Source organism: Rhodoferax sp. OV413 (assembly GCF_900104385.1).
Classification (GTDB): Bacteria; Pseudomonadota; Gammaproteobacteria; order Burkholderiales; family Burkholderiaceae_C; genus Rhodoferax_B.
The window spans coordinates 453,898-510,401 of the sequence record NZ_FNJA01000003.1; the positions used below are offsets into that span (position 1 = coordinate 453,898).

52 protein-coding genes (2 of these 52 only partly in view) are annotated in these 56,504 nt (G+C 65.0%); 20 read left to right on the top strand and 32 right to left on the bottom strand.

The window, feature by feature from the left end:
• The 4 genes from BLT66_RS13785 to BLT66_RS13800 all read right to left on the bottom strand — a co-directional run.
• Positions 1-1,083: the 5' portion of a beta-galactosidase gene (locus BLT66_RS13785; protein ID WP_092758273.1), read on the bottom strand. It extends 870 nt beyond the left edge of the window; only the first 1,083 of its 1,953 coding nucleotides appear in the window; the start codon lies at positions 1,081-1,083; its stop codon lies off the left edge, out of view.
• Positions 1,084-1,100: 17 nt separating this feature from the next.
• Positions 1,101-2,255, bottom strand: coding sequence for an ABC transporter ATP-binding protein (locus tag BLT66_RS13790; protein WP_092758274.1), 1,155 nt, complete (start codon positions 2,253-2,255; stop codon positions 1,101-1,103).
• 78 nt (positions 2,256-2,333) lie between these two features.
• Positions 2,334-4,064 carry an IlvD/Edd family dehydratase gene (locus tag BLT66_RS13795; protein WP_092758275.1) on the bottom strand — a complete coding sequence of 577 codons (1,731 nt, stop codon included), beginning with the start codon at positions 4,062-4,064 and terminating at the stop codon, positions 2,334-2,336.
• A gap of 94 nt (positions 4,065-4,158) precedes the next feature.
• Positions 4,159-4,935, bottom strand: coding sequence for a FadR/GntR family transcriptional regulator (locus BLT66_RS13800; protein ID WP_092758276.1), 777 nt, complete (start codon positions 4,933-4,935; stop codon positions 4,159-4,161).
• Positions 4,936-5,018: 83 nt separating this feature from the next.
• Here BLT66_RS13800 and BLT66_RS13805 point away from each other — a divergent pair, with 83 nt between their 5' ends.
• The gene (locus BLT66_RS13805) at positions 5,019-5,948 is read left to right on the top strand and encodes a 2-dehydro-3-deoxygalactonokinase (protein WP_092758277.1); all 930 of its coding nucleotides are present in this window, start codon (positions 5,019-5,021) and stop codon (positions 5,946-5,948) included.
• Positions 5,949-5,950: 2 nt separating this feature from the next.
• Complete coding sequence (locus BLT66_RS13810) at positions 5,951-6,568, top strand: 2-dehydro-3-deoxy-6-phosphogalactonate aldolase (protein ID WP_092758278.1); 618 nt, start codon at positions 5,951-5,953, stop codon at positions 6,566-6,568.
• Between the two features lie 65 nt (positions 6,569-6,633).
• Here the strand turns inward: BLT66_RS13810 and BLT66_RS13815 are convergent, their stop codons facing one another.
• From BLT66_RS13815 to BLT66_RS13830, 5 genes are all read right to left on the bottom strand, one after another.
• Positions 6,634-7,557 (bottom strand): L-lactate dehydrogenase, encoded by a 924-nt coding sequence (locus tag BLT66_RS13815; RefSeq protein WP_092758279.1) that lies wholly within the window; start codon positions 7,555-7,557, stop codon positions 6,634-6,636.
• Between the two features lie 55 nt (positions 7,558-7,612).
• Positions 7,613-9,337: a dipeptidase gene (locus BLT66_RS13820; protein ID WP_092758280.1), complete on the bottom strand. Its 1,725-nt coding sequence runs from the start codon at positions 9,335-9,337 to the stop codon at positions 7,613-7,615.
• Positions 9,338-9,399: 62 nt separating this feature from the next.
• Positions 9,400-9,825, bottom strand: coding sequence for a TIGR02594 family protein (locus BLT66_RS13825; RefSeq protein WP_092758281.1), 426 nt, complete (start codon positions 9,823-9,825; stop codon positions 9,400-9,402).
• A 55-nt stretch (positions 9,826-9,880) separates the two neighbouring features.
• Positions 9,881-12,235 (bottom strand): hypothetical protein, encoded by a 2,355-nt coding sequence (locus BLT66_RS26480; protein ID WP_176955052.1) that lies wholly within the window; start codon positions 12,233-12,235, stop codon positions 9,881-9,883.
• Positions 12,236-12,554: 319 nt separating this feature from the next.
• The gene (locus tag BLT66_RS13830; RefSeq protein ID WP_092758457.1) at positions 12,555-13,241 is read right to left on the bottom strand and encodes an SOS response-associated peptidase; all 687 of its coding nucleotides are present in this window, start codon (positions 13,239-13,241) and stop codon (positions 12,555-12,557) included.
• Between the two features lie 40 nt (positions 13,242-13,281).
• On the opposite strand from BLT66_RS13830, the gene BLT66_RS13835 reads away from it, so the two are divergent.
• Together BLT66_RS13835 and recJ are read left to right on the top strand one after the other, a co-directional pair.
• Entirely contained in the window at positions 13,282-14,232 is a 951-nt protein-coding gene (locus BLT66_RS13835) for a phosphoglycerate mutase (RefSeq protein WP_092758282.1), read from the top strand.
• Positions 14,229-15,953, top strand: coding sequence for a single-stranded-DNA-specific exonuclease RecJ (gene recJ / locus BLT66_RS13840; RefSeq protein ID WP_092758283.1), 1,725 nt, complete (start codon positions 14,229-14,231; stop codon positions 15,951-15,953). Before BLT66_RS13835 ends, recJ begins: the two co-directional genes overlap by 4 nt.
• 14 nt (positions 15,954-15,967) lie before the next feature.
• Here recJ and BLT66_RS13845 read toward each other — a convergent pair whose 3' ends face one another.
• The gene (locus BLT66_RS13845) at positions 15,968-16,270 is read right to left on the bottom strand and encodes a polyhydroxyalkanoic acid system family protein (protein ID WP_092758284.1); all 303 of its coding nucleotides are present in this window, start codon (positions 16,268-16,270) and stop codon (positions 15,968-15,970) included.
• Between the two features lie 148 nt (positions 16,271-16,418).
• Here BLT66_RS13845 and BLT66_RS13850 point away from each other — a divergent pair, with 148 nt between their 5' ends.
• The gene (locus BLT66_RS13850) at positions 16,419-16,721 is read left to right on the top strand and encodes a DUF1840 domain-containing protein (RefSeq protein WP_092758285.1); all 303 of its coding nucleotides are present in this window, start codon (positions 16,419-16,421) and stop codon (positions 16,719-16,721) included.
• A gap of 53 nt (positions 16,722-16,774) precedes the next feature.
• On the opposite strand, the gene BLT66_RS13855 is transcribed toward BLT66_RS13850, so the two are convergent.
• Both BLT66_RS13855 and BLT66_RS13860 read right to left on the bottom strand, forming a co-directional pair.
• Positions 16,775-17,749 (bottom strand): tripartite tricarboxylate transporter substrate-binding protein, encoded by a 975-nt coding sequence (locus BLT66_RS13855; RefSeq protein WP_092758286.1) that lies wholly within the window; start codon positions 17,747-17,749, stop codon positions 16,775-16,777.
• A 107-nt stretch (positions 17,750-17,856) separates the two neighbouring features.
• Positions 17,857-18,324 carry a universal stress protein gene (locus BLT66_RS13860; protein ID WP_092758287.1) on the bottom strand — a complete coding sequence of 156 codons (468 nt, stop codon included), beginning with the start codon at positions 18,322-18,324 and terminating at the stop codon, positions 17,857-17,859.
• A 70-nt stretch (positions 18,325-18,394) separates the two neighbouring features.
• Here BLT66_RS13860 and BLT66_RS13865 point away from each other — a divergent pair, with 70 nt between their 5' ends.
• Positions 18,395-19,099 (top strand): alpha/beta fold hydrolase, encoded by a 705-nt coding sequence (locus BLT66_RS13865; RefSeq protein ID WP_092758288.1) that lies wholly within the window; start codon positions 18,395-18,397, stop codon positions 19,097-19,099.
• Here the strand turns inward: BLT66_RS13865 and coaD are convergent.
• Genes coaD through BLT66_RS13885 form a run of 4 tightly spaced genes read right to left on the bottom strand, consistent with a single transcriptional unit; the run spans position 19,067 to position 22,984 of the window.
• Positions 19,067-19,585 carry a pantetheine-phosphate adenylyltransferase gene (gene coaD, locus BLT66_RS13870; RefSeq protein WP_092758289.1) on the bottom strand — a complete coding sequence of 173 codons (519 nt, stop codon included), beginning with the start codon at positions 19,583-19,585 and terminating at the stop codon, positions 19,067-19,069. The two genes, BLT66_RS13865 and coaD, sit on opposite strands and share 33 nt — an antisense overlap.
• Positions 19,582-20,238 carry a 16S rRNA (guanine(966)-N(2))-methyltransferase RsmD gene (rsmD, locus tag BLT66_RS13875; protein ID WP_092758290.1) on the bottom strand — a complete coding sequence of 219 codons (657 nt, stop codon included), beginning with the start codon at positions 20,236-20,238 and terminating at the stop codon, positions 19,582-19,584. The genes coaD and rsmD overlap by 4 nt, the downstream gene beginning before the upstream one ends.
• Positions 20,235-21,578, bottom strand: coding sequence for a M16 family metallopeptidase (locus tag BLT66_RS13880; RefSeq protein ID WP_092758291.1), 1,344 nt, complete (start codon positions 21,576-21,578; stop codon positions 20,235-20,237). Before BLT66_RS13880 ends, rsmD begins: the two co-directional genes overlap by 4 nt.
• Positions 21,578-22,984, bottom strand: coding sequence for a M16 family metallopeptidase (locus BLT66_RS13885; protein WP_092758292.1), 1,407 nt, complete (start codon positions 22,982-22,984; stop codon positions 21,578-21,580). Before BLT66_RS13885 ends, BLT66_RS13880 begins: the two co-directional genes overlap by 1 nt.
• A 28-nt stretch (positions 22,985-23,012) precedes the next feature.
• On the opposite strand from BLT66_RS13885, the gene ftsY reads away from it, so the two are divergent.
• Complete coding sequence (gene ftsY, locus BLT66_RS13890; protein WP_092758293.1) at positions 23,013-24,092, top strand: signal recognition particle-docking protein FtsY; 1,080 nt, start codon at positions 23,013-23,015, stop codon at positions 24,090-24,092.
• A 10-nt stretch (positions 24,093-24,102) separates the two neighbouring features.
• Here ftsY and BLT66_RS13895 read toward each other — a convergent pair whose 3' ends face one another.
• The gene (locus BLT66_RS13895; protein ID WP_143029220.1) at positions 24,103-24,759 is read right to left on the bottom strand and encodes a hypothetical protein; all 657 of its coding nucleotides are present in this window, start codon (positions 24,757-24,759) and stop codon (positions 24,103-24,105) included.
• Between the two features lie 182 nt (positions 24,760-24,941).
• On the opposite strand from BLT66_RS13895, the gene BLT66_RS13900 reads away from it, so the two are divergent.
• Together BLT66_RS13900 and BLT66_RS13905 are read left to right on the top strand one after the other, a co-directional pair.
• A complete protein-coding gene (locus BLT66_RS13900) occupies positions 24,942-25,622 on the top strand; it encodes an alpha/beta hydrolase (protein WP_092758295.1) in 681 nt (226 codons plus the stop codon).
• A complete protein-coding gene (locus BLT66_RS13905; RefSeq protein ID WP_092758296.1) occupies positions 25,619-26,875 on the top strand; it encodes an Hsp70 family protein in 1,257 nt (418 codons plus the stop codon). Before BLT66_RS13900 ends, BLT66_RS13905 begins: the two co-directional genes overlap by 4 nt.
• Before the next feature lie 75 nt (positions 26,876-26,950).
• Here the strand turns inward: BLT66_RS13905 and BLT66_RS13910 are convergent, their stop codons facing one another.
• The 3 genes from BLT66_RS13910 to glmU all read right to left on the bottom strand — a co-directional run bounded on the left by BLT66_RS13910 (position 26,951) and on the right by glmU (position 29,718).
• Positions 26,951-27,493 (bottom strand): DUF2059 domain-containing protein, encoded by a 543-nt coding sequence (locus BLT66_RS13910; protein ID WP_092758297.1) that lies wholly within the window; start codon positions 27,491-27,493, stop codon positions 26,951-26,953.
• 78 nt (positions 27,494-27,571) lie between these two features.
• Positions 27,572-28,321, bottom strand: coding sequence for a sensor histidine kinase (locus BLT66_RS13915; RefSeq protein WP_092758298.1), 750 nt, complete (start codon positions 28,319-28,321; stop codon positions 27,572-27,574).
• Complete coding sequence (gene glmU / locus BLT66_RS13920) at positions 28,318-29,718, bottom strand: bifunctional UDP-N-acetylglucosamine diphosphorylase/glucosamine-1-phosphate N-acetyltransferase GlmU (protein WP_092758299.1); 1,401 nt, start codon at positions 29,716-29,718, stop codon at positions 28,318-28,320. Before glmU ends, BLT66_RS13915 begins: the two co-directional genes overlap by 4 nt.
• Before the next feature lie 112 nt (positions 29,719-29,830).
• On the opposite strand from glmU, the gene BLT66_RS13925 reads away from it, so the two are divergent.
• The 3 genes from BLT66_RS13925 to BLT66_RS13935 all read left to right on the top strand — a co-directional run bounded on the left by BLT66_RS13925 (position 29,831) and on the right by BLT66_RS13935 (position 32,285).
• On the top strand, positions 29,831-30,661 hold the full coding sequence (locus BLT66_RS13925) for a DUF6279 family lipoprotein (protein ID WP_255406920.1): 831 nt from the start codon (positions 29,831-29,833) through the stop codon (positions 30,659-30,661).
• 193 nt (positions 30,662-30,854) lie between these two features.
• The gene (locus BLT66_RS13930; protein ID WP_092758301.1) at positions 30,855-31,532 is read left to right on the top strand and encodes a helix-turn-helix transcriptional regulator; all 678 of its coding nucleotides are present in this window, start codon (positions 30,855-30,857) and stop codon (positions 31,530-31,532) included.
• A gap of 90 nt (positions 31,533-31,622) precedes the next feature.
• Positions 31,623-32,285 (top strand): Crp/Fnr family transcriptional regulator, encoded by a 663-nt coding sequence (locus BLT66_RS13935; RefSeq protein ID WP_092758302.1) that lies wholly within the window; start codon positions 31,623-31,625, stop codon positions 32,283-32,285.
• 80 nt (positions 32,286-32,365) lie between these two features.
• On the opposite strand, the gene BLT66_RS13940 is transcribed toward BLT66_RS13935, so the two are convergent.
• Entirely contained in the window at positions 32,366-32,893 is a 528-nt protein-coding gene (locus BLT66_RS13940; protein ID WP_092758303.1) for a GNAT family N-acetyltransferase, read from the bottom strand.
• 118 nt (positions 32,894-33,011) lie between these two features.
• On the opposite strand from BLT66_RS13940, the gene BLT66_RS13945 reads away from it, so the two are divergent.
• The 6 genes from BLT66_RS13945 to BLT66_RS13970 all read left to right on the top strand — a co-directional run bounded on the left by BLT66_RS13945 (position 33,012) and on the right by BLT66_RS13970 (position 42,958).
• Complete coding sequence (locus BLT66_RS13945; protein WP_092758304.1) at positions 33,012-33,317, top strand: 2Fe-2S iron-sulfur cluster-binding protein; 306 nt, start codon at positions 33,012-33,014, stop codon at positions 33,315-33,317.
• Positions 33,318-33,341: 24 nt separating this feature from the next.
• Complete coding sequence (locus BLT66_RS13950) at positions 33,342-37,451, top strand: ATP-binding protein (protein ID WP_092758305.1); 4,110 nt, start codon at positions 33,342-33,344, stop codon at positions 37,449-37,451.
• 47 nt (positions 37,452-37,498) lie between these two features.
• On the top strand, positions 37,499-39,367 hold the full coding sequence (locus tag BLT66_RS13955) for a cytochrome P450 (protein WP_092758306.1): 1,869 nt from the start codon (positions 37,499-37,501) through the stop codon (positions 39,365-39,367).
• Complete coding sequence (locus BLT66_RS13960; RefSeq protein ID WP_092758307.1) at positions 39,368-40,783, top strand: Dyp-type peroxidase; 1,416 nt, start codon at positions 39,368-39,370, stop codon at positions 40,781-40,783.
• Positions 40,784-40,941: 158 nt separating this feature from the next.
• A complete protein-coding gene (locus BLT66_RS13965) occupies positions 40,942-41,748 on the top strand; it encodes a DODA-type extradiol aromatic ring-opening family dioxygenase (protein WP_092758308.1) in 807 nt (268 codons plus the stop codon).
• Positions 41,749-41,803: 55 nt separating this feature from the next.
• Positions 41,804-42,958 carry a toxin-antitoxin system YwqK family antitoxin gene (locus BLT66_RS13970; RefSeq protein WP_092758309.1) on the top strand — a complete coding sequence of 385 codons (1,155 nt, stop codon included), beginning with the start codon at positions 41,804-41,806 and terminating at the stop codon, positions 42,956-42,958.
• A gap of 108 nt (positions 42,959-43,066) precedes the next feature.
• Here BLT66_RS13970 and BLT66_RS13975 read toward each other — a convergent pair whose 3' ends face one another.
• Positions 43,067-43,564, bottom strand: a complete 498-nt coding sequence (locus BLT66_RS13975; protein ID WP_092758310.1) for a DUF2917 domain-containing protein — start codon at positions 43,562-43,564, stop codon at positions 43,067-43,069.
• Between the two features lie 118 nt (positions 43,565-43,682).
• On the opposite strand from BLT66_RS13975, the gene BLT66_RS13980 reads away from it, so the two are divergent.
• Positions 43,683-44,669, top strand: coding sequence for a LysR substrate-binding domain-containing protein (locus tag BLT66_RS13980; protein WP_092758311.1), 987 nt, complete (start codon positions 43,683-43,685; stop codon positions 44,667-44,669).
• Here the strand turns inward: BLT66_RS13980 and BLT66_RS13985 are convergent.
• The 9 genes from BLT66_RS13985 to BLT66_RS14025 form a co-directional block, all read right to left on the bottom strand.
• Positions 44,657-46,102 carry an N-acyl-D-amino-acid deacylase family protein gene (locus BLT66_RS13985; protein ID WP_092758312.1) on the bottom strand — a complete coding sequence of 482 codons (1,446 nt, stop codon included), beginning with the start codon at positions 46,100-46,102 and terminating at the stop codon, positions 44,657-44,659. The two genes, BLT66_RS13980 and BLT66_RS13985, sit on opposite strands and share 13 nt — an antisense overlap.
• Positions 46,099-47,007, bottom strand: coding sequence for a MurR/RpiR family transcriptional regulator (locus BLT66_RS13990; protein WP_092758313.1), 909 nt, complete (start codon positions 47,005-47,007; stop codon positions 46,099-46,101). Before BLT66_RS13990 ends, BLT66_RS13985 begins: the two co-directional genes overlap by 4 nt.
• Positions 47,008-47,015: 8 nt before the next feature.
• Positions 47,016-48,299: an amino acid deaminase gene (locus BLT66_RS13995; protein ID WP_369821599.1), complete on the bottom strand. Its 1,284-nt coding sequence runs from the start codon at positions 48,297-48,299 to the stop codon at positions 47,016-47,018.
• Between the two features lie 2 nt (positions 48,300-48,301).
• Entirely contained in the window at positions 48,302-49,273 is a 972-nt protein-coding gene (locus BLT66_RS14000) for an ABC transporter ATP-binding protein (RefSeq protein WP_092758315.1), read from the bottom strand.
• Positions 49,270-50,328, bottom strand: a complete 1,059-nt coding sequence (locus BLT66_RS14005) for an ABC transporter ATP-binding protein (protein ID WP_092758316.1) — start codon at positions 50,326-50,328, stop codon at positions 49,270-49,272. The genes BLT66_RS14000 and BLT66_RS14005 overlap by 4 nt, the downstream gene beginning before the upstream one ends.
• 4 nt (positions 50,329-50,332) lie before the next feature.
• Positions 50,333-51,172 (bottom strand): ABC transporter permease, encoded by an 840-nt coding sequence (locus BLT66_RS14010; protein ID WP_092758317.1) that lies wholly within the window; start codon positions 51,170-51,172, stop codon positions 50,333-50,335.
• Between the two features lie 12 nt (positions 51,173-51,184).
• Entirely contained in the window at positions 51,185-52,126 is a 942-nt protein-coding gene (locus tag BLT66_RS14015; RefSeq protein WP_092758318.1) for an ABC transporter permease, read from the bottom strand.
• A gap of 64 nt (positions 52,127-52,190) precedes the next feature.
• Entirely contained in the window at positions 52,191-53,516 is a 1,326-nt protein-coding gene (locus tag BLT66_RS14020; protein ID WP_092758319.1) for a lactonase family protein, read from the bottom strand.
• Between the two features lie 74 nt (positions 53,517-53,590).
• On the bottom strand, positions 53,591-55,141 hold the full coding sequence (locus BLT66_RS14025) for an ABC transporter substrate-binding protein (RefSeq protein WP_092758320.1): 1,551 nt from the start codon (positions 55,139-55,141) through the stop codon (positions 53,591-53,593).
• A 185-nt stretch (positions 55,142-55,326) separates the two neighbouring features.
• Here BLT66_RS14025 and BLT66_RS14030 point away from each other — a divergent pair, with 185 nt between their 5' ends.
• Complete coding sequence (locus BLT66_RS14030) at positions 55,327-55,713, top strand: RidA family protein (protein WP_092758321.1); 387 nt, start codon at positions 55,327-55,329, stop codon at positions 55,711-55,713.
• Between the two features lie 207 nt (positions 55,714-55,920).
• Here BLT66_RS14030 and BLT66_RS14035 read toward each other — a convergent pair whose 3' ends face one another.
• Positions 55,921-56,504 carry the 3' portion of a 5-formyltetrahydrofolate cyclo-ligase gene (locus tag BLT66_RS14035; protein WP_255406900.1) on the bottom strand. The gene runs 19 nt beyond the window's last position, so only the last 584 of its 603 coding nucleotides appear in the window; its start codon lies beyond the right edge, outside the window — the gene reads right to left on this strand; its stop codon occupies positions 55,921-55,923.

Consider the following 56,504-nt stretch of genomic DNA (forward strand, 5'->3'; position numbering starts at 1 on the left):
CTCTTGGGCAAACGGCGCCTGGCGCCAGCGGAAGTAGCTGACCACCTCGGCCCCATGGGCGAAGGCCTGCCAGGTCCAGAGCCGCACCATCCCGTCCAGCGGCGCGGGGTTCCATTGGGCCCAGTTGACCGGGCCGGGCTGCTGCTCCATCACCCACCAGCGGCCCTTGCACATGCCGCGGTACAGGTCGTGGTGGAAGGACGCGATATCTGGGTGGCCGATGCGCGCGTAGTGGCGCTTTTCTTCGGGCGTGAGGAAGAAGTTCTGCGTGAAACCCAGCGGGTAGCTGTCCCAGGTGGCCACGTCCAGGTCGGCCGACAGCGTGTGGTGGTCGAACTCGGTGAAGAAACCCATGAAGTTGTGCACCACATCACGCCCCGGCGAGTGCTGGCGCAGGATGTCGACCTGGATGCGGTTAAACGCCACCACCTCGTCCGAGGCGAAGCGCTGGTAGTCCAGGCGCTGCGCGGGGGTGACTTCGGTTACCGTGCCCACAGGCGCATCGACTTCTTCAAAATTGCGGTACTCCTGGCTCCAGAACACCGTGCCCCAGGCCGTGTTCAGTGCGGTGATATCGCTGTAGCGCTGCTGCAGCCAGGCGCGGAAGCCCTGGCGCGCGGCTGCGCTGTAGCTGACCACGGTGTCGTGGCATCCGTACTCGTTGTCGGTTTGCCAGGCCACCACCGCCGGGTGCTGGCCATAGCGCTCGCCCAGAGCCGTGGTGATGCGTGCCGACTGGGCGCGGTAGCTGAGACTGGAGAAGCAGTAGTGCCGACGCGAGCCAAAGCCGCGCGTCTGGCCATGGGCATCCACGGCCAGCATGCCGGGGTCGGCATCGACCAGCCATTTGGGCGGCGTGGCGGTGGGCGTGCACATCACCACCTTCAGGCCGGCCGCATGCAGCGTGGCAATCGCACGGTCCAGCCACTCCCAGGCAAACACGCCGGGGCTGGGCTCGATGCGGCTCCAGGCGAATTCGGCAATCCGCACGTACTGGATGCCGACTTCGACCATGCGCCGGGCATCGTCTGGCCACCAGCTCTCGGGCCAGTGTTCGGGGTAATAGCAAACGCCTAATTTCATCTTCGGGGTTCCTTGGTTCAAGCCATGGCTGCCGACAGCAGCAAGTCTTCGTTGGCCACGGTGCGCTCCACCGCGCGGCCTTGCGCGTCAAACAAATGCAGGTGCTGCGGCGGCAGCGACACGGCCACGCGCTCGCCGGCGCGGGCGAACGCATTGCCCGGCGCCTTGACCACCCAAGGGTCGCTGGGCGTGCCGCTGTCCAGGTACAGATACGTGGATTCACCGAGTCGCTCCTGCCACTGCACGGTACGCAGCACGTGCTGGGTGGCGGTGCCGACTTCGGCGTCTTCGGGGCGCAGGCCCAGCGACACGGCACTGCCGACAGGCAATGCGCTGGCGTTGACACGGAGCTGCAGCAGCTCGCCCTGGGCCAGGCGCACCGTGGCCAGCTCGGTACTGGCCGATTCCAGTGTGCCGTCGATGAAGTTCATCTTGGGTGAACCGATGAAGCCGGCGACAAACTTGTTGCGCGGACGGTGGTACAGCTCCAGCGGCGGGCCGAACTGGGCCACACTGCCGTCGCGCTGCACCGCCTCGCCGGTATTCAGCAGCACGATGCGGTCGGCCAGGGTCATGGCCTCGACCTGGTCGTGGGTCACATAGACGGTGCTGGCCTTGCCAAAGTCGCGGTGGATCTTGGCGATCTCGAAACGGGTCTGCACGCGCAGCGCCGCATCCAGATTGGACAGCGGCTCATCGAACAAAAACACCCCCGGCTGGCGCACGATGGCGCGGCCGATCGCCACGCGCTGGCGCTGGCCGCCGGACAAGGCCTTGGGCAGGCGCTCCAGCAGCGGGCCGAGCTGCAAGATGCGCGCAGCCTCATTGACACGCTGCAGCACCTGGGCCTCTGGTGTCTTCGACAAGCGCATGCCGAAAGCCATGTTCTCGAACACCGTCATGTGCGGGAACAGCGCGTAGCTCTGGAACACCATGGCCACACCGCGCTGCGCGGGTTCCACGTCGTTCATCTTCACGCCGCCGATCAGCAGCTCGCCCTGGTTGATCGTCTCCAGGCCGGCCACCATGCGCAGCAAGGTGGACTTGCCGCAGCCGGATGGGCCAACAAAGACGCAGAACTCGTTCTCACCGATGTTTAACGACACATCACGGATCGTCGCGGGGTTGTCGCCATACGACTTGAAAACATTCTTCAGATCAATGCGTGCCATACGGGCGGGCCTTCGGAAATGGAGTGAGGCTGGCGCAGCACCCGCACCGCGGACACTGCGCTAATCTTTGGGAAAAAGTTAGTGGGAGTCGCGCGGTACGGCGGCGCCGCGGCAACCGACCAGGAAGTCCATGTCGGCACCCTGGTCGGCCTGCAGCACATGGCGGTGGTACATGCGCACATAGCCGGAGGCCGGCTCGGGCGGCGGCACCCAGGCGGCGCGGCGGCGGGCCAGTTCCTCGTCGCTCACATGCAGGTGCAGGCCACGGCCCGCCACGTCCAGCTCGATCTCGTCGCCGTCCTGCACCAGGGCCAGCGTGCCACCCGCTGCGGCTTCAGGCGCCACGTGCAAGACCACCGTGCCGTAGGCTGTGCCGCTCATGCGGGCATCCGAGATGCGCACCATGTCGGTAATGCCCTTTTGCAGCAGCTTGGGCGGCAGGCCCATATTGCCGACCTCGGCCATGCCGGGATAGCCCTTGGGGCCGCAGTTCTTCAGCACCATCACGCAGTTTTCGTCGATGTCCAGGTCCGGCTCCATGATGCGTTCCTTGTAGTGTTCGATGTTCTCGAACACCACGGCACGGCCCCGGTGCTGCAGCAGCTTGGCCGTGGCCGCAGACGGCTTGATGACCGCGCCCTGCGGTGCCAAATTGCCGCGCAGAATCGCCAGGCCGCCCTGCTCCACCAAAGGCTTGTCCAATGGACGGATCACCTTGTCGTTGAAGCACTCTGCGTGCTCGACGTTTTGCGCCTGGGTGCGGTTGTTGACGGTGATCGCGTCACCATGCAGCAGGCCGGCTTCCAGCAGGCGCTTCATCACCACCGGCAGGCCGCCGGCGTAGTAGAAGTCTTCCATCAGGTATTCACCCGATGGCATCAAGTTGACGATGGTCGGGATGTCCTTGCCCAGGCGATCCCAGTCGTCCAGCGACAGTGGCACGCCCATGCGGCCGGCGATGGCGATCAGATGGATGACCGCATTGGTCGAGCCGCCGATGGCGCCGCAGACGCGAATGGCATTTTCAAAGGCTTCGCGGGTCAGCACCTGCGACAAGCGCATATCGCGCTCGACCATGTCGACGATCATGCGGCCGGAGCGCTGCGCCAACTCCAGGCGGCGCGAATCAACGGCCGGAATCGCGGCATTGGTGGGTAAGGAAACACCTAGCGCCTCGACCATGCTGGCCATGGTCGAAGCCGTGCCCATGGTCATGCAGACGCCGGCGGAGCGCGACATGCAGCTCTCGGCCTGCATGAACTGCGGCAAGGTCATCTTGCCGGCGTTCACAGCCTCGGAGAACTTCCACACATGGGTGCCCGAGCCAATCGCTTCACCGCGGTAGTTGCCGTTCAGCATCGCGCCGCCAGACACCACCAAGGTCGGCAAATCGACGCTGGCCGCGCCCATCAGGGTGGCGGGCGTGGTCTTGTCGCAGCCGGCCAACAGCACCACGCCGTCCAGCGGATGGGCGCGGATGGCTTCTTCCACGTCCATGCTGGCCAGATTCCGGTACAGCATGGCGGTGGGGCGCATCAGGGTCTCGCCCAGCGAGGACACGGGGAATTCCACCGCAATGCCACCGGCCTGCAGCACGCCGTGCTTCACGCGCTCGGCGATCTGGCGGAAATGCTGGTTGCAGGGCGTGAGCTCGCTCCAGGTATTGCAGATGCCGATGACCGGACGGCCATCAAAGCTATCGTCCGGCAGGCCTTCGCTCTTCATCCAGCTGCGGTGGATGAAGTTGTCCTTGCTGGTGCCGCCAAACCAATGCTGGGAACGGCGTTTTTTGGGGGATTCGGTGGTCATGGATGGGCCTCAGGGGTCACAAAAGCGTGGAATTAATAAATCATACAAATGACTTTGCATTCTACGATCAGGGGAAACCCTTGAGAACCCGGCTTCAGACCTCCGGCACCACCTCCTCCGCCCGCACATCGGCCAGCATGTCGGAGCGCTGCATCAGCTCGCGCGTGTCCGACAGCATCACCGCCATGCGATGCAAGGCGCGCTGCGCATCGCCCATGCGGATGGCATCCAGCACCTTGCGGTGGTCGGGCAGCGCATCGTTAAAGCCCCCAGCTTTGCGCGCAGAAATCCCCAGCAAGGACTCGAGCGCGCTACCAATAATGGCTGCCAGCGGCACCAGCAAGGGGTTGTTGGTGGCCTGCAGCACCGCACTATGAAAAGCCAAGTCCGCCTCGACCCACTGGTTCACATCGGCAGCGTTTTCCATGGCCGCAAAAGCCGCCTCCAGATCCGCCAATTGGGCAGGGCTGCGGCTGCGCGCCGCCAGGGCGGCCGCTGCGGGCTCGATGATTTCGCGCATCTCGGTCAGGTGGCGCAAAAACTGCGCATCCGGCCCGGTGGCGCAGCGCCAGGACAGCACATCCGGGTCCAGCATGTTCCAGCTGGACTCGGGCCGCACCCAGGTGCCGACGCGCGGGCGCGACTCCAGCAAACCCTTGGCCGCCAGCACCTTGATGGCTTCGCGCAACGCGGTGCGGCTCACATCCAGCGTACGGCACAGCTCCTCCTCATTCGGAAGCAGCTCGCCTGCCGGGTAGGTGCCGCCCAGCACCCCATGGCCCAAGGCCTTGACCACCTGGCCATGCAGGTTGCGGCCGGTATAGGTGGCCGAGGTGTTTTGACTGGCTTTCGCGGGGACAGGGGACTTCATTGCGCATCACTCCAAAGCACGAAACCGTGTAATAAGCCCATAATAAATCATACAATCTCATAAAAACAGAGGCGACAAACACCATGGCACATTCTCATACCCCCTGGATCGGCGTGGACTGGGGCACGACCCACCGCCGCGCATACGCGCTGGACGCAGCCGGCCAGTGCAGCACCGAGGCATCCGACGACCAGGGCGCGCTCACTACCCGGGGCCGCCACGCCGAGTCGCTGGCCGCCTGGCTGCCCTCGCTGACCAGCAACGCCGACAGCCCGGTCGTCATGTCCGGCATGGTCGGCAGCGCGTTTGGTTGGGTCGAGGCCCCGTATCTCGGCCCGGAAGTCGCACTGGAAGCCATACCGCAGCACCTGGTCGCGGTACCCGGCCAGGCGCGGCGCCACATCGTGCCCGGCTACTGCGTACGCGATGCCACAGGCCAGCCCGACGTGATGCGCGGCGAAGAAACCCAGTTGTTGGGCGCAGTCGCCATGGGCTTGCGCGACGGCTGGTTTGTGCTGCCCGGCACGCACAGCAAATGGGTGCTGCTGCGCGACGGCCGCATTGAGCAGCTGCGCACCTATATGACGGGCGAGTTGTTCGCCCTGCTGTCGACCCACGGCACGCTGGCCGCAGCCGCCCAACCCGCTGGTACGGAACCGCTGTGGAGCCAGGCCGCGTTTGCCGACGGCGTGGCCGCGGGCGCGCCGGGCGCACTGGCCCACCAGCTGTTTGCCTGCCGTGCCCGCGTGGTCACCGGCACGATGCCGGCCAGCCAGGCCCAGGCCTACCTCAGCGGCCTGCTGATCGGCAGCGAGCTGCAGGACGTGCTGCGCGACCTGGACCCGCATACCGCGACTACCGACGGCCGGCCGCAATTCCATTTGATCGGCTCACCCGCCCTGGCCGAGGCCTACCAGGTCGCGGCCCGCCAGCTCGGCAGCGCGCTCACCGTGCTGTCGCCGCGCGAGGTGATCCTCAGCGGCTTCCATTACATCCAAACCCACGGAGCTTGACCATGCACGCACCCCACCCCCCTCTGGTCGCCATCCTGCGCGGCCTGGACATTGCTTCGGCCGAGGACGTAGGCCAGGCCTTATTCGACGCCGGCTTCCGCATCCTGGAAGTGCCGCTGAACCGCCCGGGCGCGCTGGAATGCATACGCCTGCTCTCGGCCATGGCCCCGGCCGACGCCCTGGTCGGCGCCGGCACGGTGCTGCGCACCGCCGATGTGGATGCGGTCAAAGCTGCCGGGGGCAAGCTGATCGTCTCGCCCAACTGCAATCCCGAGGTGATACGCCACAGCGCCGCCAGCGGCCTGTACAGCGCCCCCGGCATCGCCACCCCCAGCGAAGCCTTTGCCGCGCTCGACGCCGGCGCCCATGCGCTGAAGATATTCCCCGCCGAGCAGGTGGGCACCGCTGGTTTGAAGGCCCTGCTGTCGGTGCTTCCCAGCGGCACGCCGATCTGGCCGGTGGGCGGCATCACGCCCGAGAGCATGGCGGCCTGGGTCAAGGTCGGCGCTACCGGCTTTGGTATCGGCGGCCAGCTGTACGCGCCCGGCACACCGGCCGACCAGGTGCGCACGCGGGCCGCGGGCTTTGTCGCCGCCTGGCAGGCTTGCCAGCCGGGTTGAATTGATTTGCTATTGAATAAATAGCTACTGGCGCAGGTAATATCTGCGCTAGCGGCCTAAAAGGCTTAAAAATCCACCGACGCAATCGCGGCCCGCAGCACCTCGGCGGAACGCAGCAGCGCGGTGCGCTCGTCGGCCTCCAGCGCTGGCTCCAGCACCTGCAGCGCGCCGCCCGCCCCCACCACCGCGGGCAAAGACAAGGCCACGCCGAACAAACCCAGCGCGCCGGTCTGCACGCGGGTCACCGTCAGTACGCGGCGTTCGTCGCGCAGCATGCCGTGCAGCAGATGCGCGGTGACCAGGCCGATCGCGTGGTTGGTCGCACCCTTGCGCTGGATGATCTCGTAGGCGGCGCGGCGCACCTGCAGGGCGATCTGCGCCTCGTCGGCACGCTGCCAGCCCGGCCAGCTGCGTAGCGGCACACCGCCGACCTCGGCACCCGACCACAGCACCACCTCGGAATCGCCATGTTCGCCCAGCACCTGGGCGTGGATGGAGCGCGGGTCCAGCGCCAGCCGCTGGCCCAAGATCTGCCGCAGCCTCGCCGTGTCCAGCATGGTGCCGGTACCAATCACCCGTTCGGGCGGCAGGCCCGAAGCCTGGGTGAAGTCGTAGACCAGCACGTCGATAGGATTGCTGACGATGACCACGATGCCCTGGTAGCCGCGCAGCTGCAGCGCAATGCCGCGCAGTATGGCCAGGTTGTCGCGCAGCAGGTCCAGCCGCGACTGGCCGGGCGCGCCGTTCTTGCCGGCGGTGATGACGATGGCCTGGGTGTCCAGCATCTCGGCCAGCGACCCGGCGCGCACCGTGGCCGAGGGGTAGAACGAGGCGCCATGCGCCAGGTCCATGGCTTCGCCCTCGGCCAGGCCGTCGCGCGCGTCGAACAAAATCAGCTCCTGCGCCGCCCCGGCCTGCAGCACCGAAATCGCCACGCTGGCCCCGACCCAGCCGGTGCCGATGATGCCAATGGAAATGCGTGGGTGCATGGGGAGCCTTTTGCAAAGTTACTTCATCGATCGCGTGGCAGTAAGCCTTACTGCCCTATTGCATCTGCGGCAGGTTGCCTATGCGCACCAGCATCTCGGTGAACATCTGCATGTCGGCGTCCAGGTCGACCACTTCCTTGAACTCCTTGGCATTGTGCGCCGTGTACTTCTTGCCCGGCATGGCGGGGCCGAAGTTGATGGCATTGGGCATCAGCTTCGCGGTGGTGCTGCCGGCGGTGGGCACGGGCTTGGCCTCCAGGCCGGTGGTGTCGCCAAAGATGTTCAGCAGCGTGGCCAGCCACGCGCCCTTGGGGTCGCGCGCCATCCAGTCGCCCTGGTCGTAGCTGATCTCTAGCGGCGCCTGCTGGGCGCTGGACCAGGCGTTGACCTTGGCAGTCACCGCGGCCGTCAGCTCGGCTGGCGTGCGGCCGCGCGGCATGCGCACATTGGCAGTGACTTCCAGCTTGCCGTCTTTCTCGCGGATCAGGTTCGGCGAAAAGGTCAGCGGCCCCATGAAGTCGTCGCGGTAGCCCAGGCCCATCTTTTCGCCCAGGTAGCCGGTGCCGTACAGGTCGCCCAGGTACTGCACGGCCCGCGCGTAGTGGTTGCGCGCCAGTGGCACGCCAGACTCCTGCAGGAACAGCGCCAGGCGCGGCAGCGGGTTCACGCCTTCTTCGGGCCGCGAGCCATGCGCCGAGACGCCGACCACCTTGATGTCCACACTGTCCGCACTGCTGCTGATGGCAATGCTGAACGCGCCGCCCTGGGCACTGTACTTCTGCACAAAGGCGGCCTTGGCGGCTTCCAGCTGGGCCGCGACGGCCACCAGGTTGCCACCGCGCAACTGGGCTGTGGCGTTCTGCGGCACGGCATTGGCCGCGGCCGCGCCTGCCATGGCGACGATGGCCGTGCTGCTGGCATCGGTCGGCACCGCGGGGAAGAACACCTTGAGCGCGCCCGAGCCCTTCTCGGCCACCACGGCCGGGTACTTGCTGTCGAGCACGATGTTGTAGTTGGGCAGCGGGTTTTGCGCGCGGTAGTACTTCATCGCGTCGCCGCCGGTTTCCTCGGTGGTTTCGACCATCAGGCGGATCGTGCGGTCCAGCGGCAGGCCGCTGTCCTTGACGGACTTCATCGCATACAGCACGGCGGCAATCGAACCCTTGTCGTCGATGGTGCCGCGGCCGTACAGGTAGCCACCGACGCGGGTCAGCTTGAACGGGTCGAGCTTGGTGCCGTCGTCCAGCACCCATTCATCGGCCACCACCGGCACCACGTCGGCATGGGTCAGGATGCCGAATTCCTCCTGGCCACGGCCGGCCAGCTTGATCTCGAAAATCCGGTTGTCCACATTGCGGTACTGCAGGCCGAAGTCTTTGGCCATGGCCTCCAGCAGCGTGCCGAAGGCGATGGTGTTCGGATTCTGGTGCGGTGGAATCTTGTCGTCGCGCACCGTCGGGATGGCCACCATCTGGGCGATGGAGGCAATCACCGCCGTCTGGTTGTGCAGCCGGTTGTACAGACCGAGCAGGCGGCTGATGTTGGTCAGCGCGTCGCCGGTCAACACCGCCTTGGCCCGGTAGGCCGCTACATCCGCTTGCAGCCAGGGGTTGGCCTGGGCTGCAGCCGCCAGAAAGGCGTTGAAGTCCGGCGCGGGCTGGGCCTGCTGGGCTGCGGCAAAGCGGTCGAGTGCGGGCTTCTGCAGGGTCTCGGCCTGCGCGGCGGGCATCCAGGCGAGGGCCATGCTCGCACACAAAACGGCCAGGGAAAATCGTTGCATCTCAGTGCCTCTTGATCGAAGGAAAAAGGGCTGTGGGCGCGGCCCGCAGACAGCCAAGGATGTTACGCCGGCCAGCGGTAGCCGAGCACGCTGGCCAGCGGATAGCTGTTTTCGCACACGCAGTCCAGCTGGTTGCCGCCCAGCAGCACGATCTGCCCTGCTTCATGGCGCAGGTAGAAGCCCACATGGCCTTTCCAGCCCGTCGGGTCGTCGCGGGTCAGCACCACGATGCAGCCGGGCACCGGCTGGTCCAGGGCTTTGCCCCAGTCCAGCCAGGAGCGCGCCAGCGCCGAGCCGGTGCCGGTGATGCCGACCTGGGCCAAAGTCCAGTTGACGAAAGACGAGCACCACGAAGCCTTGTCGTCGTAACCGGCGATGTTGGTGAGCGCGTGGTATGCGGTGACGCGCGGATTACTCTGGCCCGGCGCGAAGGTGTGCACGCCGATTTCGGTGCGGGCCACGGGTATCCAGGCGGGTTCGGCCGGCATCTTAGAACGTGTTTTCGGTAAATTTGAGACTGCTCCCAACGCCAGCAACCTCTAGCTATTGAACAACGACTGAGAACAAATCAGTCCCCGCCTCACCCGCCGCATCTATCACGTCCAATGCAAAAACGAATCGGGTCCCACGAGCGACATTGCTTCCAACTTTCACACGCATGTAATCACCATCGTCAGACAAAACCATCGCAGACAAATCATTGGACGCTCCATAGACCAACCTCCAAACCTTTGTATCCAGCCTGCGGGTCGATGTTGAATTAATAGAAGAAAGCGAAATAAAGCCACCGCTCACAACTTGATTCGAACCTGATATTTTTGCAACTGGAATATTTGAGGGTTGGTGATTCAGCCAAATTCGCGCATAGCTGGAATTTTCCTCGACAATTCCCAGCACCACACAATTGATACGTAAAAATGCGGACATGCTTCGTATATTTCCAACATCGTTTGGATCTCGATCCAAATCACCAATCAGCAAGTTCCCAATTTGATGCCCGCATGCGGCGCCAGATCCAACATTATCCATTGCGATTGAAGAAATATCATCAAAGGCCTCAAATCCGCCACCTGTACCAAAATCCCAATACTCCCCCGCAGCCAAAGTACTCCCTTTGGGGCTCATCAATGCCACGTTATATCTCCCAACATTCCCTGATGAACTCAACCCTTCAATTGCCACATTGACACGCTCAATAGTTTGATTTTCATAAACCGAACCCAAACTCAAATATTTAGGAACATAGAATTTTGCACTCGAGTCGTAAAAATTATTATCAGACCCCAAACCATCGCCGCGCGCAATAAAACCCTTCCCCCAAACTTCAAATTTACTCTGCTTATCCAAGTTTGATTTCATGATCACGGATACAACGTCACTTGACGTCAACCCACTTTCCGTCTCAACGGTTAATTTCAGCTTGGAAATTCCACCTCCATTTGGCAATAATGGGGAATAAGTTTTACAAATCAATTGCGCACATTGACTCAAATCCAAACTCGGCCCAGACTCTTGCGTCCAATGCGCCTTGACAATCTTGGACGCAGGACTCCAAGAGCGGCTTCCATCCAAAACCAATAACTTACCCTCGCCAGTACCAACGTCGGCTCCAGCAACCGCAAAAACCTGTTGCAGTACCGATGGAACTGTTGAGTTGTAGCGAACCACTCCTTGCAATTGATTGTCGCCTCCGCCGCAGTTATACGAAAAATCTGCCGCAAAGTTCAACACACGACCATTTCCATCAATACCTACCTCATGTAAATAATAAGCATTAATACCGGGAGAGCACCCTCTACCCGGAGTGGTCACCACCATTCCAGGATAAAGACCATCAAGCAACCATGCGCTAGTGGCAACTTTATTAAGCCCCAGCTTATACTCATATGCTCCTCCCTGCGTCGAAGGATCACGATAAATAGTCGGCAATGTTCTATTGGGTAAAAATTCAACTTCATTGCCACCAAAACCAATTTTGATGGACTTATACAATGAGACTGCCAGCGGCTGATACGAGGGAGTTTCTGAATATATAAGCTGATTTGAAGTTAAATACTCAAATATTGAGCCATCCCCTCTTAGCCAGAAAACATTTTTTGAACTAGTTGTACTGGGTGGTCTCGGAGCTGGTGGAAATCCGCCAGTTCCAGTTCCAGTTCCAGTTCCAGTTCCAGTTCCAGTTCCAGAGGTATTTAGGGGCGGAACAATGCCTGATAAAACGGCACCGGTTGAGGCCCCAACGCGAAGATCATCAATTGTTTTTCCCGCAGTGACCATTGCCAAGCCAAGAGCGTCCAACACTTTGTCATTAGCATCCCCCACTACAAACACTCCGCTCATAGGATCAATAGTGGAGGATGCCCCGGCAATAGCGGCTATTTGCGTAGCCACATACGATTTGGCCGCAGCAAGCCCGCTATTAATAGATGCACCCTGTGCAGCAGAAAAGCTGCCGAATGCAACAGCAGGACTGCCTGCCAGGACTCGAGACAAAACCAACTCCGTAATCGGAGAAATGTTGACGCGACCAGATGCAGTGGCAAAACTATGCAGTGTCACAGAAGGGGAACCGCCACTCACTTGCAGCATACATGGCGGCAAATGTGTCGCCGTCAATGCCAACGAAAAGGCACCGCTTGAATCCGTTGTTCCGCTAAGGGCTGGGCCACTGACACAGTGCGCCACAACACTTCCATTTGCAATAGCAGCGCCTACAGCGGCAACCCCAGAAAGCGTGCTTGGGGCTTCAACGTTAGAAACTCCGCCACCGCCACCGCCACCGCCACCGCCACCGCCACCGCCACCGCCACCGCCACCACAAGCAACGAGCAGAAAAGCACTAATGGTTACTGTAAATATTTTCATTGATATGTAATTTTTTATGTCCACTCTTTGCATGTTATGTCACACGAGATAGCGGCCAACAAAAAACATCGCATCAATGAATGAAGCATGGCGGCATCACATCCGACTCCACGCCAGCCGATGAAAAGTCAACATTCAAAGCAGCATTGCGACGAGGCCCGGTCCCAAGTGGATGGGGTCACGACAAACTTAAAACCCGATCCCGTACGCGTGACCAAGTCAAAAATATCGCGGGGTTCCAGTCAATATGACAGAGCGGTACCCATCGAGCTAGTTGAATCACATGTCGCGGCTGGCAGCCACAAGATATTTGGGTAGAGAAGGGCTATTGCAAATGGTGCTACGGACGGCATCAGAACAGCCCTTGCGGCACCTTGTCCGCCTTGTCTTCCACCGGGTTCGCGGCCAGCCAGTTGGCCGGGTACTGGCGCATGAATTCCTTGGCCTTTTCGATGCGCACCGTCAGCCAGGCATCCACCGCGCCTTCGTTCAGGATCACCGGCATGTGCCGGTCGTTGCCTTCGGGGCCGTAGCGGCGCATCAGGGCGTGGTTGTTGGCGTTGATGGTCAATAGGGTGTAGCTGAGGAAGGGCACGCCGTCCGGCCCGGTCCAGCTGGCCCACAGCCCGGCCACGCCCATGGGCTTGCCATCGATGCGCGAGATGCGCGTGGGCACGGCTTTTCCGCTGCGCCAGTCGTCCACAAAAAACGCCTGCATGGGCACGATGCAGCGCTGGTTTTGCAGCCAGGCATCGCGGAAATTCTGCGTGGTGCTGGCCGTCTCTGAGCGCGCATTCACCAGCTTGGGCGCACGCAGCTTACCGTCGGACGCCGACTTGACCCAGTGCGGCACCAGACCCCATTGGGCGGGCAGCAGTTCGCGGGTCGGTGGCGCATCGCCCTCGCCGGACACCGGCCGGATGCAAAACCCCGGCTTGCGCGGCCACATATGGCGCTCGCCTACAGCGGCAGGCGGTTCGACGTTGAAGGCGTCGCGGTAGGCAGCGGCTTGCTGCAGAGATTCGTAGTGGGTGGTCATGGGGGGATGGTAGCGCTGCGCCATCCCGGACAATAGCCCCATGTCCACCCTCTCCCATTTGCTGATTCCCTTCGCCGCCAGCGACTCCGAAGGCTGCCGCGCTGCGCTGGCCACCCTGCGCCTGCCCCATCTGGAGCGGCTGCTGGCGCGCCTGACGCCCACCACCCGCGACAGCGGGCCGGAAGACAGCCTGTCGCCGCCGCACGAACGCGCGCTGGCCCGGCACCACGGCCTGGCCGCTGCCGACGGACTCATCCCCTGGGCCGCTTGGCGGGCCTCGCAGGCTGGGCAGGACGGCGCCTGGGCCTTCATTACCCCCTGCCACTGGCAGGTGATGACCGACCACATCGTGATGGCCCGCCCCGACACCCTGGGCCTGGATGAAGCCGATTCGCGCGCCGTGCTGGCCGCGGTGCGGCCGTATTTCGAAGAAGACGGCATCGCGCTGGAATACGCCCACCCCACGCTGTGGCTGGCGCGCAGCGAGATCTTCCACGGCCTGGCCACGGCCTCGCTGGACCGCGTGGTCAGCGGTGTTGGCAGCCGCAATGTGGACGACTGGATGCCGCCCACTGCCCAGGGCGGGCCGCTGCGGCGGCTGCAAAGCGAGATGCAGATGCTGCTCTACACCCACCCGGTGAACGACGCCCGCGCCGAGCGCGGCCTGCTGCCGATCAACTCGTTCTGGGTCAGCGGCAGCGGTGCCCTGGCCGCCCCACCGCCGCCGGTGGCCGCCCCCCGCATGCCCCTGGCGCTGCTGCACGCCGCCCAGAATGAGGACTGGGCCGGCTGGACCACCGCCTGGCAGCAGATCGACGCCGAAGACTGCGCGGCCCTGCTGGTGGACGTAGAACAAGGCACGCAGGTACAGCTGACGCTGTGCGGCGAACGCAATGCCCAAAGCTTCGAGGCCGCGCCACGCAGCTTCCTACAGAAAATATCAAGCATTTTTAGCCGCCAGCGCTTATCCGCTGTGCTGGAGCAGCTATGAAAATTACAGCACGCGATATTCCCCCGCGCGCCGTCTGGGCGCTCGAACAGGCCGGCGTCCATCCGCTGCTGGCGCGCCTGTTCGCCGCCCGCGGCGTGGCCGACAAGGACGCGCTGGACGACGGCCTGGGCCGCTTGCTGTCGCCCGCCAGCATGCTGGGCACGCAGGCCGCGGCCGTGCTGCTGGCCGACGCCATTGCTGCCGATAAAAAGCTCTGCATCGTCGCTGACTACGACTGCGATGGCGCCACCGCCTGCGCCGTCGGCCTGCGCGGCCTGCGCCTGCTGGGCGCCAAACACGCCGACTACATCGTGCCCGACCGCGTCACCGACGGCTACGGCCTGACCCCCAGCATCGCCCGCCGCGTCAAGGACAGCGGCGCCGACATGCTAGTCACCGTGGACAACGGCATCGCCAGCCTGGAAGGCGTGGCCGAGGCCAAGGCGCTAGGCCTGCAGGTGCTGGTGACCGACCACCATCTGCCCGCGCTGAAAGACGGCCAGATCGTGCTGCCGAATGCCGACGTGCTGGTGAACCCGAACCAGCCGGGCTGCACGTTCGAGAGCAAGTCGATTGCCGGTGTCGGCGTGATGTTCTACGTGCTGCTGGCGCTGCGCGCCGAGCTGCGCAGCCGAGGCGTCTTCACGGCCGAAAACCAGCCCAAGCTGGACCCGCTGCTGACCCTGGTAGCCCTCGGTACCGTGGCCGACGTAGTAAAGCTGGACGCCAACAACCGCCGCCTCGTGGCCCAAGGGCTGAAACGGCTGCGGGCGCAGGCACAACCTGCGGGACTAGCTGCGTTATTTGTAGCAGCGGGGCGCCAGGCCAAGGTCGCCACCACCTTCGATTTCGGCTTTGCGCTGGGCCCACGCATCAACGCCGCCGGCCGCCTGGCCGACATGACCTTGGGCATCGAATGCCTGCTGACCGACGACCCGGCGCGCGCCACCGAACTCGCCACCACGCTGGACAAGATCAACCGCGAACGCCGCGAAATCGAAGGCGGCATGCGCGACCAGGCGATGCTGGTGGCCGAGTCGTTGTTCGATGAATCCGAAGAGCCGCCACCGGCCGTCTGCGTGTTCGACCCGGACTTCCACGAGGGCGTGGTCGGCATCGTGGCCTCCCGGCTGAAGGACAAGCTGCACCGCCCGATCTTCGTCTTCGCCGCCAGCAAGGCCCCGGGCAAGGAGCATGAACTCAAGGGCTCGGGCCGATCGATCCCCGGCTTCCATCTGCGCGATGCACTCGACCTGGTGGCCAAGCGGCACCCGGGCGTATTGCTGCGCTTTGGCGGCCACGCGATGGCGGCCGGCTGCACCGTGCACGAAGACAACTTCGAGCAATTCGAACAAGGCCTGCAGCAGGTGGCGCTGGAATGGCTGGACGCCGCCACCTTGACGCGGCGACTGGAAACCGACGGCCCGCTAGCGCCCGAATACCGCCGCGCCGAACTGGTCGACGTGCTGCACAAAGAGGTCTGGGGCCAGGGCTTTGCGCCGCCGACATTCAGCGAAGAAGTCGAAGTGGTGTCGCAGCGCCTGGTCGGCGAAAAGCATTTGTCGCTAAAGCTGAAGCACCAGGGCCAGCCAGTGGACGGTATCTGGTTCGGCCACACCGAGAGCCTGCCGGCCCGGGTGACCCTGGCCTTCCGCCTCGACGTGAACGAGTGGCAGGGCCAGCGCCGGGTGCAGTTTCTGGTGGAAGCCGCGGAGCTTTAGAAGCCCAATAAATTTCAGGCTTGCGCCGCCTGCGCCAGCAACTTGTCCATCCGCCGGGCCACTTCGGTCTCGATCTTGTCCTGGAACGCGCTGAACAAGAAGCCCAGCTCGGCGTCCAGCACAAAGCGGTCTTCGGTGACCTGCACCGTGCCGCTCACACCGGCGCGCGCAAAGGAAATCTCGTCGCAGCTCGCGCCCTCGACATAGGTGCAGCTCAGGCCCAGCCGGCTTTCAGCTTGCTCCAGCCATTCGTTGGCGAGCTTGCGTGCGGCAGGCAAGCCCAGGGTATGTTCACGCTGCATATGGATGTCGGACACTCAAAATCTCCTGTGGGAAATGGACATGGCCCAGGCGGCACCCGACCAGCGGGATAGCGCACATCCTAGGGAAGTTACGGGCCGGATCATGCCAGTCTAACGGCAGCAAGCCGGGCACAATGGTGACACCATTTCCAAAGGAGGCTCCATGATCTACAAATTCAAATCCAAGGCGGACGGCGACCTTGTCATGCTCGAACCGAATGGCCGCCAGATACTGGATATTCTGGGCAAGACCACCGGCGCCCACGGCATCATCCTGCCTGCCGAAATCCCTGGCGCGATCAGCGCGCTAGAGGCGGCCATCGTGCAAGACAACGCCGCCCGCCGGGCCGCTACCGCCGAGGCCAAGGCCCATGAAATGGACAGCGTCACACTGCAACAGCGCGCCAAACCCTTCATCACCATGCTGCAACGCTGCGCTCAGGACAACGTCGAAATCGTCTGGTAAATAAAAAAGCCGCTGGGCCTCGCGGCGCAGCGGCTTTTTGCAACACAACGCAGTTAGTCCGCGTACACGCCCGCAGCCTTGATGATGGGGCTCCACTTGGCGATTTCAGCCAACACGTATTTCTTGTGCTCCGCCGGTTCCACGCGTTTGTCGTTCACCACCACCGCGCCCAGGCCTTCTTGTTTCTTGATGAAGTCTGGATCTTTCAGCGCCACTTTCAATGCCGCGTTGAGCTTGGCCAGTACGTCCGGTGGCGTGCCTTTGGGGGCATACAGGCCGTGCCAGATGGTGACTTCAAAGTCCTTCAAGCCCAGTTCCTGCAGCGTGGGCAGATCCTTCAGGGCCGGGGTCGTCAGGCGCTTGCTGCTCGCCACGGCAAACGCCTTGACCTTCTTGGCTTCGATCTGGCCCGAAGTGTTGGTCGTCTGGTCACACATCAGATCGATCTGGCCGCCGATCAGGTCGGTCATCGCCGGGGCCGCACCTTTGTAGGGCACGGTGGTCATGTCGGACTGCAAGGCGCTCTGGAACAACAGGCCGCACAAATGCGATGCCGAACCCACACCCGCATTGCCCAGATTCACCTTGCCCTTGTTCTGCGCCAGCCAGGCGGTCAACTCTTTGTAGTTATTGGCCGGCATGCTGGGCTTGGTCACCAGGGTCATGGGCACTTCATTGACCATACCGAGGTATTCAAAGTCGCTATCCACCTTGAAAGGCAGGTTGCGCACCAGCCCAGGCATGGTCGCCATGCCGATGTGGTTCAGCAGCAAGGTATAGCCATCGGGCGTAGCCCGTGCGACCTTGGCGGAGCCGATCGAGCTACCTGCACCGGCGACGTTGTCCACCACGATGCTGACACCGCCCAGGGGCTTGCGCAAGGCTTCGGCCAGGTCACGGGCTACCCGGTCGGTAGGGCCGCCAGCCGAGAACGGCACGACGATGCTGACCGGCTTGCTGGGGAAATCGGCCGCCTGGCTGCACACAGCGACAGCCGCCAATGCGACCAAGGTAACTAGTTTTTTCATGGATGCTCCTGTTGAACTGGGGCGATCATAGCCAAGCCCCTGTGTTTCAGCGTATGGGAAACCACGTAGGCCGGAGCATGGGAAATCACCTAGTCCGGGCAGAAAAATCAGACCGTTTCCTCGAATTCTGGTTCTGATTCCGGCGCCTCACTTGGCTTGATCAGCATCACCGGCACCTTGGCCGCATGCAGCACCTCGTGCGACACCGAACCCAGCAGCGCGCTGCGCAGGCTGCCCTTGTCGCGCGCGCCCATCACCACCATGTCGCAGGCAAAGCGCTCCACGATGTCGATCAACGTATGCGCCGGATCGCCGGTGGCTACCTCGGTGGCGTACGGAATAGCCGCATGCCGCAGCAAGGCCTCGCCGGCCTTCAGCGCCTTGGCGCCGGCCTGGGCACTGGCCCGGGCAATCAGTGCCGGGTCGGCCGCCATCACCATCTCATACAGGTGCGCGGGCTCTTGCACATTGGCCAGCACCACCTCGGCCTGCAGGCCCTGGCGCACCATGCTGATGACCTGGCGCACGGCCTGCAGCGACACCTCGGAGCCGTCTAGGGGTAACAAGATCTTCATGGCGTATTCTCCCGGGGTTTGAATACGGCCAGCATAGGCCAATTTTCCCCCTCCGCCCGAAGATTCCCGCATGCCCCAACTGATTCTGATCCCCGGCCTGGCAGCCGATGCCGAGATGTGGTTGGACCAGCTCGCCGCCCTGCCGCCCCGCTGGCGCACCGCGGTGACCGACGTGCACGCCCGCCACGGCGACATTGCGGCCATGGCCCAGGCGCTGCTGCAAGAACATGCGGGCGAACTGGTGCTGTGCGGCGCCTCCATGGGTGGCATGGTGGCCATGGAAGCCGCCCGCCAGGCGCCGCAACGGGTCCGCGGCCTGGCCTTGCTGGGTACCGGCGCGCGGCCCGAAAGCGCACTGCACCGGCGCCAGCGCGAAGGCGCTATCCAGATGTTCGAGCAAGGCCGGGTGTCGGAATTCGTGCGGGCCAGCGCCTCCCTGGCCTTCTCGCGTGAGCAGGCAGGCAACAAGGCCTTGACCCGGCGCTACAAAGACTTGGTGCTGCGCGCCGGCACGGCCCAGTGGATACGCCAGAACCGCGCCATCATGGACCGGCCCGACGCCCGCCTGCACCTGGCCCTGGTGCGCTGCCCGACCCTGGTGCTGTGCGGCGAATCCGATCTGCTGACGCCACCTGCGCTGTCGCAGGAAATCGCCGCGCTGGTGCCCGGCGCCGAGCTGCAATTGCTGCCCCAGTGCGGCCATATGCTGACCATGGAGCAGCCGGAGGCCGTGAATGCGGCGTTACTGGCCTGGCTGACCCGGCTGGGCCGCTAGGCTGCGCACTTTGGCGTCCAACTGCTGCTGCACGAAGGGCGAAACAAACTTGTGCACCTCGCCGCCCAGCAGGGCGATCTCGCGCACAAAGGTGCTGGACACGAACTGGTAGCCGTCGCTGGGCGTCAGGAACACGGTTTCCACGTCCGGCATCAGCGTACGGTTCATGCCGGCCAGCTGGAATTCGTAGTCGAAGTCGGTGACCGCGCGCAGGCCGCGCACCATGGCCTTGCCGCCGCGCGCCACCACGAAGTCGCGCAGCAGGCCCGAAAAGCTCTCCACCCGCACCTGCGGATAGGCCTTGACCGATTCGCGCACCATCTCCATGCGCTGCTCCAGGCTGAACAGAGTCTTCTTGTGGTGGCCCGCCGCTACGGCCACGATCACCTGGTCGAACAGCTGGGCCGCGCGGCGCACCACGTCCTCGTGGCCCAGGGTCATGGGGTCGAAGGTGCCGGGGTAGACGGCCAGAACCGGCGGATTCATGCAGCTTCTCCGGCGTCTGCGCCCAGGGCTTGCAGCAGATGCGCATGCACAGCGCCGGCCTTCAGGTAGCGGTAGACGTGCAGGCCGAACGGGGCCAGCAACTCATCGGTCCATTTGCTCGGGCCTTCAAGGTAGATGAAGCCCTTGGGCTGCAGCGCCTTGGCCGCGGCGCCCAGCGCCGGCTCATACAGGCCGGATTCGAACGGCGGGTCCAGAAACACCAGGTCCACGCTGGCCAGTGCCAGCTGGCGCAGTGCCGCCACGCCATCGCCGCGCTGGATCTGGGTGCTGCCGGCCTGCAGCTTGATCTGCGTGGCTTTCAGCTGGGCCACCAGCGCCGGGTCTTGTTCAAAGATATGCACCTCGGCCGCGCCGCGCGATGCCGCTTCGAAGCCCAGCACGCCGGTGCCGGCAAACACATCCACGCAGCGCCAGCCGCCCAGGTCCTGGCCCAGCCAGTTGAACAGGGTTTCGCGCACCCGGTCGGGCGTGGGGCGCAGGCCGGGCTTACTGGCCACGGTGAGGCGAATGCGCTTCCACTGACCGCCGATGATGCGGATCTCCCCAGGTTTCCCACCTACGGGGTGCGGGTCTGATGGGCGGGGTTTGCTCTTCTTGACTGCTTTTTTGGGGGGACGTTGCAACGTGCTCATGGGTTTTCTCCGACCACCACGGTGGCCATTTTTTCGGGTTGCAAGATACGCTGGAAAGCCAATTGGATGTCGGCTTGCGTCACGCGTTCGATCTGCTGGGTCCAGTGGTCCAGGTAGTCCAGCGGCAGATGGTTCCAGGCGATGTTAGCTACGTTGTCCAGCAGTTTGCGGTTGCTGTCGATGCGCAGCGCAAATCCGCCAGCCAGATTGTCCTTGGCGGCCTGCAGCTCGGCGGCCGTCGGCCCCTCGGCCACAAACCGGGCCAGCACCTGTTTCGCCACCTGCACCGCCTGCGCGGCCTGGTCGGGCCGGGTTTGCAAGCCGATGGTAAAGGCCCCGGCGTGCAAGCCCGGGCCGAAGCCGCTGTAGACGCTGTAGCTCAGGCCGCGCTTTTCGCGCACCTCGCTGGTCAGCCGCGAACCAAATCCGCCACCGCCCAGGATGTGGTTGCCGACCAGCAGCGCAAAAAAGTCCGGGTCGCTGCGCGGGTAGCCGCGCTGGCCGATCATCACCTGGGCCTGGGCCGAGTCAAAGGGGATGCGCTGATCACTGGCCTGGGCCAGTGGCGCCACCTCCGGCAGCGTCGGCAAGGGCGCGCAGGCGGTCTGCGGCAGGCGGGCCAGCAGCCGGGTGACCAGCGCATCGGCCTGGGCCCGGTCCACCGCGCCGACCAGGCTGACGGTGGCCCGGCAGGGCAGGATGCTGCGCGCATAGAACGCCCGCATGTCGGTGGTCTGGATGCGCGTCAGCGTCGCTTCGGTCAGCTGGTAGCCATAGGGGTGGCTGCCGTAGACCGCTGCCGCCAGCGCCCGGCCAGCCACCGTGCCGGGGCGGGTGGCGGCTTCCTTCAGCTGGGCCGCCACGCGCTGGCGCTCGCGCTGCCACAGGCTGTCGCTGAACGCCGGCTCGCCGATCTGCCGTGCGGCCAGCGCCGTGGCCTTGTCCAGCAGGTCGGGGTAGGTCAGGCTGCGCAGCGAAAAGCTCATGCGGTCGGCACTGGCGCTGCTGCCCAGCGAGGCGCCGAGATCGGCCCAGGCCTCGCCCACGGCGTTGTCGTCCAACGCCGGGTCTTTGCCGACGGCACGCACGCCCTGGGTGGCCATATTCGCCGTCATGCTGGCCAGGCCGGCCTGCGCGGCCGGATCGCGGCGGCTGCCGGCGTCGAAGTCAAGCTGCACGTCCAGCATCGGGATCGCCGGGCTGGCCACCAGGAAGACCTGGGCGCCGCTGGGCTGGGTCCAGTGTTGCACCGGAATCGCCGCTGCTGCAGAATTTATAAGAAAAAGGCTTCCAGCGCATATAGAACCTGCGCAAGAAGCTATATTTTTAATAGTAAACATCAGCGCAGTTCTCCGGTGGGCAGGGGGCGTTTCTTGGGTCGGTTCGGGTCCAGCGGCTGGGGCCGCAGCGCCGCCACGGTGAGCTGGTCGTCGCCAAAATAGCGGGCAGCCACCGCCTGCACCTGGGCCGCGCTGATACCGCGCAGCCGCGCAATCAGCCGGTCGTTGGCGTCCAGCGGCAGGCCTTGCACCCAGTTGCTGCCCAGCTCGCGCGCCTGGTTGAACACCGAATCCAGCTTGTACACCGCGTTCGACACCCACTGGGTCTTGACCCGGCTGAGCTCGGCCTCGGTCACGCCGTTCTGCGCCACCAGGGCCACCTGGGCGCGCAGGGCGGCTTCCACTTCTTCCGTGGTGTGGCCGGCGGCCGGCACGCCGTCCAGCATGAACAGCTGGGGGCCGCGGCCGACCAGGCCGTTGTAGGCACCGGCGCTGTCGGCCACCGGGCCGCCGGCCTGGCCGCGGTCCTGGGTCAGCGCGCGTTCCAGCCGGGCGCCGCTGTAGCCGTCGAGCACGGCGGCCAGCACGGTCAGGGCCAGGGCGTCGTCGTTATCCTCGGCCAGCTTGGGCACCTTGAAGGCCAGGGCCACGTAGGCCTGTTCGGCCGGGGCCTTGTAGTCGAGCCGGCGGATGCCGACCTGCTGCGGCTCCAGCCGGGGCTTGCGGACCGGCACGGCGCGCGCCGGGATGCTGCCGTAGTGCTTCTGGGCCAGCGCGCAGACCTGGGCCGGCTCCACATCACCAGCCACCACCAGGGCCGCGTTGGCCGGCACGTACCAGCGCTGGTAGAAGGCCCGGGCGTCGTCGGCGGTCATGGCCTCCAGGTCGCTCATCCAGCCCACCACCGGGCGGCGGTAGGGCGAGGCGGTGAAGACGGTGGCGGTCAGCGCCTCGTGCATCAGCGAGCGCGGTGCATCCTCCACCCGCATGCGGCGTTCTTCCTTCACCACCTCCAGCTCGCGCTTGAATTCGTCGTCGCTCCACTGGTTGTGGGCAAAGCGGTCGGCCTCCAGCTGCATCACCGCTTCCAGCTTGGCCGCCGGAATCTGCTGGTAGTAGCCGGTGTTGTCCTTGGCGGTGAAGGCGTTCTCGCGCCCGCCCAGGGCCGCCACCCGGCGCGAAAACTCGCCCGGCGCCAGGCTGGGCGTGCCCTTGAACAGCATGTGCTCCAGAATGTGGGCCACGCCCGAGGTGCCGTCCACCTCGTCCATGGCGCCGACACGGACCCACAGCATTTGCACCGCCGTGGGGGCCCGGTGGTCGGGCTGGACGATGACCGTCAAGCCGTTCGCCAGCCCGCATTGCGTGGCCGTGGTGGGGGTGGTGGAAGGGGCGACAGACGGGGCAATCTGGGCATTCGCCAGGGCACTGAGGCTGCAGCACAACAGGGGCAAGAGGCGTTTCATAGAATGGTTGATTCTAAGAACGCCCTTTATGTTCAGCTTTTTCAAGAAAAAACCTCCTACCCCCGAGATTCCCGCCCCCGCCGCGGCGCCTGCGCCCCTGCCAGCCGCCCCATCCACGCCCGTCCCCGAAGCCCCGGCCTCCAGCTGGCTGCGCAACCCCTTCGCGGCCAAGCCGGCTGCCGATCCCGTGCCCGCAGCCCCGGCCGCCCCGCGCGCCGACTGGCTCGGCAAGCTGAAGAACGGCCTGCGCAAGACCGGCTCCAGCATTGCCACCGTGTTCACTGGCACGCAGATCGACGACGCGCTGTACGAGGAGCTGGAAGACGCGCTGCTGATGGCCGACACCGGCGTCAAAGCCACCCAACACCTGCTGGCCGACCTGAAGCAACGGGTCAAGGCCGCCAAGGCCACCGAGCCGCAGGCCGTCAAAGCCCTGCTGGTCGAGTCCATCACCGCCCTGCTGGCGCCGCTGGAAAAAGCCCTGGTGATCGGCCAGCACACGCCCACCGTCATCATGGTCACCGGCGTCAACGGCGCCGGAAAAACCACGTCGATTGGCAAGCTGACGCGCCACCTGTCTGCGTCAGGCGCTAGTGTTTTACTAGCAGCCGCAGACACCTTCCGGGCCGCCGCGCGCGAGCAGCTGGGCGTCTGGGCCGACCGCAATACGGTAGAAATCATCAGCCAGGAAGGCGGCGACCCGGCCGCCGTGGCCTTCGACTCGGTGAGTGCCGGCAAGGCCCGCGGCCGCGACGTGGTGCTGGTGGACACGGCCGGCCGCCTGCCCACCCAGCTGCATCTGATGGAAGAGCTGAAGAAAATCCGCCGCGTGGTGCAGAAGGCCGACGCTACAGCGCCGCACGAGGTGCTGCTGGTGATCGACGGCAATACCGGGCAGAACGCCGTCAGCCAGGTCAAGATTTTTGACGACGCGATCCAGCTCACCGGCCTGATCGTCACCAAGCTGGACGGCACGGCCAAAGGCGGCGTGCTGGCGGCGATTGCCCAGGAGCGGCCAATTCCGGTGTACTTCATCGGCGTGGGCGAGCAGCTGGAAGACCTGGAAACCTTCAACGCGCGCGAATTCGCGCAGGCGCTGCTGACCTAAACCGCCATCCTCAAGGCGCGCGGCTGTCGCACTTGCCTTCGAACAGCAGCTTGCCGCTGCCGCCCAACAGGCGTGCGTGGCGGGCCTGGCGGTCGACGATCCATTGGGCACCGCTGCCGAACACCACCTCGGTGTCGCTCACAAAGCCCGAACTCAGCCACTGGTGGTTCACCGCCACCGCGTCGTCCTGCGCGCTGAAGCGCACTTCCACGCCGCGCCGGGTCTCATTGCTGCCGTCGGCCTGCAGATCGCAATACACGCTCTGCATGTCGGGCGGGCCGCCTTTTTCGCGCAACTGCCGGGCAATACGGCGGGCCGCGCCCGGCTGGCTGCTGCTGCGGCAGGCGAATTCAGCTACCAGCCAGGTGCCGTCCAGCATGTGTACCGGCGCGAAACTCAGGCTCTCCAGGTCCAGCGCCGTGGCGCGGCGCGGCAGCAAAGGCGGCGGCTCAGGCTGCAGCGAACCCGACGGCAAGGTAGACGACAAGGTGGCAATGCGCAGCGGCCCCTGGCAGTCGGCCACAAAGTCCGCATAGCCGGCCACCGGGCTGGGCCGGCGCAGATTGATCAAGAAGTAGGTGCCGGCCACATGGCGGCGGCCCAGAATCTCCAGCGACACCGCATCCACCCCGACCAGCACGTCGTCGATGCGCTGGACGATCTGCATGTCCTTGCTGGCCGGTGCGTCCGCGGCCCACGCCAGGGGCCCACAAAATGCAAGGCAGACGGATAGCGAGAGGCAGTGGCGCAGAAAGGGCATGCGGGCGATTTTGCCCGGCTTCACCATAGCTCCTTAGAATCACTACCCTCCTGATGCCGCGAACCTGCGGAAAACCCTTAGTACGCACTATGACCAATCTTCTGCAGCGCATTGAAATCGAAACCGCGCCCCACCCCACCGCCGCCATCATCTGGCTGCACGGCCTGGGCGCCAGCGGCGACGATTTTGCGGCCATCGTGCCCGAACTGGACCTGCGCGGCTGCGCGCCCATCCGCTTCGTGTTTCCGCACGCGCCGACCATGCCGGTCAGCATCAACAACGGCTATGTGATGCCCGCCTGGTACGACATCAAGAACGTCGACCTGGTGCGGCAGGAAGACGCGGCCGGCATCCATGCCTCGGCGCTGGCCATCGAAGCCCTGATTGCCCACGAGGTGGCCCGTGGTATCGCGCCCGAACACATCGTGCTGGCCGGCTTCTCCCAGGGCTGCGCCATGGCCTTGCACACTGGGCTGCGCCACAGCGCCCGGCTGGCCGGCATCATGGCCTTGTCCGGCTATCTGCCGCTGGCTGCGACCCTGGCCGCCGAGCGGCACGCGGCCAACGCCAAGACCCCCATCTACATGGCGCACGGCACGGCCGACCCGGTGGTCGTGTTGCCGCGCGCCGAAGCCTCGCGCCAGGCCTTGCTAGCCCTGGGCTACCCGGTGCAATGGCATACCTACCCGATGCCGCACAGCGTGCATCCCCAGGAGGTGGCTGACATCAGCCGCTTTCTGCAGTCTGTTCTGGGGGCGACCAAGGGATGATGCTCGGTATCGACTTCGGCACCTCGAACACCGTGGCGGCGCTGGTGCGCGCCGACGGCAGCCTGGACACCATCGCGCTGGACGCGGGCAAGCCCACGCTGCCCACGGCGCTGTTCTTCTCGCACGAAGACCAGCACACCAGCTTTGGCACGGCCGCCATGCAGGCCTACCTGGCCGGCACCGACGGGCGGCTGATGCGCTCCATCAAAAGCCTGCTGGGCAGCAGCCTGATGGACGAAAAAACCGTGGTCAACGGCCAGCTGATGAGCTTTACCGACATCCTGGGCCTGTTTTTCAAGGAGCTGAAGAGGCGCTCCGAAGCCCATTTAGGCCATGCGGTGCAGCACGCCATGCTGGGCCGGCCGGTGCATTTTGTCGACGGCAACCCGGCCCGCGATGCGCTGGCCCAAGCCACGCTGGAGCATGCCGCACGCGCCGCCGGCTTTGACGAAGTGCAGTTCCAGCTGGAGCCGATTGCCGCGGCCTTCGACTTCGAACGCCGCGTCACCCAAGACACCACCGTGCTGGTGGTGGACATTGGCGGCGGTACCTCCGACTTCACCGTGGTGCGGGTCGGACCAGGCCGCCAGGCGCTGGGCGACCGCAGCCGCGACATCCTGGCCACCACCGGCGTGCACATAGGCGGTACCGACTTCGACCAGATCCTGAACCTGCGCCACGCCATGCCGCTGCTGGGCCTGGGCCATACCGGTCCCAGCGGGCGCGAAGTGCCATCGGGCGTGTTTTTCGATCTCAGCACCTGGCATCTGATCCACCAGTCGTATTCGCGCAAAAGCCTGTCCCAGGCCGCCGACCTGCGCGACGCCTATACCGACCGCCGGCTCCACCAGCGCCTGCTGCAGGTGCTGCAGGACCGCGTAGGCCACCACATCCTGGCGAATGTAGAAGCCGCCAAGATCGCCTGCTCGCTCAGCGCGGCGCCGGCCGACATCGACCTGGACTGTATAGAGCGCGGCCTGGACGCCCAGATCACGCCCGAAGGCCTGGCCCAGGCGCTACAGGCCCAGCTGGCCCGGGTGGTGCAATGCGCGCAGGAATGTGTGGAACTGGCGGGGGTGGAGCGGCCGGACGCGATGTACGTGACCGGCGGCTCGTCGGCGCTGGCGCCGCTGCAACAGGCTTTGCAAGCCCTGTTCCCGCAGTCGCGCATGGTGGTGGGCGACCGCTTCTCCAGCGTGGCGGCCGGATTAGCCTATGCAGGCTCGGTGGCGCGGGAATTGGCCACGGCCTGAAACCGGAAGCAATTGCTATCTAATAAATAGCTGCTAGCGCAGCTAGCACCTGCGCCAGAGCCATATTCCTTAGATTTACTTGGCGGGTTGCGCGGCGGCTTCCAGCCGCTTGCCGATGGATTGCTCCAGGGTCTTCAGCTTGGGCTCGATCTGGCCCTTGGTGTCGGCCACCAGCTTGTCGACCAGCGACTTCTGGATTTCCTGGCCCATTTGGTTGAATTTACGCTGTACCGGCGACTCCAGCAGGGCGATCAGCTGGCGCAGCTCGTCTTCTGTGAACTTTTCATCCAGCAACACGCCGATGGTCGAAGGGGCCAGTTTGCTCGCGCGCTCACGCAGCAGCGGGCGGGCTTCATCGATGTATTTCTTGACGTCGCCCTGGATTTCCTTGCCCAGCGCTTCGCGGCGTTCGGGCGGCACACGGAACTGGACAGCGGCCTCCACTTGCTGCTTCAGGCGCAACAAGGGTTGCTCGGCCAGGGCCGATGCAGTCACGTCCACCGCAGGTTGCTGGATCTGCAGCAATTTATTGATCAGTTCTTTTTTTGCGGGATTGGGTTCGGCATGGGCCATGGCAGCGACCGCCAGCAAAGTGGCGGCAAGGAGTGTTTTCTTCATTATCGATTCTTTCAGTAGAAGTAATCTGGGTGGCACAGGGCCACGGACCCACAGCGTCGTGTGCGGATTATCGCCATGCTAACCCGCCGCCAAGGTAAAGCGCACGGTGCAGCCCCCATCCTGCACCGCCTGTGCGGACATGCTGCCGCCATGGCGCTGCACGATCTTGCGCGCCAGGGCCAGGCCGATGCCGGCGCCCTCGAACTCAGATACCGTGTGCAGGCGCTGGAACAGTTCAAACATCGTGCCGCTGGCCGCGGGGTTGAAACCCACGCCGTTGTCGCGCACCCAGAAGCTGAAACCGTCTGCCGCCGGCTCCCAGCCGATGGTGATCTGCGCTTGCGGCCGGGGCCGGGTGAACTTGATGGCGTTCGACAGCAGATGCCGCCACAGCTGGCGCAGCAAGGCGGCGTCGCCGCTGAGCGACGGCCAAGCTTCAGGCAACTGCCAGTCGATATGGCGGCCCGCGCTGTCGGCGGCCAGCTCGCGCCGGGCCTCGGCGACCAGCGCGGCCATGTCCAGTGGCTGGCATTGCAGCGGGATGCGGCCCAGGCGCGACAGTTCCAGCAGCGCATCAACCATGCGGGCCATGCTGCGGGCCGACTGCTCCAGCGTGTCCAGGCAGGGGGCAGGGTCTTCGCCCTCGGCCAGCATCTCGCGCACCAGCGGCGCATAGGCGCTGATATGGCGCAGCGGCGCCCGCAGATCGTGCGAAACATTGCGCACAAAGTGCTCGAGCTCGTCCTGTAGCGCCGCATTGCGCGCCTCGCTCTGCTGCAGGCGGGCCTGCAGCTCGGCTATCTGGTTGGCGGTATCCGGCTGGGTCAAGGCTTGGCCTTTTTCGGGCGGTTCCAGTTGGCAATCGCCACCTGGCGGCCGCGGGCCACGCTCAAGGCACCTGCGGGTGCGTCCTTGGTCAGCGTGGAGCCACCGCCCACGGTGCCGCCTGCGCCCAGGGTGATGGGCGCCACCAGCACGCAGTTGCTGCCCACGTGCACGTCGTCGCCGATGACGGTGCGGTGCTTGTTAGCGCCGTCGTAGTTGGCGGTAATGCTGCCGGCGCCAAAGTTGACCCGCGCGCCTACGCTGGCGTCGCCCAGGTAGGCCAGGTGGTTGGCCTTGGCGCCATCGCCCAGGGTGGAATTCTTCACCTCGACAAAATTGCCGATGTGCACCTCGGCCCCCAGCTGGGCACCGGGGCGCAGCCGGGCGAACGGGCCGATCAGGCTGCCCGCGCCCACCGAAACGCCGGCTTTTTCGCCGTCGATATGGGTGAAGGGGTGCACCACCACGCCGGCCGCCAGGCGGGCATTGGCGATCACGCAGTTGGCGCCGATGCGCACACCCTCGCCCAGCCCCACCGTGCCTTCAAACACGCAGTTCACGTCGATGGACACATCCTGCGCGCATTCCAGGCTGCCGCGTATGTCGAGCCGCGCCGGGTCGGCCAGGCGCACGCCCTGCTCCATCAAGGCCAGGGCCTGCTGGCGCTGGTAGGCGCGCTCCAGCTCGGCCAGCTGCACAGGGCTGTTGACGCCGGCGACCTGCAGCGCGTCAGTGATCTTGTGCGCTACGACCGGCACGCCATCGGCCACGGCCATCTTGACGATGTCAGTCAGGTAGTACTCGGACTGGGCGTTGCGGTTGTCCAAGCGGCCCAGCCAGGTGCGCAGGCGGGCAGCCGGCACGGCCAGGATGCCGCTGTAGATTTCGCGGATCGCGCGCTGGGCGTCGCTTGCGTCCTTGTGCTCGACGATGGCCTGCACCGCATCGCCCTCGCGCACGATGCGGCCGTAACCGGTGGGGTCGGGCAACTCCAGGGTCAGCAAGGCCAGCTTGTCACCGCCGCCCACCGCCAGCAGCTGGCGCAAGGTGTCGGCATGCGTCAGCGGCACGTCGCCGGACAGGACAATCACCACACCGTCGTCTGCGAGATAGGGCAAGGCCTGCTGCACCGCGTGGCCGGTGCCCAGCTGCGGCTCCTGGCGTGCGAAATTTAAAGAAAATGGGGCGCTAGCGCTGATGTAGCCTGCGAGAGCCGCTTCAACTTCTGTAGCACCGTGGCCGGTAATCAGCACCACATTGCGCGGCTGCAGGGCGCTGGCGGTATCCACCACATGGGCCAGCAATGCGCGCCCGGCCAAAGAATGCAACACTTTGGGCAATTTGCTTTTCATGCGGGTGCCTTTACCCGCCGCCATGATGACTACATCGACTTCTGCCATGTCTTGTTTCTTTAGAGGTAAATGGAACGGCTTGCGCAGCGTCCGAAGGGGTATCCAACAGGCTTTCCAGCCGCTGCGCAGGCACGGGTGGATTCGGATTATCGGCCTGTTGGTGCTGGCCGCCGCGCTGCCCGGCTGCACCGGCATCAAGCTGGGCTACAACAACGGCGTGGACCTGGCGGTCTGGTGGCTGGACGGCTATGTCGATCTGGACAGCACCCAAACCCGGCAGCTGCGCGAAGACCTGGTCGTGCTGCAGCGGCAGCACCGCCAGCAGCAGCTGCCCAGCTACGCCGAATGGCTGAACCAGGCCCAAACCCTGGTGACCGGCGACCTGGCGCCCGAGCAGATCTGCAGCATGGGCAACCAGGTGCGTGGCTTTGTCGACGAACTGCTGCTCAGCGGCGAATCGGCCGCCGCCACCCTGGCGCTGAGCCTGACGCCGGCCCAGCTGGCACAGCTGGAACGCAAATACGCCAAGAACAATGCCGAGTTCCGCAAGGAGTGGCTGGCGCCGGAGCCCGCGGAGATGCGCGCCAAGCGCTACGACAAAGCCCTGGAGCGCGCCGAAATGGTCTATGGCCGCGTCACCCCTGCACAGAAGGCCTTGATCCGCCAGCAGGTGGAGCAATCGAGCTTCGATCCGCAGCTGCTGCACGCCGAGCGCCAACGCCGGCAAACCGACATCCTGCAAACCCTGCACCAGTTGCAGCGCGCCGCCCCCGGCGCCGCCGACAGCCTGCAAGCGGTCCGCGGCCTGCTGCAGCGGGCCACGCACTCGCCCCAGGCCGCCTATCGCAGCTATGCAGCGGCCCTGGCCCAGCAGGACTGCCAGGGCATGGCCGCGGTGCACAACAGCACCACCGCCAAGCAACGTGAAGCCGCGGTGCGCTGGCTGGGCAGCTATGAGAAGTCGCTGCAGGAACTGGTGGCGCAGCGCTGAACCTTGCCGGCGGTTACGCCTTGATGAAAACCACAAACCAGGGTTTTTGGTGCATGCATCACAAAATCCGCCCCCCAAAGTAACCGCCTAGAAACACTAGGTTTACATATGCTTGGTACCAGCCACGCTGCCTACCGCATTCCATGCATCGGCCTGCATACCGCAGGACCAGCGGGCTCCCAGGGAATCCGCCATGTTGCACTCTACTTTCGCCGCTCTCGCCTCCGAATCCGTCAATTACATCGACGAACCCAGCACCAGTGAATCCCCCGACGCGCTGGGCCTGATGCAGTGCGTGCTGGAGCAGATGGATTACGGCCTGGCCCTGGTGCACATGGCAACCCGCCAGATCCGCTTTGCCAACCGCCTGGCGCACGACGGCCTCAACGGCCCCGGCAGCCTGCGCAGCGGCCTGTGCGTAGTGGGCGGACGTCTGAGCACTCTGCTGCCTACCGACCATGCGCAACTGGAACGCGCCCTGCTGCGTGCCCACAGCGGCGTGCGGGCCCTGATCAGCCTGGGTGGCGAAGACTGCACCACCAGCGTCGCCGTGGTTCCGCTGAATGCCCCGACACCCACCCCTTATGCCTTGCTGGTATTTGCCAAGCAGCAGCTGTGCGACAGCTCGACCATGGCACTGTTCGCACGGGAACGTGGCCTGACCAGCGCCGAAAGCAATGTGCTAGCCTCGGTTTGCAGCGGCATGCGCCCCACCGAAATCGCCCAGCACCACGGCGTGCAGATCTCCACCGTGCGCAGCCAGCTGCGCAGCATCCGGCTCAAAACCCGCTGCGACACCATCCGCCAACTGGTGGAAACCGTGTCCATCCTGCCGCCCATGGCGCGGCACATGGCGGCAGTGCAACACTGAAGCCATCGGCCCGCCAGCCGGGCTTGCATTCGTCTTTCCACAGGCTTGCCATGGCTTAGACTGGCGTGCGCCGCTTGCGCCCGTCTATCCATGCAAACCCCACTCCCGACCCTGACCCAACGCTTCTGCGACGACCCCAGCCACCCCCAACTGGTGCGTGAACTGGTGCCGCTGGGTGAAGTACGGCGCTACCGCAAGGGCTCGATCCTGATCCACGAGGCCGACGCCGGCGATACGCTGTTTGTGGTGGTGGACGGACGTGTCAAGGTGTACTGCACCGACGACAACGACAAGGAAATCACCTTTGGAGTGATCGGCCCCGGCGAATACTTTGGCGAAATGGCACTGGACGGCGGCCCCCGCGCCGCCAGCGTGGTGACCCTGGAGTCCACCGTTTGCGCGCTGCTGACGCGCAATACGCTGCTGGGTTTCATCGCCCGGCAGCCGGAATTTGCGCTGCACCTGCTGTCCAAGGTGATCCGCCGCGCCCGTATGGCCACCAATAGTGCGCGCAACCTGGCCTTTGTCGACGTCTATGGCCGACTCAGCCAGTGCCTGCTGGGGCTGGCCACTCCGCAGGAAGACGGAACGCAAAAAATCACCGAGCGCCTGACCCACCAGGAAATCGCCAGCCGCACCGGCTGCAGCCGGGAAATGGTCAGCCGGATACTGAAAGATCTGGAGAACGGCGGCTACGTGCGCATCGAAAACCGCCAGATCGTGCTGATGCAGCCGCTACCAGCGAGGTGGTAACTCCACCGCGCCAGATTTATGCTTTTTAGGCCTCTAGCGCTTATGCAACAAGCACAAGACGCTACTTAATCAATAGCAAATCAATCCAGCGCGCGTTTCAGGCGAATTTCTTCGATCTTGATGTCGCCCATGGGCACGGTCTTGGCGGTGTTGAGTTCGCGCTTGAAGCCGGCCAGGTCAAAAAACCGCAGTGCGCGCTCGTTGCGCAGCGGAATCCAGACGGTGACGGTGGTGCAGCCTTCTTCGACCAGGGCTTCGCGGGCGGCATCCCACAGGGCCAGGCCCACGCCCTTGTCCCAGTGGCTGGCGGCGACGTAGATCGACCAGATTTCGCCTACGGTGTTCTTCGTGCCTTTGTCGCGCGAGCGGTCGAAGCCCACAAAGCCGACGATCTTGTCGCCATCCAGCGCCACCTGCACCTGCGGATCGCCGTATTCGATGGCTTCACGCCACAGGCTCAGGCGCTTGGGCATGGGCAAGGTGTTCAGATGCTCGTCCGGCACCAGGCCTTGGTAGGCGTCGGCGGTGGCGCTGACGTGCAAATCGGCAATCGCCTGGGCCTCGCGCAGCACGGCGGGGCGAACATCAATAGAGAGAGGACTGGTCATGGGGAAGTAACGGCCAACAGCGGCCAAAGAACGAAAGTATTTCGGGGGAGCAGGATTGTCGCCGCAAAACGCAGGCTCTTGGCACCGGAGGGTGGCTCAGACTAAACTCAAGCCACCCATGCCATCAGAAGCAACCCGTTACAAAGTCAGCCTTCTTCCTGAGGCCGAACACTTTGATGCCCCACCCGACCTGCCTGTGCTGGTGTCGGCCGAGCACGCGGGTCTGCTGCTCGCCAGTTCCTGCCGCAACGGCAGCTGCCGCAGCTGCATCTGCCGGATGCTGAGCGGGCGGGTGCGCTACCAGATCGCCTGGCCTGGCCTGAGTGCCGAGGAAAAAGCCGAGGGCTACATCCTGCCCTGTGTGGCTTATCCGATGTCTGACATGGTGGTCCAGCTGCCCCCGCGGGCAGGCTACACCTTCTGACCCGGCCGCCGACGGAGCTGCGCAGTGCATACCTTTGACGCCCCCGCCCTGACCATGACGGTGCTGCTGGAAGAGTCGCGCATGTCGATGGCGATTTCCGACGGGCGTGCCATCGGCCTCATCACCAGCCTGCAGCTGGCGCCCTGCACGCTGGCGCCCCTGGCCGAACCGGCCCCGGCCAGCCACCTCGAACTCCAGACCCGGGGCGCCGGCCTGTTTGCGCGGCTGTTCCCGGAAAAAATCCGCCTGCTGCTGCGCCACAGCCCGCCGCGCGACCTGTGCCTGCAGCTGGATGCGAAGCTGCTCGACATCCCCTGGGAAATGGCCTTCGATGGGAAGAACTTTCTGGGCGAAAAATTCCAGATTGCCCGGCGCATCGTGTCCGATGCCACGCTGGCCTTCACGCCGCGCGTAGATCTGCACCGCGAAACCCTGCGGGTGCTGCTGGTGCTGGGTACCGGCAGCAGCCAGGCCCACAACGATTACAGCAATGCCTTGGCCACCCGGCTGCGGGCCATGGAATACCTGGTCGTCACCGAGGCCAGCGCCCAGGCCCTGGAGCGCCCCGCCCTGCTGCGGCTGGCCGACGAAAGCGACGTGGTGCATTGCATAGACGCGATCGACCCCAGCCTGCACCCCGCCACGGCGCACACCCTGCCGCTGGTCTGGAACGACCTTGCGCGCCAGGCCAAAACCGCCCAGCTGCTGGTATTCGACAGCCTGGCCAGCACAGCCGGCCACACCAGCAACACAGCCTGGCTGCAAACCGCCTGCCACCGCAGCGCTCCCGTATTGGTCCAAACCCATTGGACGGACGGGCACAACAGCGTCGACGGCATGCACTCGCTGTACCGAGGGCTGGCGCAAGGCATGGGTCTGGGCGAAGCCGTGCGCCTGGCCCGGGTAGAAGGCCTGCAGCACAGCGCCCATGGCGACACGGCCGGCCGGCGCCCCTGGACCCCGGCGCTCTACGGCGACGCCAAACTGGTCTTGCAGCCGGCCAGCGACCGCCCAGGGCTGGGCGACCATTTGCGCCAGGTCACCGCCATGTCCTGCGACCTGGTGGACTCGACCAAGCTGCTGGGCGTATGGGGCGCCGAACGCTACAGCGACATGCTCGACAGCTACCACGCAGCCTGTGCGGGCATCGTCGCGCGCTGGGGCGGCATATCGGACAGCCCCCAGGGCGACGACGGCGTGATGTGCTACTTCGGCATTCCGCTGGCCTACGAGGACTCAGCCGCGCGGGCACTGCGGGCCGGGCTGGAAATCCTGCAAATGGTCACGCAGCTGGGTATCCAGGTGCGCCTGGGCGTGGTCACCGGCCACGTAGTGGTCAAGGGTGGCCAGCCTTTTGGGGTATCGCTGCACCTGGCGGCGCGGCTGCAGTCGATCGCCCGCCCCAACACCCTGGTGGCCAGCGACTCGACGCGGCAGATCGTCAAGAACAAGTTTATTTTTGAACGGCTGGACAGCCTGCCGCAGCTCAAGGGTTTTTCGCTGACCACCACCGCCTACCAGGTGCTGGGCGAAGTGCTAGACGGCACCACGCAGCCACGCGAAGGCGCCCCACCGCGGACCCCGTTTGTGGGCCGAGATTCCGAAATCCACCTATTGGAAACCCACTGGACCGGCGTGCAAACCGGCACACTGCGCAGCGTCCTGGTATCGGGCGAGGCCGGCATGGGCAAATCGCGCCTGGCCAGCGAGTTCCGCCGCCGGCTCGCAGCGCGCAGCCACCGCGCCATCGAATGCCGCTGCACGCCAGAGCACACCCATAGCGCCTTCCATCCGCTGATCGACCTACTGCGCCGGCGCCTGCGCCTGGGCGACGACGACACCACCGAAGCCAAGCTCGACAGGATCCGACACCGGCTGCCGCAAGCGATGGTGGACGACAGCAATCTGGCGCTGGTCGCTTCCCTGCTGTCGGTGCCGGTAGAAGGCCATCTGCCACCGCTGAAAGCCTCTGCCGAGAAACAACGCCAAGGCACCCTGGACGTACTGGTCGCCTGGCTGCTGCAGGAAACCCGGCGCGGTCCGGTCTGCCTGGTGGTCGAAGACCTGCAATGGATAGACCCGTCGACCCGCGAGTTCCTGCACCGCGTGGTGGCTGAGGCAGAACAAGTCCCGCTACTGATCTTGCTGACCATGCGCTCGGAGCAGCCGCCCCCACACGACCCGGGCTTTGCGGTCCACGAAATCGCGCTCAAGGGTTTGTCGCCCGACGCCACGCGGGCCATGATATTGACCGCCTGCGGCCCCTCTGCCGTACCGGGCGAGATGGTTCAACTGCTGGCCGAAAAAGCCGACGGCGTGCCTTTGTTCATTGAGGAATCGGCGCGCATGGTGATGGACCTGGGGGTGCAGGCGCACAGCGGCGACGCCGCCCTGGCCGCCCGCTTCTCGGTGCCCTCCACCATCCACGACCTGCTGATGGCCCGGCTGGACCGGCTGGCCGGCGCCAAACAGGTAGCCCAGGTGGGTGCCACCATCGGCCGCGAATTCTCGCTGCCCTTGCTGCAGGCCATCCTGGGCCACGAAACCTCGCCCATCGGCCTGAACCACCTGCCAGCCCAGCTGGCCACCCTGGTGCGCTCGGGCCTGCTGGTCGAAAAAGGCAGCGCCGCCAGCGCCAATTACTTCTTCAAGCATGCGCTGGTGCGCGACGCCGCCTACGGCTCGCTGTGGGAGCGTGACCGCAAACGCCTGCACCGCACCATTGCCAACGTGGTGCGTGAGCAATTCCAGGATCTGGCGCAAAGCCAGCCCGAGCTGCTGGCCCACCATTTCGCGCAATCCGGCAACGACGCCCAGGCCCTCGAATACTGGGAACGCGCAGCCCGCCGCGCCGCCGCCCGCTCGGCCCACATGGAGGCCACCAACCACCTGCGCAGCGGCTTGGGCCTGCTGGCCCGGTTGCCGGCCGTACCAGAGCGCGACCGCACCGAACTGCGCCTGCAGCTGATGCTGGCCGGGCAACTGATCGCCACCCACGGCTATGGTGCCGACCAGGTTGGACATGCCTACGAGCGCGCGGCCGAACTCTGCCAGCGGGCCGGCGACGAAGCCGCGCAGATGAAAACCCTGCTCGGCCTGGAGGGTTACCACTTCATGCGTGCCGACTTCGAGCGCGCCCACATCATCGCCCGCCAGGCCACCGCCATGCTGGGCGACTCGGTCGACCCGATACGCAAGATCCAGCTGCAATGGGCAGTGGGCAACATCCTGTTCCACCAAGGCGAATTTGCGGCCACGGTGGAGCGCCTCGACGCCTGCCTGGTCGCCTACGACGCCATCCCCCACCATCCGAGCATGGTGCAGGACCCGGGTGTGATCTGCCTGTGCTATTCGGCCTGGGCCCTGTGGGAGATCGGCCAGGCCGACCAGGCCCTGGCGCGCGCCCAGAAAGCCGTTGCCGTGGCCGAGCAGCTCGAACACAAATTCAGCATGGCCGAAGCCTATGCGTTCTGCGCCTCGGTGCATTTGTTCCGCGGGGAGCACCCGCAAGCCCTGCAATGCGCCCAGCGGGCCCGGGACATCTGCCAGGAGAACGGCTTTGCGGTCTGGCTGGCCTATGCCCAGCTGCTGCACGGCCGCCTGGTAGCCGAGCTGGGTGACCCCGCAGCCGGGGTCGAAGAAATGCGGCAGGCCTATGGCATGTGGGTATCCACCGGCGCGGTCGTGACCCGCCCGCTGTACCTGGCGATGCAGGCCGAAGGCCTTGCCCTCGCCGGACGTCCCGATGACGGCCTGGCCGTGCTGGCCCAGGCCTTCGAACTGGTCTGCCAGTACAAGGAGCACTACCACGAGGCCGAGGTCCGCCGGCTCACCGGCGAGCTGATTCTGCAGTCGGCCGCCCAGCACGGGCAGGACCGCAGCCTGGAAGCCCAGCAGTGGCTGCTGGGTGCACTCGAATTTGCCCGCGCCCACCAGCACCATGCAGCCGCCTTGCGCAGTGCCACCAGCCTGGGCAGGTTGTGGCAGGCCCAGGGCCGGCCGCACGATGCCTGGCACATCCTCAAATTAGAGTATGACGCTGTAACAGAAGGTTACTACACTCAGGACGTGCAAGCTGCGAGCGCATTGCTGGAACAGCTGCAGCTCGCCAGCAGCACACCCATCCTGGCATAAAGCGGGCCACAGCCATCTCGGTCAGTCGGCCCCATCACGGAGCTCCCATGACCAAGCTACTGAGTACCTTCGACGCGCCCGATACCTCGGCGTTCCAGCAAAACCGCCTGCTGTTCAGCTGGCTGAGCGACGAGCAGCAACGCGCCACGCTGTACCGCGAACTGCTATACACCCCACGCGTGCTGCCCTTCACCAGCCGCGCCGACACCAAGGCCCGGGCCAGCGATCCCGGCGACTCGCAGTACCACCAAACCGTCTACCTGCTGACCCAGCGCGCCCATATCGAGCAGGCGCTGACCGACACCGCATCCTTCAGCAACTCGCCCTACCTGGCCCTGGGCAGCGGCACTTTCATGCTGGGCCTGGACAAAGACCAGCCCACGCCTGCCACCGACGAACACAAGGCCCAGCGCCAGTTTGCGATGGGCGCGTTCAAGTACGACGGCCGCACGATTGCGGCGCTGTCGGCGCTGGCTTACCAGGCTGCCTCGGTGCTGCCGTTGAAAACCCGTGAGTTCGACCTGGCCTACCTGAGCGAACAGGCGGCGCTGCGTTTCGTCGGCTTTCTGTTCGGCTTTGCCCAGTCGGACGTGGGCCTGCTGGAGCAGACCATGCGCATGGCCTACAACGGCATGAGCTACCAGATGTTCGCCCGCCACTTTGTAGCCAACCCGCTGGCCGTGCCCCAGGCCTCGGGCGCGATGGGCATGCTGCTGGTGCGCGTAGGCCAGCTGATCGACCAGTACCAGCAGGCCATCGGTAAAAAAGAGCAAGACGATGTCGCCGCGCTGCAGCTGGAGCTGAAAGAGCTGCAGACCTTTGCCTTCCCGCCGCAGGGCGCCCAGCTGTTGAAGGATTTCGAACCCATCCTGCCGCGGCTGGCGCGCACCGCAGCCCAGTATTCCGGTACCGAGCTGGCAGCCATTGTGGTCGGCTCCATCGCCGGCATCATCGGCAATGTGCAGGCCAGCGTCAGCATTGCGGTCAGCCAGTTTTTCACCCTGAACCAGATGCCGCTGGCCAAGGCTGCGGCGCTGCGTGCGGCGCAAAACCCGGCCGATGGCGCTGCCCTGAGTGCGCTGATCCTGGAGGCACTGCGCCTGCAGCCGCCCGCACCCTTCTTGCCGCGCCGGGTGTTGAAGGACAACCCATTTGGCGACGTGGACGGCGTGCGCGTCCCGGCCGGATCGCTGGTCATCCTGGCGGTGGGGGCCGCCACCCGCGACGATGGCCAGCCGCACCCGCACGAGTTCCGTGCCACGGCCACCAAAGACGACCCGCTGATCTTCGGTGGCGACCCCGGCGACCACCTGCACCAGTGCCTGGGCAAGTACATCGCCATGCCGCTGGTCGCCCAGGTGGTGCAGCAGGTGCTGCTGCTGCCCGGCCTGGCGCAAACGCTGGACCCGACCACTGGTGATGCCAACCGGCTACAAAAACACTGGGGTTTCAACTGCAGCAGCTACCCCCTGCAGTACACCGTGGACAAACGTGTCATCCAGCAGTCGCTGAACGTGGTGATGGAAATCAAGAAGCCGCTGGCCGTGCATGCCGAGGCGCTGAAGCAGATCATCGTCTACGGTGCGCCGCGCATCGAGCTGCGACTGCAACAGGCGCGGCATGTGCACTTCGCGTTCTTCGAGTTTCTGGAGAACGACAGCAAGCTGGTGCTGCACACGATTTTCGACGGCGATTTCGATGCCTACATCGAACACTTCGCGCTGCAGATCGGCCCGCTGTTCGACCTGCTGTTCGAGCACATCGAGCATGCACCGCCGCTGCCGGTGGCCGAGTTTCCGAAGGAATTCATCGACGCCATCCGCCTGCACAACAAGGCGCCGGCCGGGCGTTATTTCTACAGCGCCTATCCGCTGCGCACCGTGGCCGACATCGTCTCCAGTCCGGAGGTCCGCTAAATGCCACACACCGCCCGGCTGGAAAAAGCCCACATCCAGAACATCGTGGCCAACGGCTACGACTTCCACTGCAGCCGCTACCTGGTGCTCAGCATCACCCAGGCCGATGCGGCACGGCAGTTTCTGCGCGCACTGCTGGACGGCGGCTGGGTGGTCTCGGCCACCGCCTCGCGCGCGGCTGCCGAACGGCTGAAGACCGAGCAGCGCTGCCCGATGGGCATAGGCTTCACCTTCCAAGGTCTGCAGCAATTGCAGCTGCCGTCGGTCTACCTGCGCGCCTTCCAGGACCGTGCGCCGGCCTTTGCCCAGGGCGCCTACCAACGCGCCGCGCACCGCCTGGCCGACACCGGCCCCAGCGCTGCCGAGCAGTGGGATACCAGCTTTAGGCCGAATACCGCGCACGTCTTCCTCACCCTGCATGCCGACACCCAGGCCGAGCTGGACCAGGCCCAGGCCACGCTGCAGCAGCTGGCCGGCGCGGCGTTTGCGCCCGAGGGCTGGACGGCAGCCTTCCAGGGCGGCCACCTGAACCGCGAGCGCAAAAAGCGCCGCATCCACTTCGGCTACCTGGACGGTCTCACCAACCCGCTGATCAACGGCCTGCACCCGCATGCCGCCCACTATGCCGACCTCAAGTTGCAGCCGCAGTTCCACGCGCCGGGCGAGTTCCTGCTGGGCCACGACAACGACGAGGGCTACAACCGCTGGCTGCTCAGCACCGAGGACGAGCCGGTGCGCCAGTTCTTTGCCAACGGCAGCTTCTCAGTCTTCCGCAAGATGGCGCAGGACACCGCGGCATTCGAGTCCTTCGTCGACAAGGCCGCCAGCGACGCCCCATCGGCCGACTACGTGCGCGCCAAGATGCTGGGCCGCTGGCACGACGGCCGGGTGCTGGATGCAGCATCGCCCAACCAGCCCGGGCCAGACCACAGCCCCCAGTCCAACGCCGAGCTGAACGACTTCGACTTCTCGACCGACAAGCAAGGCCTGGGCTGCCCGTTCGGCGCGCACATCCGGCGCATGAACCCGCGCGCCGACCCGGTCGTGCCGTTCCGCCGCCGGCCGCTGCTGCGCCGTGGCATTCCCTACGGTCCGCCCACCGGCGCCGACACGGCAGAGCTTGACCGCGGCCTGCTCGGCCTGTTCTTTTGCGCCAGCCTGGAAGACCAGTTCGAGCATCTGGTGTCCGAGTGGGGCAACAAGAACCCGTTTGGCGTGCCCAACCACAGCACGGCCAAAGACCCGCTGATCGGCAACCACGAAGGCAGCGGCGGCCAGTTCGACATCCCGCTGGGCGGGGGGGCGAACAAACCGCTCAGCGGCTTCACTCCCTTCGTCACCACGCGCGGCACGCTGTACACCATGTTCCCCAGCCTGCCGGCGCTGCGGGTGCTGGCCGAGCCACCGGCGGGCTGATGCAAGCCTAATAGGCTGCTGGCGCAGGCACCACCTGCGCCAGTGGCTATTAATACAATAGCAAATGTAGATCTGGAAGCCCCCACCGTGGGGCTTTCGTGCAGCGGGCACGCGGCTGCGCTATAAAACGCCTTTCGCCCGCAGAAAGCTCTCCCACCATGACCACCACCCTGCCCACCTACTTCATCTCCCATGGCGGCGGCCCCTGGCCGTACATGGAAGAAATGCGCCCCATGATGCGCGTGCTGGCCGAGTCGCTGGCCGATATGCCGCGCCAGATCGGCGTCACCCCAAAAGCCGTGCTGTGCATCTCGGCGCACTGGGAGGAAAGCGCCTTCACCGCCATGTCCCACCCGCAGCCGCCCATGCTGTACGACTACGGCGGCTTCCCGGAGCACACCTACCACGTGGTCTACCCGGCCCCCGGCGCACCAGAACTGGCGCAGCGCGTGCACGACCTGATTGCCGCCGCCGGCCTGCCGGCGCGGCTGGACCCGCAGCGCGGCTTTGACCACGGCACGTTTTCGCCGCTGGTGGTGATGTACCCGCAGGCCGACGTGCCGGTGCTGCAGCTGTCGCTGAAGACCGGGCTGGACCCGGCCATCCACCTGGCGCTGGGCCGGGCCCTGGCCCCCCTGCGCGACGAGGGCGTGCTGATCGTCGGCAGCGGCCTGAGCTACCACAACCTGCGCATGTTCGGCCCGGCGGCCCGGGCGCCATCCAAGGCTTTTGACGACTGGCTGCAGGACACCGTGGCCGCTACCCCGGCCGAGCGCGAAGCCCGCCTGCTGGCCTGGGCCAACGCGCCGGCAGCCCGCCTGGCGCATCCGCGCGAGGAACATCTGATCCCGCTGATGGTCGCCGTGGGCGCCGCTTTCAACGACCCGGCCACCTGCGTCTACCACGAGGAAGCCATGTACGGCGGCGTCACCGCCTCCAGCTTTCGCTTCGACACCAAGGCATAAACAGGCCGCCAGCGCATATACCACCTGCGTAAGCAGCTACATATTCAATAGCAAAATGCATTTTCCCTCCCTCACCGCCCTGTGTGCGGCCCTGCTCTGCGCCAGCGCGGCCCACGCCGTACAGGACTGCGAACTCAACGGCCAATCCGTCAACCCCGACAACGGCAGCACCACGGCCGGCAAGACTGGCGTGATGCGCTGCAAAGACCGCGACAGCGGCCAGTTGGTGCACGAGCAAGAGCTGCAGAACGGCCGCTTCATGGGCCTGGACCGCTTCTACCAAAACGGCAAACTGCTGCGCGAACGCCAGATCAACGAACGCGGCAACAACCACGGCAAGGTGCGCGAATTCGCCCCCGACGGCACGGTGCTGCGCGAATCCACCTATGACAACGGCAGCGAAGTCGGCCTGGTGCGGCGCAACCACGCGAACGGCGCCCTGCAGCGCGCCACCTACTACGGCGCCGGCAACCTGGGCGAACTAGCCTACGCCGAATTCACCCCGCGCGGCCAACTGCGCAGCCTGCGCTGCGGCGACAAGCCGCTACTGGCGCCGCTGGTGGACGACGCCAAGCTCTGCGGCTTCGGCAGCAGCCCGGCCCAGGTGGAGATGTTCAACGACGCCGGCGTGCTGCAGATGCGTGCCCGCTACGCCAACGGCCAACGCCAGCGGCTGGAAGACCTGTACCCCAGTGGCAAGCCCGAGCGCGTGGAAGAAACCAAGGACGGCATCCGCTCCGAGCGCCGTTTTGCCGAAGACGGCACGCTGCGCCGCGAAACCCTCTGGCAGCTGGACGGTAAAACATCCAGCAAAACGCTGGAGCGCGAATTCTCCGAAAGAGGCAGCCTGGTGCGCGAGCAGAAATGGGCCGAGCGCCGCGCGGTGAGCGACGCCAGCTTCTACCTGAACGGCCAGCCCAAGAGCCGCATGCTGTACAGCCGCGACGGCAACACCGACTACGTGGACGAAACCGACTTCTACGACAGCGGCAAGCCGAACCGCACCGGGCGCTATGCCCAGGCCGACCGCTACAACCGCACGCCTGTGGGCACCCACCAGTCCTTCAACGCCCAAGGCAAGTTGGTGGGCGAATCCGTCTATGACAGCCGTGGCCGCATCAGCCGCGAACGCGACTGGGACGACGACGGCAAGCTCTTGCACGACGACGAGGTGTTTGAAGACGGCTCGCGCAAGTCCTACGCAAAATAAAAAAAGGCACTGCGGGTCTGCAGTGCCTTTCTGGTCAGTTTTATAAAAGTAAGCTGCCAGCGCAGGCAGTACCTGCGCTGACAGCTATTTATTCCATAGCATACAGGTTTATGCGGTGCGGCCGCGGCCAGCCACCAGGGTGTCACCCAGGCCCACCAGGCCCATGGCCAGGCGGCCAGCAGCCGTGGCGGCGGAACGCAGCGCCCAGGCCAGGTCGCGGCCCGGCTGGACCACGCCACCGCGCCACTGGGCACCGGCGCTGGCGGCTTCCTGGCGGCCGTCCCAGACAGCTTCGGTGGCGGCTTCCCAGCTGAAGTAGGCCGCTCCGGCCTGGCTGGCGCCTTCGCCCAGGTACCAGGACTCGATCACCATGCGCTGGCCGGCCTGCAGGCGCAGCGTATCGCCGGCCTCCAGGATGTGGTCGCCCAGCACCATGGTGTGGCCAGTGTGCGGGCCGTCCAGAGTCGCCCACACCTTGCCCTGGGTCACGCGGAACACGCCGGTCTGGTGCGGTTGCAAGGTGGTGGCATGGCCCGCGTCCAGCTTCCAGCATTCCGTCAATGCCGAAGCAGAAGGGGAGGATTGCAGTGCAAGGGTAGCGGACATAGGGTTCTCCAAATAAATACGTTTCGGGAATGAATCATCGTTGCCATAGGCACCCGGGTCCAATGAAATCGGGTTAGGCTATTGATTCCCAAACCGCATGAATGCAAAGCCCCCCTAAATGCTGCAACCCCAAACCCATTTGCGCACCCGCCCGATCAGCGTGGGCCAGTTGCGCGCTTTTGCCGCCGTGGCCAGGCACCTGAACTTCCGCGCCGCGTCCGAAGAGCTGGCGCTGACGCAGTCGGCCGTCAGCCGGCAGATCCAGGCGCTTGAGGAAGAAGTCGGCGTGCCCCTGTTCCTGCGCCACACCCGGGCGGTGGAACTGACCGGCGCAGGCTCGCAATTGATGCGCAGCGTGACGCATACGCTGGAGCAGCTGGACAGCACGGTGCGCATGATCCGGCGCAGCGCGGGGCGTAAAAGCGTGGCCGTCAGCACCTGGGCCTCGTTTGCGTCCATGTGGCTGATCACCCGGCTCGAGGCCTTCCAGACCGAGTACCCGGACATCGACATCCGCATCGACGCCACCGACAACCTGGTGGACATGGAAACCGCCGATGTAGACCTGGCGCTGCGCTACGCGATGCCCGAGACCGTGCCTCAGGGCGCGGTGCGCCTGTTTGGCGAGCAGCTGACCCCGGTGGCCAGCCCCTGGCTGCTGAAGACCGGCCATAGCCTGGCGCGCGGCGAAGACCTGGCGCATTTCGCACTGCTGGAGGCCAGCGACTCGCACCGCACCCAGCACCTGGAATGGCTGACCTGGCGGCGCTGGCTGGAAATCCACCACCTGGAAAAAATCGAGCCGCGGCGCTGGATGCATTTCAACTACGCGCACCAGATCGCCCAGGCCGCCCTCACCGGCCAGGGCGTGGCCCTGGCCCGCATGCCGCTGATCGCCGACAGCCTGGCCAGTGGCGACCTGGTGGAGATCCTGCCGCATATGCGGGTGGACTCGCCAATGGCCTACTGGCTGGTGGTCGGCCCGCGCAGCGCGGCGCGGCCGGAGATCAAGGCGTTTTGCGCCTGGCTGTTGCTACAGGCCCAGGTCACGCGCAAAGCCATAGGCGATGCGCCGGACCCAGATACCGTCGATCACTTCGACTGACGCGTGAGCATGCGGCCGGCCCGTTGCAGCACGCCGCCGCTTGCGGCTTCGCAGGCCAGCCGGCCGTTGACGAACACCTGTTCGATGCCGATGGAGCGCTCCAACGGACTCGCATAGCTGGCCATGTCCTGCACCCGCGCCGGGTCGAACACCACCACGTCGGCAAACCAGCCGGGCTGCAGCTGGCCGCGCTGTTGCAGGCGGAAGTTACGCGCCGACAGCCCCGTCATCTTGTAGACCGCCTGCTCCAGCGTGAACAGCTGCTCGTCGCGCGCATAGCGGCCCAGCACGCGCGGGAACGCGCCCCATAGCCGCGGATGCGGGTGCTGGTCGTGCGGCAGGCCGTCCGAGCCAATCATGCTCAAGGGATGGGCCAGCACGCGCCTCACATCGTCCTCGTGCATCTGGAAGTAGCAGGCGCCGCCGGGCTGCAGGCGCTGGCAGGCGGTTTGCTGGTCTACGCCCCACTCGGCCGCAATATCGGCCAGCAGGCGCCCGACCATTTCCGGGTGCGGGGTCGACCAGCTGAGCAGCACATCGATCACGCCGTCCACCAGGTCTTCGCGCAGCACGGTGGAGCCGGCCAGGTACGGATACACATCCATCGCCACGCTCTGGCGTCGAGCCATTTCTTCGATCAGCGGCAGGGTCTGCAAGGTGCGGCCCCAGTTGGCCGGGCCAGCGCATTTGTGGTGCGAGATGATCAGCGGCACGCCGGCAATGTGCGCCGTGTCGCCAGCCTCGACCAAGGCCTCCAGGATGGCTGCCATTTCGCTGCGCAAATGCGTGGCGTAGACACCATCGAACTGGGCCACCACCTTCGCCAGCCGTACCACCTCCTCCATGGGCGCGGCAAACGCCGGCTCGTAGAACAAGCCGCTTGAGAGGCCGGTCGCGCCCTGGGCCATGCAGTCGGCCAGCAACGCACACATGCGCTCCAGCTCCTCGGCGCTGGCGGGCTGGCCCATATCGGCCATGCAGGCGAAACGCAAGGTGGTGTGGCCGATCAGCGAGGCCACGTTCACGGCCGGCTGGGCCTGGTCCACGGCCGCGGTATAGGCCTTGAAGGCAGGGTATTTGAAAGAGTCCGGCCCCAGCAGATTCAGCGGTGGCAGCGGCTGCTGCACCTGGTAAGGGGCGAGCGAAATGCCGCAGTTGCCGGTCACCACCGTGGTGATGCCCTGCGACAGCTTGGGCCACATGCCGGGCGACTGCAGCACCAGGTTGTCGTCATGGGTGTGCACGTCGATGAAGCCAGGCGCGATCACGCGGTAGCGGCAATCAATGCGCTGCAGTTCGGGCAGGTCTATGGCGAGCTTGGGCCCCATGGCGGCGATGCGGTCGCCCTGCAGCAGCACATCGCCCACCCAGGCGGGTGCGCCCGTGCCGTCGATGATGCGGCCTTGCTCCAGCAGCACAGCAGCTTGCGTCATGCGGCGTCTCCGGGCTCGGCAGGGTTCACGCCCCAGCTGAGCTGCGGGTGGTGCCGCATATCGACGCCGCGGGTGCTGAGGATTTCGTGCACGCCACCCAGGCGCTTTACCGCCTGGTCGCCCAGACGCTGGGCCACCAGCACGGTCAAAATTTCAATCACCGTCAAATGCACCAGATAGGCTTCTGTGCCGACGTGCATCACCGGGTCTTCGGGCACATGGATGCCAAGCACGATGTCGGCATGCTGGGCCAGCAGACTGTCTTGCTGGGTCAGCGCGATCACCGTGGCGCCCTGGCTCCGCGCCACGTCCACGGCCTCGATCAGCGAGGGCATGCGCCCCACGTGGGATATGGCAAACACCACGCCGCCGGGCATTTGCGTGGCCGCCGACACCAGCTGCAGATGCATGTCCAGATAGGCATTCGCCACCAGGCCCAGACGGAACAGGCGCGCCTGCATGTCGGATGCCATGAAGCTCGATGTGGCGCCGACGCTGTAGCAGTCCACCCGCGTGGCCGCCGCCATCGCGCGGGCCGCGGCTTCCACCGCCTCCACACTCAGCTGCGCCGGCACGCTGTTGATGGCCGAGGCCGCGCCCTTGATGACCTTGGTGATCACCTGGGCCGCATCGTCTTCGAGACGCACCTTGCGGTGCAGCGGCGAGCCACCAACAGCCATTTCCTGCGCCAGCGCCAGCTTGAATTCGCGCAAGCCCGGGTAACCCAGGTCGCGGCAGGTGCGCATGATAGTCGGCACCGAGCTGCCGGCACGCTGGGCCAGGGCTTCAAAACTTTCGTCGAGCACACGCTCGGGGTCTTGCAGCACCAGGGCCAGCACCTTGCGCCGGCCGGCCGGTGCGGAAACCATCAGGGCCGCAATTTTTTGGAGTACGCCAGAGGACATGCGGTCTTTCAGAAACAGGTCACCAGCGCATCGCAGACGCCGTAGTCGGCATCGACCACCGGCATCCAGCGCCATTTGTCGAAGGTGGTGCAGGGGTGCGAAATACCCAGCGCCACGCGGTCGCCGACCTGCAGCAGCGCGCTGCCGGCGTCAAGCCAGCGCAGATAGGCATGCTGGTCGTTCAAGGCGCTGATGGTCCAGTCGGCGGGTGCCGTACTGATGCTGCGGCCACCGCACGGGCTGTAGGCAATCGGCGTAGGCAAATCTAGGTCATAGGACAGGTCGCGCCGACCGACCGCCAGAATCGCCAGGCCAGGCTCGGGGCAGGACTGCACGCTGGCCCAGACTTCGATGGCCGGATGCAGGCCGTCCTCGCAGCCCAGGCGCTGGTTCACCGCATTCACCATGCGCTTGTAGAAACCGTGGTCGTGCGTCACATAGCAGCCCGAGCGCAGCAAGCCGCGCACCGGACGCGACAACGCAGGTTTCAGTTGCTCGGCCACCAGATCGAAAATCGCCGAACCGCCAGCGCTGATCAGCACCTCGTCATCGGCAAACCAACCCGCCGCGTCGCAGGCCAGGGCGATGGCGGCGACGCGCTGCATCAGGGCATCGGCGTAGGCGCTGTCGGGCTCGGTCTTGCCACTGGCACCACCGCCTTCGTAGCATTCGATACCGACCAGGCGCGTCGCGCTGCTCTGGTGCAGGCGCTCGGCCAGGGCCAGCGCATCCGCATGGGTACGGCAGCCGGTGCGGCCGCCGGGCACGCCGATCTCGATCATCACTTCGAACGGCGTGGCCTCGGCGTGGCCAGTGAACCAGGCTTCGATCAGCTCCAGCTGGGCCAGCGAATCGACTAGAAAGGCGATGCGCAGGCCGGCAAATTCCTGCTGCAGGCTCTGTATGCCTTGCAGGTCGGAGGCAGTCAGCACTTGGTTGGCAATCAGGCAACGGCGCGCGCCAGTAGTGGCGCCCGCGCGCACCTGGCCGACGGTGGCAAAGGTCAGGCCCCAGGCGCCGGCATCCAGCTGGCGCTGGAACAGCTGCGGCGACATGGTGGTCTTACCGTGCGGCGCCATGTCGACACCGCGCTCGGCGGCGAAGCGCTGCATCCACGACAGGTTGTGCGTCACCGCATCGCGCTTCACGATGGCCAATGGCAGCGGCAGGTCGCCGTCCAGCACGTTCCAGTTTTGTGCAGCCACGGCGGAGCGGCGCAGCGGCGCGCTGTGCTGCGGAAAGCCTTTGAACGAGGCGTCGAGTTGCGGGTCCAGGATATCTTGCAGAGTCATATTCATTCCATGTTCACCAGGGGCAGATCATCGCGCAAGCAGGCCTTGAATCGGCCCTGCCCCAGGTCTTTGAGTTCGGGGCGCTGCTCGGCACACAGTGCCATCGCGTGCGGGCAGCGGGTACGGAAGACGCAGCCCGAGGGTGGGTCGATCGGACTGGGGATGTCGCCCTGCAGCGGCACGTGCACGCTCTTATGCTGCGGGTCGGGCTTGGGCGACGCGGCCAGCAACGCCTGGGTGTACGGGTGCAGCGGCTGGCTGAACAGATCGGCCGTAGGCGCGACCTCCATCACCCGGCCCAGGTACAGCACGACTACGCGATCACACAGGTATTCGACCACGTCCAGATCGTGCGAAATGAATAGCATGGTCAGCGACAGCTTGTCGCGCAGGTCGCACAGCAGGTTCACCACCTGGGCCTGGATGGACACGTCCAGCGCCGACAACGGCTCGTCGGCAACGATGAATTCCGGCTCCACCGCCAAGGCCCGCGCCACGCCTATGCGCTGGCGCTGGCCGCCGGAGAACTCATGCGGGTAACGCGCCGCATGCTCGGGCCGCAGGCCGACGGTTTCCAGCAGCTCGGCGATGCGCGCTGCACGGGCTTGCTTGCCGCTATGCAGGCCATGCACCTGCAGCGCTTCACCTAGGATGTCGCGGATGCGCATCTTCGGATTCAGGCTGGCATACGGGTCCTGGAAGATCATCTGCAGCTTGCTGCGCAGTGCGCGCATGCGGCTGTCGGACACCTTGCCCAGGTCTTCGCCGCGGTACAGCACCTGGCCTTGCGTGCTTTCCACCAGGCGCAGCAGGGTCCGGCCTATGGTGCTTTTGCCGGAACCCGATTCGCCCACCAGACCCAGGGTTTCGCCGCGCTGGATGGCGAACGACACGTCGTCAACCGCGCGCACCGGGCGCGTGCTGGCGCCGAAATACTTGTGCAGGTTACGAACCTCGATCAGGGCTTCGCTCATGCGGCCTCCTTGTGCTGCATGACATTGCGCTGCTCTATCGGCAGCACACAGCGGGCTCTGCGGCCGGGGCTTTCTTCTACCAGTGCCGGCATCGCCTGCTGGCACAGCGGCAACGCCAGGTCGCAGCGCGGTGCGAATGCGCAGCCTGGCGGCGGTGACAGCGGGCTGGAGACCTGGCCGCGGATCGCGTACAGGCGGCGCTTGCCGTCGGCGTTCAGCGCGCGCTTGCGCTGCTGCGCCGGCAGGCAGGCCAACAGGCCCTGGGTGTAGGGATGACGCGGCTGGGCGAAAAGTTCGCCCACCGGTGCCGCCTCGACGATGCGTCCGGCGTACATCACCGCCACCTCGTCCGCATGGTGGGCCACCACACCGAGGTTGTGGGTGATGAACAAAATGCCCATACCGGTCTCGGCCTGCAGGCGCCGCATCAGCGCCAGGATCTGCGCCTGGATGGTCACGTCCAGCGCAGTGGTCGGCTCGTCGGCGATCAGCAGCGTCGGGTTGCAGGCCATGGCCAGGGCGATCATCACGCGCTGGCGCATGCCGCCGGATAGCTGGTGCGGATACTCTTTCACACGCTGGGCCGCGGCCGGAATCTCCACCAGCTCCAGCATGCGCTGGGCGTGGGCCATGGCGGCTGCAGCGTCCAAGCCCAGGTGCAAGCGAGCCGATTCGGCGATCTGTTCGCCGACGGTGAAGACAGGGTTCAGGCTGGTCATCGGCTCCTGGAAGATCATCGCAATCTCGTTTCCGCGGATAGCACGCATCTGCGACTCGGGCAGCTGCAGCAGGTCCACCGTGCGGCCATCGCGCTGGGTGAACAGTGCCTCGCCGCTGACCTGGGTGCTGGCGGTGCGCGACAGCAGGCGCATCAGGGTCAGGCTGGTCACGGACTTGCCCGAACCGGACTCGCCCACCAGCGCGGTGGTGCGACCCGGGTGGATCTGGAAGCTGACATCGGCCACCGAGCGGATCAGGCCTTCGTCGGTGTCAAAAAAGGTGCTGAGATGGCGTACATCCAGCCGAGTAGGGTTGGGGGTCGTGGGGGTAGACATAGTTTTATAGGGACTTCTTCAACCGGGGGTCCAGCAGGTCGCGCACACCATCACCCAGCAGTTGCAGCGACAGCGCCGTGAGGATGATGGCCAGGCCGGGGAACAGCACGATCCACAGCGCCTGCTGCGCATACTGCTGGCTGCCGGCAACCATCGTGCCCCAGGTGGGAATCTCGGGTGGCACGCCAACGCCCAGGAAGGACAAGGCGGCTTCGGCCAGGATGGCGTAGGCAAAGATGAACGAGGTCTGCACCAGGATCGGCGACATCAGATTCGGCAAAATGTGCCGCCACAGAATGCGCCCGGTGGACACGCCGAGTGCACGTGCGGCTTCGACAAACAGCAGCTCGCGCACTACCAGGGTCGAGGCCCGCACGACACGCGCCACCCGCGGTGTGTAGACCAGCACCAGGGCCAGCACCACATTGAGCATCGACGGGCCGAGGATCGCCACCAGCGCGATCGCCAGCAAGATGTCGGGGAAGGACATCATCGCGTCCACGACGCGCATCACCGGTGCATCCAGCTTGCGGAAGAAACCGGCCAGCAAGCCGAACAAGGTACCAAAAACGATAGCACCTCCCGCAGTCAGGGCGGCGATGGTGAGCGAATAGCGCCCGCCAAATGCGATGCGGGCGAACAGGTCGCGGCCGAGCTCGTCGGTGCCCAGGATGTGCTCCATGGTGGGCTTGGACAGGCGCTGGCTGACTGCGGTGTCGTTCGGGTCAAACGGCGTCAGCACACTGGCGAAAACCGCCACGATGACGACCAGCAGCAAGCAGATGGCGGCCGCCAGCACGATGCGGCGGCGGAATAGTTTTTGGAGAACGTGGGGGATTTTCATGGTGACTCTGGCTCAGTACTTCACGCGCGGATCGACCAGCATGTACAGCAGGTCCACCAGGAAATTGATGACCACGTAGATCACCGCGATCACCAGCAGCGCACCTTGGATGACGGGGTAGTCACGCCGCAGCACGGCATTCACTACCAGGTTGCCGACGCCAGGCAGGCCGAACACCGTTTCGGTCACCACCGCGCCACCGATCATCAGCGCCGTGGTCAGGCCCAGCACAGTGACGATCGGTACCAGCGCGTTGCGCAGCGCATGTTTGAGGATGACGACCTTCTCGGTCAGGCCCTTGGCGCGGGCGGTGCGCACATAGTCTTCTTCCAGTACATCCAGCATCGACGCGCGGGTGAAGCGGATGATCAACGCCGAATTCAACACCCCGAGCACGGTAGCCGGCAGCACCAGATAGTGCAGGCGCTCGACCAGCGTGGCGCCTGGATCGCCATAGCCGGACACCGGAAACCAGCCCAGCGCCACCGCAAAAATCTGCATCAGTACCAGGCCCAGCCAGAAGCTGGGGATACTGGCGCCGAGCATGGCCAGCCCGGTCACCACCTGGTCGATCCACTTGCCGCGGTACACCGCGGAAACGATGCCGCTGGGTACGCCGATCAGCGCGGCGATGGCCACCGCCAGCAGGGCCAGCAAGGTAGTGGGCTCGGCCCGCTCCCACAGCGCCTGGGTCACAGGGCGTTGCAGAAAGATCGACTGGCCCAGGTTGCCGTGCGCCAGCTCTTTCAGCCAGTAGCCGAACTGCACCACCAGCGGCTGGTCCAGCCCGTATTCGCGCTGCACGCGCACAATGTCTTCGGCCGTGGCCTGGTCGCCCAGCAGCACCGAAATCGGGTCGCCGGACGCGGCCCGCGTCAAGATGAACACCAGTACCGCTACCAGCGCCATCACCACCAGCATGCCCGCGATGCGGGAGGCAATATAGCGATACACAGAATTTCTCCTCAAGCAAACCAGCCACAGCAGCGAAAACCCGCTGTGGTCATTTTCAAAAAACCTACGCAGAGAACTCTATCGAGGATGCGCTGCCCACCGCCACGTACTGGCCGGTGAATGAGATGTCACCCTTGGCCACCCGGAAGATCGTCACGTTGTCGCCTTGCTTGTTATGGCAGACGTACAAGAACTTGCCGCTCGGGTCGAGGGTACAGCTGCGTGGGTAATTGCCACGCGTCCACTCTTCGCGTACCAGCTTAGGCTCGCCGGTGGCGGCATTGATCTTGAACAACGAGATCGAGTCGTGCAAACGATTCAATGACACAAAGTGCTGGCCGTCGGGCAGCATGCGGATGCCGGACGCATAGCTGGTGCCTTTGAAGCCCGGTGGCAAGGCCGAGGTTTCGCTCACCAGGGTCAACACGCCGGTAGCGCCGTCGTAGCGCATGAAGGCAATCGTCGACGCCTCTTCGTTCACCAGGTACAGCCACTTGCCATTCGGATGGAAGCAGAAATGCCGCGCGCCCGAGCTTTCCGACACCGCCACGCTGCTGGGCTGGCTCAGCACACCGGTGCTGCGGTCGAACTTGTAGGAGATGACTCGGTCCAGGCCCAGATCGGCCACCAGCACAAAGTTGCCGCTCGGGTCGCTGTGCACCATGTGGGCATGCGGGCCGTCGTGGTCGCTAGTGGCAAAGCCTTCGTGCGACAGCGCGGCTTTCGGCACTACATCGGCGCCCGGCTTGCACTGCGTGCCGCCACAGGCATCCACATCCTTGTAGACAGCCACCGGCTTATCGGTATCGAAGCCGCCGTCGGCGCGCAGCGCGATGACGCTGACATCGCCGCTGGAATAGTTGGCGGTGAACAAGAAACGGCCGTCCGGGTGGACGCTGACGTAGGCCGGGTCCTTGCCACCGCAGGCGATCTCGGCCACAAAAGACAACGCGCCATTCGCCTCGATGCGGTAGGCCGACACCGAGCCGCCGCTGTCCGGGCCTGCCACCGCAGAAAACTCGTTGCCGGCATACAGCATGCGCAGCGATGGATGGCGCGCCAGCGAGGCTGGGTTGCGCAGCTTGCTGGCTGCGTCGCCGGCGTTCAGTACCGCCGCCGGTGCACCGGCAATCGGCGTCAGCGCGCCGGTTTTGCTGTTCAGCGCGAACTGGTGCACACCCAGGCCACGGCCACCGCGCCAGGGTTTGCCGCCATCGGTGTAGGTGCCCACGTAGGCATACACAGTGCCGGTGCTGGCGGCTTGCGCGCTCAGCGCAGTCAAGCCCAAAGCCCCCAGGCCAGAGACGACGGCCGTGGCTTTGAGAAAGTTTCTACGGCTGGCAGCGGTGTGGGCATGGGGCAATTCCTGGTCAGTAACACGAGATGGCATGGCATTTCCTGTGAATGGGTGGAAGGGATTGGATGGGAAGAGGCGAAATCAGGTCGGCGCCGGGCCGACCCGGCTTACTTCTTCAGGCCGGTGTTCCAGAAGAACGGCCAGGTGGCAGGTGTGTAGCCCTCCAGCGCTGGCGATTTGGCCGACAGGCTGTTGAACTTGCCGACGTTGATGTAAGGCACCTCGTCGTACACCACCTGCTGCACCTTGCCCCACAGCGCGGCGCGCTTGGTGGGGTTGGTTTCCTGGTTCAGCGCCGACAGCGCGGCTTGCTTGGCGGGTGTAGACCACCAGCCGGGTGCGCCATCGCCGAGCTGGGGTGGCGACAGCATGGGCTCGGGGAACTGGCCGGAATGCGTCACATAGATGTCCCACAGCTTGGAGTCGTTGCGGCGCTGCACCAGGGTGGCCCAGTCCACCACATTCAGGTCCACCTTGAAGCCGGCCTTCTTCAACTGCTCGGCCATGATCAAAGCCATGTTGTAGTGGAAGTCGTACTGGCGGCTGGTCAGGATGCGGATGGCGTCGCCCTTGTAGCCGGCAGCCGCGGCGGCCGTCTTGGCCTTGGCGGGGTTGCGTTCGTTGTAGTGGTCCACACCGGCAGCCGAATAGAACGGTGTGCCCTTGGGGAAATGGTTGCCTTCGGCGGTGAAGAAACGCGTGTCACCGAAACCAGCCGCCAGCATCTCGCCCTCGCCCAGCGCCACTTGCACGGCCTGGCGTACTGCCAGCGGGGCCATCACGCCTTCCTTGGTGTTGAACACCAGGTAAGGGAAGCCAAACGATGGCGTCATGATGGGCACGACTTTGTCGGTGGCTTTTTCCAGCCGCGGCAAGGCTTCGATGGGCAGCAGGTCGGCAAACTGGAACTGGCCGGCCAGCGCGCCTTCGACGCGGGTATTGGCGTTGGGCACGGGGATGAATCGCAGCTCTTCCACCACCGCGGTCTTTTTGCCGCCGTAGCCGTTAGCGGCTTCTTTGCGTGCGCTATAGGCGTCAAAACGCGTCAACAGCACGTATTGGTCGGGGCGGCGCTCCTTGAACTTATAGGGGCCGGTACCAACAAAGTCTTTCAGCGGCTGGGCGATCGACTCCTTGGCCATGATGGCGGCCATGCCCGAAGGCAAAGCCAGCTGCGGCAGCAGCGGTGCGTACGGGTTCTTCAGGGTGATGGATACCACCAGCGGGCCTTTGGCGGACAGGTCGTCCACTTCCTTGGCCAGCGCCTTGCCGCGCGGCGAGACTTCCATCCAGCGCTTCAGGCTGGCGACCACGTCTTCCGAATTCAGCTCGCGCCCGCTGTGCAGCTGCACACCCGCACGCAGCGTGATGGTGTATTGCTTGCCGTCGGCCGATACCTTGGGCATGGATTCGGCCAGCATGGGCACCACGTTCCACTTGGCATCGAAGGTGAACAGCGGCTCGTAAACGTGCTGCATGATGGTCCCGACCAGGTCGGCGCTGCTGGCCATCGGGTCCAGGGTTTGCGGCTCGGCCACCATCGCCAGGTTGAGTGCAGACTTGGCTGTCTGCGCTTGCAGGGCCATGGGCAGCAGCGCCGCGCCCATAGACATCAATAAAACGGTGCGGCGCAACAAGGCGGTGGTTGACTTCATCATGGACCCTTTGTATTGAAAGTAAATTTCACAATGCAAAGAATATGCCAAGCAATTTTCCAATAAAACAGGGAAAACCCGTGAAATTATGAAAATTAATTTCACCAAAACAGTGCGAAACACGGTCTGAACCAGGACTGCGTGCCAGAATGGGGCCTGTTTTGTTACCGCCCTACAGGAGTTTCTTCATGCCGCTGATCCATATTGGCAACCCGCCCGTTACCTCCGACCAATTGCCACGCCCGTTCTCACCGGCCGTGCGGGCTGGTGACTTCGTTTACGTATCCGGCCAGGTGCCGGCCGACGACAAGGGCGAGATTGTGCAGGGCGGCATCGAAGCGCAGACCCGCCAGGTGATGCACAACCTGACCCAGGTGCTGGCGCTGGCAGGCTGCACGCTGGACGATGTGTGCAAGACCAGCGTATGGCTGGACGACGCGCGCGACTTTGCCAGCTTCAACCGTGTCTACATGGGGTATTTCGGCGACAAGAAACCTGCCCGCTCCACCACCGAAGCCCGCTTGATGGTGGATGCCAAAGTGGAAATCGACGTTATCGCCTACAAGCCGGTGTAAGGCCCAAACACGGTTTCCTTCTCTTTACAGGGCGAGCGCAGCGAAGCCGCCCTTCCAGAACAACCGCGGAACTGGCTTTGCCAGGCCGCTGGTTGTGCTCCCTGCGTGTCGTATCGGTTTTACAAACCGATACGAGGGGGGTTGGCGGCCACATGCGCCTTCGGCTTTTCAAACCGATGTCGGGGCAGTGCGCAAGCCTGGGGGTGTTCAGCCAGCTGGCCAGACCACTCCGTTGTCGTTCAGGATGGCGTCCAGCGGCATGTCGTGCGGCTCAGGCGCAAAGTCGTCCAGGTAGCCCTGGGTAAAACCCAGCCCCACCGTAAACGGCTTGGGGCTCAGGGACGCCAGCATGCGGTCGTAAAAACCACCGCCATAGCCCAGGCGATACCCACCGGCCGCATAGCCCACGCAGGGCACAAACAGCAAGGTCGGCTGCACCATCTCGGTCGCCTTGGGCTTCAAAATGCCGTAGGCATCCTCCTCCATCGGGCAGCCCGGATACCAGGCATGGAAGGTCATGGTCTTGTGCAGCTTGTTCACCACCGGCAGGCCGATACGCTTGAGCTCGGGGCCGTCGAGCAGCTCGCCGTCTTCCTTCCAGCGGTGCAGGGCCGGCAGTGGATCGAACTCGCCCTTGATCGGCCAGTAGGCGCCAATCACGGTATCGGGCCGCCCCACCAGCCAGATACGCATCACACGTTGCAATAAATCGGCCCGTTCCAGGCGGTCGGGTAGCTCCAGGCGTTGCGCAATCAGCGCCTCGCGCAGGGCTTTTTTGTCCTGGGCCTTGT

Coding starts and splice junctions, on each gene's coding strand:
- BLT66_RS13790 (WP_092758274.1), bottom strand. CDS start 2,255: ATGGCACGCATTGATCTGAAGAATGTTTTCAAGTCGTATGGCGACAAC.
- BLT66_RS13795 (WP_092758275.1), bottom strand. CDS start 4,064: ATGACCACCGAATCCCCCAAAAAACGCCGTTCCCAGCATTGGTTTGGC.
- BLT66_RS13800 (WP_092758276.1), bottom strand. CDS start 4,935: ATGAAGTCCCCTGTCCCCGCGAAAGCCAGTCAAAACACCTCGGCCACC.
- BLT66_RS13805 (WP_092758277.1), top strand. CDS start 5,019: ATGGCACATTCTCATACCCCCTGGATCGGCGTGGACTGGGGCACGACC.
- BLT66_RS13810 (WP_092758278.1), top strand. CDS start 5,951: ATGCACGCACCCCACCCCCCTCTGGTCGCCATCCTGCGCGGCCTGGAC.
- BLT66_RS13815 (WP_092758279.1), bottom strand. CDS start 7,557: ATGCACCCACGCATTTCCATTGGCATCATCGGCACCGGCTGGGTCGGG.
- BLT66_RS13820 (WP_092758280.1), bottom strand. CDS start 9,337: ATGCAACGATTTTCCCTGGCCGTTTTGTGTGCGAGCATGGCCCTCGCC.
- BLT66_RS13825 (WP_092758281.1), bottom strand. CDS start 9,825: ATGCCGGCCGAACCCGCCTGGATACCCGTGGCCCGCACCGAAATCGGC.
- BLT66_RS26480 (WP_176955052.1), bottom strand. CDS start 12,235: ATGCAAAGAGTGGACATAAAAAATTACATATCAATGAAAATATTTACA.
- BLT66_RS13830 (WP_092758457.1), bottom strand. CDS start 13,241: ATGACCACCCACTACGAATCTCTGCAGCAAGCCGCTGCCTACCGCGAC.
- BLT66_RS13835 (WP_092758282.1), top strand. CDS start 13,282: ATGTCCACCCTCTCCCATTTGCTGATTCCCTTCGCCGCCAGCGACTCC.
- recJ (WP_092758283.1), top strand. CDS start 14,229: ATGAAAATTACAGCACGCGATATTCCCCCGCGCGCCGTCTGGGCGCTC.
- BLT66_RS13850 (WP_092758285.1), top strand. CDS start 16,419: ATGATCTACAAATTCAAATCCAAGGCGGACGGCGACCTTGTCATGCTC.
- BLT66_RS13855 (WP_092758286.1), bottom strand. CDS start 17,749: ATGAAAAAACTAGTTACCTTGGTCGCATTGGCGGCTGTCGCTGTGTGC.
- BLT66_RS13860 (WP_092758287.1), bottom strand. CDS start 18,324: ATGAAGATCTTGTTACCCCTAGACGGCTCCGAGGTGTCGCTGCAGGCC.
- BLT66_RS13865 (WP_092758288.1), top strand. CDS start 18,395: ATGCCCCAACTGATTCTGATCCCCGGCCTGGCAGCCGATGCCGAGATG.
- coaD (WP_092758289.1), bottom strand. CDS start 19,585: ATGAATCCGCCGGTTCTGGCCGTCTACCCCGGCACCTTCGACCCCATG.
- rsmD (WP_092758290.1), bottom strand. CDS start 20,238: ATGAGCACGTTGCAACGTCCCCCCAAAAAAGCAGTCAAGAAGAGCAAA.
- BLT66_RS13880 (WP_092758291.1), bottom strand. CDS start 21,578: ATGTTTACTATTAAAAATATAGCTTCTTGCGCAGGTTCTATATGCGCT.
- BLT66_RS13885 (WP_092758292.1), bottom strand. CDS start 22,984: ATGAAACGCCTCTTGCCCCTGTTGTGCTGCAGCCTCAGTGCCCTGGCG.
- ftsY (WP_092758293.1), top strand. CDS start 23,013: ATGTTCAGCTTTTTCAAGAAAAAACCTCCTACCCCCGAGATTCCCGCC.
- BLT66_RS13895 (WP_143029220.1), bottom strand. CDS start 24,759: ATGCAGATCGTCCAGCGCATCGACGACGTGCTGGTCGGGGTGGATGCG.
- BLT66_RS13900 (WP_092758295.1), top strand. CDS start 24,942: ATGACCAATCTTCTGCAGCGCATTGAAATCGAAACCGCGCCCCACCCC.
- BLT66_RS13905 (WP_092758296.1), top strand. CDS start 25,619: ATGATGCTCGGTATCGACTTCGGCACCTCGAACACCGTGGCGGCGCTG.
- BLT66_RS13910 (WP_092758297.1), bottom strand. CDS start 27,493: ATGAAGAAAACACTCCTTGCCGCCACTTTGCTGGCGGTCGCTGCCATG.
- glmU (WP_092758299.1), bottom strand. CDS start 29,718: ATGGCAGAAGTCGATGTAGTCATCATGGCGGCGGGTAAAGGCACCCGC.
- BLT66_RS13930 (WP_092758301.1), top strand. CDS start 30,855: ATGTTGCACTCTACTTTCGCCGCTCTCGCCTCCGAATCCGTCAATTAC.
- BLT66_RS13935 (WP_092758302.1), top strand. CDS start 31,623: ATGCAAACCCCACTCCCGACCCTGACCCAACGCTTCTGCGACGACCCC.
- BLT66_RS13940 (WP_092758303.1), bottom strand. CDS start 32,893: ATGACCAGTCCTCTCTCTATTGATGTTCGCCCCGCCGTGCTGCGCGAG.
- BLT66_RS13945 (WP_092758304.1), top strand. CDS start 33,012: ATGCCATCAGAAGCAACCCGTTACAAAGTCAGCCTTCTTCCTGAGGCC.
- BLT66_RS13955 (WP_092758306.1), top strand. CDS start 37,499: ATGACCAAGCTACTGAGTACCTTCGACGCGCCCGATACCTCGGCGTTC.
- BLT66_RS13960 (WP_092758307.1), top strand. CDS start 39,368: ATGCCACACACCGCCCGGCTGGAAAAAGCCCACATCCAGAACATCGTG.
- BLT66_RS13965 (WP_092758308.1), top strand. CDS start 40,942: ATGACCACCACCCTGCCCACCTACTTCATCTCCCATGGCGGCGGCCCC.
- BLT66_RS13970 (WP_092758309.1), top strand. CDS start 41,804: ATGCATTTTCCCTCCCTCACCGCCCTGTGTGCGGCCCTGCTCTGCGCC.
- BLT66_RS13975 (WP_092758310.1), bottom strand. CDS start 43,564: ATGTCCGCTACCCTTGCACTGCAATCCTCCCCTTCTGCTTCGGCATTG.
- BLT66_RS13980 (WP_092758311.1), top strand. CDS start 43,683: ATGCTGCAACCCCAAACCCATTTGCGCACCCGCCCGATCAGCGTGGGC.
- BLT66_RS13985 (WP_092758312.1), bottom strand. CDS start 46,102: ATGACGCAAGCTGCTGTGCTGCTGGAGCAAGGCCGCATCATCGACGGC.
- BLT66_RS13990 (WP_092758313.1), bottom strand. CDS start 47,007: ATGTCCTCTGGCGTACTCCAAAAAATTGCGGCCCTGATGGTTTCCGCA.
- BLT66_RS13995 (WP_369821599.1), bottom strand. CDS start 48,299: ATGACTCTGCAAGATATCCTGGACCCGCAACTCGACGCCTCGTTCAAA.
- BLT66_RS14000 (WP_092758315.1), bottom strand. CDS start 49,273: ATGAGCGAAGCCCTGATCGAGGTTCGTAACCTGCACAAGTATTTCGGC.
- BLT66_RS14005 (WP_092758316.1), bottom strand. CDS start 50,328: ATGTCTACCCCCACGACCCCCAACCCTACTCGGCTGGATGTACGCCAT.
- BLT66_RS14010 (WP_092758317.1), bottom strand. CDS start 51,172: ATGAAAATCCCCCACGTTCTCCAAAAACTATTCCGCCGCCGCATCGTG.
- BLT66_RS14020 (WP_092758319.1), bottom strand. CDS start 53,516: ATGCCATCTCGTGTTACTGACCAGGAATTGCCCCATGCCCACACCGCT.
- BLT66_RS14025 (WP_092758320.1), bottom strand. CDS start 55,141: ATGATGAAGTCAACCACCGCCTTGTTGCGCCGCACCGTTTTATTGATG.
- BLT66_RS14030 (WP_092758321.1), top strand. CDS start 55,327: ATGCCGCTGATCCATATTGGCAACCCGCCCGTTACCTCCGACCAATTG.